This is a genomic window from Winogradskyella algicola, from assembly GCF_005869935.1.
GTDB classification, from domain to species: Bacteria; Bacteroidota; Bacteroidia; order Flavobacteriales; family Flavobacteriaceae; genus Winogradskyella; species Winogradskyella algicola.
The window spans coordinates 980,416-1,025,697 of sequence record NZ_SZQF01000001.1; the positions used below are offsets into that span (position 1 = coordinate 980,416).

General features: G+C 33.9%; 38 protein-coding genes (1 of these 38 only partly in view). 18 read left to right on the forward strand and 20 right to left on the reverse strand.

What is annotated here, in order from left to right:
- The 5 genes from FC091_RS04265 to FC091_RS04285 all read right to left on the reverse strand — a co-directional run.
- Window positions 1–676 carry the 5' end (the start) of a SulP family inorganic anion transporter gene (locus FC091_RS04265; protein WP_138433025.1) on the reverse strand. It extends 1,001 nt beyond the left edge of the window, so the window shows 676 of its 1,677 coding nt (coding positions 1–676); the start codon lies at window positions 674–676; the stop codon falls past the left edge of the window.
- A 118-nt stretch (window positions 677–794) separates the two neighbouring features.
- Window positions 795–1,361: a DUF4136 domain-containing protein gene (locus FC091_RS04270; protein ID WP_138433026.1), complete on the reverse strand. Its 567-nt coding sequence runs from the start codon at window positions 1,359–1,361 to the stop codon at window positions 795–797.
- Window positions 1,362–1,372: 11 nt separating this feature from the next.
- Window positions 1,373–3,367: a urocanate hydratase gene (locus FC091_RS04275; RefSeq protein WP_138433080.1), complete on the reverse strand. Its 1,995-nt coding sequence runs from the start codon at window positions 3,365–3,367 to the stop codon at window positions 1,373–1,375.
- A gap of 14 nt (window positions 3,368–3,381) precedes the next feature.
- Complete coding sequence (locus FC091_RS15180; RefSeq protein ID WP_171032453.1) at window positions 3,382–3,543, reverse strand: DUF5522 domain-containing protein; 162 nt, start codon at window positions 3,541–3,543, stop codon at window positions 3,382–3,384.
- Window positions 3,544–3,911: 368 nt separating this feature from the next.
- Entirely contained in the window at window positions 3,912–7,499 is a 3,588-nt protein-coding gene (locus tag FC091_RS04285) for a T9SS sorting signal type C domain-containing protein (RefSeq protein ID WP_138433028.1), read from the reverse strand.
- A 254-nt stretch (window positions 7,500–7,753) separates the two neighbouring features.
- On the opposite strand from FC091_RS04285, the gene FC091_RS04290 reads away from it, so the two are divergent.
- From FC091_RS04290 to hemL, 3 genes are read left to right on the forward strand one after another with little or no spacing between them, the layout of a single operon-like run.
- Window positions 7,754–8,641: a 1-aminocyclopropane-1-carboxylate deaminase/D-cysteine desulfhydrase gene (locus FC091_RS04290; RefSeq protein ID WP_246035792.1), complete on the forward strand. Its 888-nt coding sequence runs from the start codon at window positions 7,754–7,756 to the stop codon at window positions 8,639–8,641.
- Window positions 8,623–9,453 (forward strand): glucosaminidase domain-containing protein, encoded by an 831-nt coding sequence (locus tag FC091_RS04295; RefSeq protein WP_138433030.1) that lies wholly within the window; start codon window positions 8,623–8,625, stop codon window positions 9,451–9,453. The genes FC091_RS04290 and FC091_RS04295 overlap by 19 nt, the downstream gene beginning before the upstream one ends.
- Window positions 9,454–9,455: 2 nt before the next feature.
- Window positions 9,456–10,742, forward strand: coding sequence for a glutamate-1-semialdehyde 2,1-aminomutase (gene hemL, locus FC091_RS04300; protein WP_138433031.1), 1,287 nt, complete (start codon window positions 9,456–9,458; stop codon window positions 10,740–10,742).
- A gap of 54 nt (window positions 10,743–10,796) precedes the next feature.
- Here hemL and FC091_RS04305 read toward each other — a convergent pair whose 3' ends face one another.
- The 3 genes from FC091_RS04305 to FC091_RS04315 all read right to left on the reverse strand — a co-directional run bounded on the left by FC091_RS04305 (window position 10,797) and on the right by FC091_RS04315 (window position 13,235).
- The gene (locus tag FC091_RS04305) at window positions 10,797–11,141 is read right to left on the reverse strand and encodes a hypothetical protein (protein ID WP_138433032.1); all 345 of its coding nucleotides are present in this window, start codon (window positions 11,139–11,141) and stop codon (window positions 10,797–10,799) included.
- A gap of 80 nt (window positions 11,142–11,221) precedes the next feature.
- Window positions 11,222–11,674 (reverse strand): hypothetical protein, encoded by a 453-nt coding sequence (locus FC091_RS04310; protein WP_138433033.1) that lies wholly within the window; start codon window positions 11,672–11,674, stop codon window positions 11,222–11,224.
- 64 nt (window positions 11,675–11,738) lie between these two features.
- Window positions 11,739–13,235 carry a hypothetical protein gene (locus FC091_RS04315; protein WP_138433034.1) on the reverse strand — a complete coding sequence of 499 codons (1,497 nt, stop codon included), beginning with the start codon at window positions 13,233–13,235 and terminating at the stop codon, window positions 11,739–11,741.
- 152 nt (window positions 13,236–13,387) lie between these two features.
- Here FC091_RS04315 and FC091_RS04320 point away from each other — a divergent pair, with 152 nt between their 5' ends.
- From FC091_RS04320 to FC091_RS04345, 6 genes are all read left to right on the forward strand, one after another.
- Window positions 13,388–13,570 (forward strand): hypothetical protein, encoded by a 183-nt coding sequence (locus FC091_RS04320; RefSeq protein ID WP_076620167.1) that lies wholly within the window; start codon window positions 13,388–13,390, stop codon window positions 13,568–13,570.
- 22 nt (window positions 13,571–13,592) lie between these two features.
- Window positions 13,593–14,039 carry a hypothetical protein gene (locus FC091_RS04325; protein WP_138433035.1) on the forward strand — a complete coding sequence of 149 codons (447 nt, stop codon included), beginning with the start codon at window positions 13,593–13,595 and terminating at the stop codon, window positions 14,037–14,039.
- Between the two features lie 32 nt (window positions 14,040–14,071).
- Window positions 14,072–14,551 carry a hypothetical protein gene (locus FC091_RS04330; protein ID WP_138433036.1) on the forward strand — a complete coding sequence of 160 codons (480 nt, stop codon included), beginning with the start codon at window positions 14,072–14,074 and terminating at the stop codon, window positions 14,549–14,551.
- Window positions 14,552–14,622: 71 nt separating this feature from the next.
- The gene (locus FC091_RS04335; protein WP_076620173.1) at window positions 14,623–14,892 is read left to right on the forward strand and encodes a hypothetical protein; all 270 of its coding nucleotides are present in this window, start codon (window positions 14,623–14,625) and stop codon (window positions 14,890–14,892) included.
- Between the two features lie 11 nt (window positions 14,893–14,903).
- Entirely contained in the window at window positions 14,904–16,190 is a 1,287-nt protein-coding gene (locus FC091_RS04340) for a DUF2157 domain-containing protein (protein ID WP_138433037.1), read from the forward strand.
- An 18-nt stretch (window positions 16,191–16,208) separates the two neighbouring features.
- Entirely contained in the window at window positions 16,209–16,781 is a 573-nt protein-coding gene (locus tag FC091_RS04345) for a GDYXXLXY domain-containing protein (RefSeq protein ID WP_138433038.1), read from the forward strand.
- Window positions 16,782–16,875: 94 nt separating this feature from the next.
- Here FC091_RS04345 and FC091_RS04350 read toward each other — a convergent pair whose 3' ends face one another.
- The 6 genes from FC091_RS04350 to FC091_RS04375 form a co-directional block, all read right to left on the reverse strand.
- On the reverse strand, window positions 16,876–19,362 hold the full coding sequence (locus tag FC091_RS04350) for a zinc-dependent metalloprotease (protein ID WP_246035793.1): 2,487 nt from the start codon (window positions 19,360–19,362) through the stop codon (window positions 16,876–16,878).
- 94 nt (window positions 19,363–19,456) lie between these two features.
- Window positions 19,457–20,437 (reverse strand): hypothetical protein, encoded by a 981-nt coding sequence (locus FC091_RS04355; protein WP_246035794.1) that lies wholly within the window; start codon window positions 20,435–20,437, stop codon window positions 19,457–19,459.
- A gap of 153 nt (window positions 20,438–20,590) precedes the next feature.
- Window positions 20,591–22,279 carry a lysine--tRNA ligase gene (gene lysS / locus FC091_RS04360; protein WP_138433039.1) on the reverse strand — a complete coding sequence of 563 codons (1,689 nt, stop codon included), beginning with the start codon at window positions 22,277–22,279 and terminating at the stop codon, window positions 20,591–20,593.
- Between the two features lie 116 nt (window positions 22,280–22,395).
- Window positions 22,396–23,286, reverse strand: coding sequence for a thioredoxin family protein (locus FC091_RS04365; RefSeq protein ID WP_138433040.1), 891 nt, complete (start codon window positions 23,284–23,286; stop codon window positions 22,396–22,398).
- A 212-nt stretch (window positions 23,287–23,498) separates the two neighbouring features.
- Window positions 23,499–23,906 (reverse strand): DUF1573 domain-containing protein, encoded by a 408-nt coding sequence (locus FC091_RS04370; RefSeq protein ID WP_138433041.1) that lies wholly within the window; start codon window positions 23,904–23,906, stop codon window positions 23,499–23,501.
- A gap of 109 nt (window positions 23,907–24,015) precedes the next feature.
- The gene (locus tag FC091_RS04375; protein ID WP_138433042.1) at window positions 24,016–25,071 is read right to left on the reverse strand and encodes a response regulator transcription factor; all 1,056 of its coding nucleotides are present in this window, start codon (window positions 25,069–25,071) and stop codon (window positions 24,016–24,018) included.
- Between the two features lie 109 nt (window positions 25,072–25,180).
- On the opposite strand from FC091_RS04375, the gene FC091_RS04380 reads away from it, so the two are divergent.
- The 4 genes from FC091_RS04380 to lipB all read left to right on the forward strand — a co-directional run bounded on the left by FC091_RS04380 (window position 25,181) and on the right by lipB (window position 27,613).
- Complete coding sequence (locus FC091_RS04380) at window positions 25,181–25,339, forward strand: YqaE/Pmp3 family membrane protein (RefSeq protein ID WP_138433043.1); 159 nt, start codon at window positions 25,181–25,183, stop codon at window positions 25,337–25,339.
- A 75-nt stretch (window positions 25,340–25,414) separates the two neighbouring features.
- Window positions 25,415–25,777 carry a nuclear transport factor 2 family protein gene (locus tag FC091_RS04385; protein ID WP_138433044.1) on the forward strand — a complete coding sequence of 121 codons (363 nt, stop codon included), beginning with the start codon at window positions 25,415–25,417 and terminating at the stop codon, window positions 25,775–25,777.
- A gap of 341 nt (window positions 25,778–26,118) precedes the next feature.
- Window positions 26,119–26,922, forward strand: a complete 804-nt coding sequence (locus tag FC091_RS04390) for a hypothetical protein (RefSeq protein ID WP_138433045.1) — start codon at window positions 26,119–26,121, stop codon at window positions 26,920–26,922.
- On the forward strand, window positions 26,915–27,613 hold the full coding sequence (gene lipB / locus FC091_RS04395) for a lipoyl(octanoyl) transferase LipB (RefSeq protein ID WP_138433046.1): 699 nt from the start codon (window positions 26,915–26,917) through the stop codon (window positions 27,611–27,613). Before FC091_RS04390 ends, lipB begins: the two co-directional genes overlap by 8 nt.
- A gap of 182 nt (window positions 27,614–27,795) precedes the next feature.
- Here lipB and FC091_RS04400 read toward each other — a convergent pair whose 3' ends face one another.
- The 5 genes from FC091_RS04400 to FC091_RS04420 form a co-directional block, all read right to left on the reverse strand.
- On the reverse strand, window positions 27,796–28,245 hold the full coding sequence (locus FC091_RS04400; protein ID WP_138433047.1) for a hypothetical protein: 450 nt from the start codon (window positions 28,243–28,245) through the stop codon (window positions 27,796–27,798).
- Window positions 28,246–28,373: 128 nt separating this feature from the next.
- Window positions 28,374–29,423 carry a nucleoid-associated protein gene (locus tag FC091_RS04405; protein WP_076620185.1) on the reverse strand — a complete coding sequence of 350 codons (1,050 nt, stop codon included), beginning with the start codon at window positions 29,421–29,423 and terminating at the stop codon, window positions 28,374–28,376.
- 120 nt (window positions 29,424–29,543) lie between these two features.
- A complete protein-coding gene (locus FC091_RS04410) occupies window positions 29,544–31,082 on the reverse strand; it encodes an OmpA family protein (RefSeq protein ID WP_138433048.1) in 1,539 nt (512 codons plus the stop codon).
- A gap of 81 nt (window positions 31,083–31,163) precedes the next feature.
- Window positions 31,164–33,527 carry a ribonuclease HII gene (locus tag FC091_RS04415; RefSeq protein WP_138433049.1) on the reverse strand — a complete coding sequence of 788 codons (2,364 nt, stop codon included), beginning with the start codon at window positions 33,525–33,527 and terminating at the stop codon, window positions 31,164–31,166.
- A 30-nt stretch (window positions 33,528–33,557) separates the two neighbouring features.
- The gene (locus tag FC091_RS04420; protein WP_138433050.1) at window positions 33,558–34,160 is read right to left on the reverse strand and encodes a ribonuclease HII; all 603 of its coding nucleotides are present in this window, start codon (window positions 34,158–34,160) and stop codon (window positions 33,558–33,560) included.
- Between the two features lie 215 nt (window positions 34,161–34,375).
- On the opposite strand from FC091_RS04420, the gene FC091_RS04425 reads away from it, so the two are divergent.
- From FC091_RS04425 to FC091_RS04440, 4 genes are all read left to right on the forward strand, one after another.
- Window positions 34,376–37,654 (forward strand): SusC/RagA family TonB-linked outer membrane protein, encoded by a 3,279-nt coding sequence (locus FC091_RS04425; RefSeq protein ID WP_138433051.1) that lies wholly within the window; start codon window positions 34,376–34,378, stop codon window positions 37,652–37,654.
- An 11-nt stretch (window positions 37,655–37,665) separates the two neighbouring features.
- Complete coding sequence (locus FC091_RS04430) at window positions 37,666–39,162, forward strand: RagB/SusD family nutrient uptake outer membrane protein (RefSeq protein WP_138433052.1); 1,497 nt, start codon at window positions 37,666–37,668, stop codon at window positions 39,160–39,162.
- Window positions 39,163–39,180: 18 nt separating this feature from the next.
- Complete coding sequence (locus tag FC091_RS04435; protein WP_212745826.1) at window positions 39,181–39,924, forward strand: hypothetical protein; 744 nt, start codon at window positions 39,181–39,183, stop codon at window positions 39,922–39,924.
- 116 nt (window positions 39,925–40,040) lie between these two features.
- Window positions 40,041–42,011 (forward strand): S8 family serine peptidase, encoded by a 1,971-nt coding sequence (locus FC091_RS04440; RefSeq protein WP_171032454.1) that lies wholly within the window; start codon window positions 40,041–40,043, stop codon window positions 42,009–42,011.
- A 126-nt stretch (window positions 42,012–42,137) separates the two neighbouring features.
- Here the strand turns inward: FC091_RS04440 and FC091_RS04445 are convergent, their stop codons facing one another.
- A complete protein-coding gene (locus tag FC091_RS04445) occupies window positions 42,138–42,845 on the reverse strand; it encodes a DUF4369 domain-containing protein (RefSeq protein ID WP_138433054.1) in 708 nt (235 codons plus the stop codon).
- A gap of 266 nt (window positions 42,846–43,111) precedes the next feature.
- Here FC091_RS04445 and FC091_RS04450 point away from each other — a divergent pair, with 266 nt between their 5' ends.
- Entirely contained in the window at window positions 43,112–45,097 is a 1,986-nt protein-coding gene (locus tag FC091_RS04450; protein WP_138433055.1) for a putative porin, read from the forward strand.
- The last annotated feature ends 185 nt before the right edge of the window (window positions 45,098–45,282 follow it).

Genomic DNA, 45,282 nt, shown 5'->3' on the forward strand with positions numbered 1-45,282 from the left:
CAATTCCACCAAAAATTGTAATACAAGCTACAACGACTATAGCTACTAAAGCAGCAGGAATTTTTTTGGTAAGTTTAGGTAGTCCATACATAATTCCCATAGTCAAACCAATGAAGCCCATCATTTTCCAAAAAGCTGCATTTGAAAATAATGCTGAGAACCATTCAGAAGTATTACCAAAAAATGAAATATCCTGTGGAACAGCATTAGGAAATAATTTTAATTGTGATAAGAAGATAACGATGGCTAAACCGTTTACAAAGCCCATCATTACAGGATGAGGAATAAGTCTTACAAATTTTCCAAGCTTAAAAATACCTGCTAAAATTTGAATACCACCAACAAATAATAAGGTAATAAATAGCCATTGAAGCCCAAGATTTTCAATTGGTGTATCTAAATTAATACCAACTTCATTTCCTTTTTGAATAAGATGCACCATAACCACTGCCATTGCACCTGTAGCACCAGAAATCATTCCTGGTCGTCCACCAAATAAAGCAGTAACGATACCCATCATAAAAGCACCATATAATCCAACTAATGGATCTACACCAGCAACAAAAGCAAATGCTACAGCTTCAGGGACTAATGCCAATGCAACTGTAAGACCAGATAAAATATCGTCTTTAGGGTTTTGTGTAAAATTCTTTCTTGTCGTTTGACCTAAAATCATAACAATTTCATTTTGAAGTCGGCAAAGATAGAATATTTAAAATAATAGCTACTTCTAAAATATTTAAACAAAAAAGCACTGCGTAATCAGTGCTTTAATTTTTTTATGTTTTAAGATCCTATTTTGATGGAGGAAATTGCTCTAAAGTTTTGGCTACAAACTCTCTGATACGTGCTTCTTTCTTCTCCACGTTTCTTGTTACTAGGTATCCAGTTCCGGAGCCTTGCCAGAATAATTCTTTTTTGTCAGTATCTATAAAGTCAATAAAGAGCATGCCTTCAGTCTGTGTTGAGACACTACTTCCGCCCCAGCCAGGTCCCCAACCAAATCCAGGTCCCCAGCCCCAGCCACCGAAGCCTCCCCAGCCCCAGCCACCAAAGCCCCAGGCATTATTGTAGACGTCTACGCGTTGGGTAGATTTTGTGAAAATACTAACAAGCATATCAGGGTTTTCAGACTTTGTCATTCCTTTTGCTAAAAGTTCAGCTTCAATAGCTCTAAGGATTCTTCTTTTATCGATATCACTTATTTCTGCTTTGTCAATTCCAGGCTTGAAAAACGCAAAGGTTTTGTATTGGTCAAAATTGGCTTCTCTGTCGTAATCTGCAGCTACTCTCACAGAGCTACATGACGATAGAAGAATAACCATAACTAAAACTGGTGTAAATTTGAGTAGTCTCTTCATATCACTTTTTTTTAAATATTTTTTAAAAGATCATCATCAACAGTGTTTGGCAATGTAACTTTTAAATTTGGTTCGGTTTCCATAGCGCGTTTTATAGCGAAAATGGCCCCCTCGTTTCTTGCCCAACTTCTTCTGGAAATACCATTATTTACATCCCAAAATAGCATTTGTTTGAGACGCGTTGATGCTTCTTTAGTACCATCAAGAACCATGCCGAATCCACCATTAATTACTTCGCCCCAGCCAACACCACCACCATTGTGGATGCTTACCCAAGTGGCTCCTCTAAAACTATCTCCTATAACATTGTGAATGGCCATATCTGAAGTGAAACGAGAACCATCATAAATATTACTGGTTTCTCGATAAGGTGAATCTGTCCCAGAGACATCATGGTGATCTCGACCTAAAATAACGTAGCCTATTTCGCCTTTATCGATAGCATCGTTGAAGGCTTGGGCAATTTTCATTCGACCTTCGGCATCTGCATAGAGGATTCTGGCTTGTGACCCTACGACTAATTTGTTTTCTTGAGCACCTTTAATCCACTGAATGTTATCAGCCATTTGTTGTTGGATTTCTTCAGGTGAATTTTTCATGATTTCCTCTAAAACTTCGCAAGCAATAGCATCGGTTTTTGCAAGGTCTTCTGGTTTACCCGAAGCACAAACCCAACGGAATGGACCGAATCCATAATCAAAACACATTGGTCCCATGATGTCCTGCACGTAACTAGGGTACTTAAATTCACGACCAATAGTAGTGTTTTCAGACATAACATCAGCACCAGCACGTGAGGCTTCTAGCAAGAAAGCATTTCCGTAATCAAAGAAATATGTGCCTTTTTCTGTATGTTTATTAATAGCAGTTGCATGACGACGTAAACTTTCCTGAACTTTAGTCTTGAATAAATCTGGATTATTTGCCATCATGTCGTTAGCATCTTCAAAAGATAATCCAACAGGATAATAACCACCAGCCCATGGGTTGTGAAGAGAGGTTTGGTCGCTTCCTAAATCAATATGAATATTTGATTCGTCAAACTTTTCCCATACTTCAACAATATTTCCTAAGTATGCTATTGATATTGTTTCTTTATTAGCCTGTGCTTTTTGTACTCGTGCTACTAATTCATCTAAATCGGTGATTTTTTCATCAATCCAACCTTGGTCTAATCGTATTTGAGTGATTTTGGGGTTTACTTCTGCACAAACCGTAATACAACCAGCAATATTACCTGCTTTTGGTTGTGCACCAGACATGCCGCCTAAACCAGAGGTAACGAAGATATGCCCTTTTGGTGATTTATTTATTTTTCTAAATCCGTTTAAAACGGTAATTGTAGTGCCATGAACAATGCCTTGTGGGCCAATGTACATGTAACTTCCTGCTGTCATTTGCCCATATTGTGTAACTCCTAATGCATTGAATTTTTCCCAGTCATCTGGTTTAGAATAGTTAGGAATCATCATACCGTTAGTGACAACAACTCTTGGCGCTTCTTTATGTGAGGGAAATAAACCCATAGGATGACCAGAATACATCACAAGTGTTTGCTCGTCATTCATTTCAGCCAAATATTTCATTGTAAGCCTGTACTGTGCCCAATTAGAAAACACAGCTCCATTGCCACCATAAGTAATTAATTCGTGTGGATGTTGTGCTACAGCATAATCCAAGTTATTCTGAATCATTAACATAATCGCGGCAGCTTGCTTTGATTTTGCAGGATACTCGTCAATTGGCCTTGCATACATTTTATAATCAGGACGCAGACGGTACATGTAGATACGACCGTATTTGTCTAATTCTTCCTTGAATTCAGGTAGTAAAGTGCTGTGGTGTTTCTTGTCGAAATAACGTAGTGCATTTTTTAGAGCTAATTTTTCTTCCTCAGGCGACAAAATTGCTTTTCTTTTGGGAGCATGATTTATTTTTGGGTCATACGTTTTTGGTTGTGGTAAGATATGTGGTATGCCTTCTAAAATCTGATCTTTAAATGATATTTCTGTTACTTGCATTATTTCTTTTTTAATTTCTCTTTGTTAAAACCATAAGGGCAATGTCTGCAGCCACTTTCGCAACAATAGCCTCGTTTTAGATGGTATTGCTCTGTAAAACAGCGATAGCCTTCTGGTGTTAGGTAGTAATCTCCTTCTTCTATTGGGACATATTTTTTCATGTCTTACAAAGATAATGTAATTTGGATTGATTTTTGAATAGACACTGTTGTGATATTGATTTCAAAATACTTGATACCTAGAGGTTATATTGGTATGACTGTTTTTCCTTTCATGTTTTTAAAAAGTAAAGCATTGAAAGGAAATGATATGTTGATTAATCATGAAAAAATTCACTTAAAGCAACAGTTAGAATTGTTGATTATTCTTTTTTTTGTACTCTACACTCTAGAGTTTTTATTTCGATTATTACAATATAAGAACTGGCATTTGGCATACCGAAATATTTCTTTTGAACGTGAGGCTTATTTAAATGAAAAAGACCTCAGTTACCTAAAAAAGAGGTCTTTTTGGAGTTTTGTAAAGTACTTTAAAAAATAATCTTAGCTACTTTTTGTTTGCCATCTGTTAGTTTAATTTTCAGCAATAGAGTGGCATTTTTAGGCAAAATAGGTTCAATAGAGAACCTGTTAACATTAACCGTTTTATTAGAGTATAATGTTCTTCCGAGCACATCATATACATCTATTGATGCAATGGTTCCGTAATCTGATTTCACGGTTATTTTTTCATTGTCTTCAAAAACTATTACACCACTCAAGGTGTCAAAGTCTTCTAGCCCAAGCGTTGAATTGGTAAACCTTAAAACAAATCGATCATTTATAATTCCTATTTCGCTTGTGAACGAATAAGGGGATTCCTTAATGTTGTGAATTGTATCATTTAGTAAATCTTCAATAAAAATATCCTGATTGCTATCATTAAATAATCCCTGTAATGTGTTAATTGCTATCGTGTGAATGCCAGATTCTGCGATGTTAAGGCCAAGAGGTACTTGGTCATTAGCATCAAAAGGTAATTGACGTCCTTGTATAAGAAATTCTTTTTCATCTATCAAAGAATAAAGATCTAGCCCATTTCCTGTAGTTGTATGGGCATCATACATTCGGTCTTCATCATTTGTAGCTCCGTCTACATAAGCTACCAAAGTTGTACTAGTTTGACCAGAAGGATTCACATAATCTAACCATATTCTATTGGCGGCCGAGCTATCCATGTTAGATGGATTACTCGTTCTATAAAACTGATTATTTGCATAAGCACTACTTCTCATAGTATTATCGAAGGTCACTGTTTCATTCGTAGTAGCAGTATCAGTCATTAATACGAAGAATCCTTGTCCAGCACCAATGTTGCCGTTAAACCCTAGTGGTGTAGATGCTCCACTTGAATTGTAGGCAACATAATCGGCTACGTTGTAGTTATAGACGTAATCATCATAAAATGGGTCTGTGTTTCCTGCTCCAATATCTGTTCCGTGTGTCCATAAATAAACACTTCCTGAGATATTACCATTATTGGTGTGAGTTAAAAAGTCTATAGCATTAATAGCCGAAGGATATGGATTACCAACAAGATTCCAATTATCATCGTCACTAGTTACTAACAGGAGATCATTTCCATAAGGGTTGTAAAAGTAATTTATACCTGTGTAAGTACCTCTCTCTATAGGCTGTACTATTGTACCATTGTTAGGTGTCCCAGAGAAGGTGGCTGTATAGTTTGAAGGAGTTGCTGTGTGTCCTGTAGGACCCTTTACGATGTAACCCTTACCAATATCCATTACGCCAGTATTATATCCTTGCCATTCGCCAAAAACCATATTGCCAGGTGGTCCAATACCTTGAAATAAAGTAGGAATCCATTCGTATTTGTATCCATTCGGCGTTCCAGGAGATATATTTTCAATATTGAAACTAATAACTGGGGAAGACCAATATACATAGTCATTAACTCTAATGTTGGTGTTTCTGTTCATAGTAAAAGTACCATCGACAGTGTTAGCTACATCATCAACTTGAACGAGACTAGAACTATCATCCATATTGTATGTACCGCCAGTTTCAACATCTATAAAATTTACAATAGTTAATGTAGAGTTTGGCTGTTGTGTTAAGGTAGCGCCATTTTCAATAGTTAGATTGAGTCCGTCTCCATCGCTTCCAGTATAAATTACGGGATCATTTCCTGTGTTTGGAATAATAACACAGTCTGCAGGTGTTGGTATTGCATCATCTGACCAGTTAAGAGGATCCATCCAATTATCGTTTGGTTGTGATCCGTCCCAAATTTTTGCACTGCCAGTGGAGACAATAACATCGTCTGTAATAACTAATGTACTAGCATTACATAGATTGTAAGTTACTTGTGCAGTATATGTAGTAGTAGATGTAGGGTTAACGCTTATAGTTGTTTGTCCATTGTATGTTGAGTCTAAGGTTCCGTCTACCAACCATTGTAAAGTAGCGATAGAGCTACCGCCAGATGGTGTAAAGCGCCATACTTCATTGGTCGTTGCCCAATTAGTGTCTAAGCCATTTCTGCAAGGAGCTACAACTGCAGCTGTTGCTCCCGGATTTTGTATACCAACGATAGCATTACCGCCATTCCATGGTCCATCGTCAATTACTTTCTCTTCAATATGAACTTCAACAATATTTGTATTTTCATATAATACCATCATTGCTGTATGACGCTTGGTATTTGAGCCAAAATTACCATTATCCCACATTGGAATATCGTCCCAAAGAATAACTAAAGCATTGCAGCCATTTGCATTAGTGGTACCAAAACTTATTGTACCACCAACACTCGGATCGATATCATGATAAACTCCATAAATAGTGTTTTCAAATAATGCGCCAGTAGTACTGGGTAGATTATCACTAAATGAAAATCCAGAACCTGTATTAGCTAGACTAGAATCAAAAGATATGGCGCCATTAGCACCAACAACAAACTGGGAAACAGAATTACCATAAAAACAAAAGTCAAAAGGTATATTGTAAGCGAGGTTAGACCATCTGTCATCAGATGAAAGTGCAACATTGTTTGTGGCTGCTGCGGCAAAAGTGTCGAATACGGTTTGGTCCCATGTAATTAAATCAACATCATAATCAGAGGTGTCTCCAAGATCTGTATATGCTGCGGTTAAGTCGACAGGACCCGAGCCAGAACCACATGAACCAACAGTAGCAGAATCTGGTGTAACATCAACAGCTGGGCAAGCTGCTGCAGTTATAGGTGCTGGTAGTACACAAGGCGAATCAGTTCCCACACAAACATCAAAATTAGCAGCATCAGAAGAGTCGCTAAACCAACCATAAACCCTAACGTAATAAAGATTTCCTATGGTTAATCCTGTTAAATTTAGAGTATTAGGGTCGCTATCATCCACAAAAGTCAGTGCACTACAGCCCAAAGTCCCATCATAAACACCAATGCCCATATCTGTACTGCCATTAACCAAAACAACATTGAGTAATGAAACTACATGGGCTGTGTCAGTTGCAATAAAACTGTACCAAACATCATTGTTAGGTGTTCCAGTAACATCATCAGCTTGAGGTGATGCTGTTGCACCTAAAGTAGTTCCTGCCGTAGTTACACCACAATTTAAGTCAGCATTAACAGTTAGAGCTGTTGCACCAGAGCATTCATCGTTAGTTACTGGAGGTGGTGGATCTGCAATTAGCGTTACAGTAATATCGCCGTTATCAAGGAAGCCACTAGTTTGACAATTATATCTGTTTAGTTGGATGCGATAATCACCAGTAGCAGGTGGGATAAAGTCAATTGAAGCTGCAGTTCCTGTACAAGCAGGTCCACCATCATCATTATAATCCATAAAAGCACCAGCTGCAGTTCTTATAGTCATTTGTGTATCAACACCAGATCCACAATTTGACACTCTATACGTGGCATTGGCAATCATGTTTGTTACCCTAAAATTTCGTCTACCACCATCATTTAGGGCTGGTGTGCAAATAATAGAATTTCCTACTACGTTTGGTGCAGCAGTTGTACATTGATCAGTTCCAAAGGAAGGACACTGCGCAATGACGCTGGTTGTGAAGCATAAAAATATAAAAATCGGAGCGAGTAAAAATTTCTTCATCAGCAATAACGTTAATATTAGAATTACTAGTTTTATGGCTTTCTAGTAAATACATATTCCATTAGTAGTTGTCTCATTAGCAACCACATAAATTTGGCTGGTTAACATGAAGAAAGGTTAACACATAATTATCCTATATAAAGCGGATAATATATTATAAATAGCAGATTATGTAGGGATTATGGGTAAATGTAAAAAAAATAAAATTAATTTAACATTTTAATAATGAAAATGTTAGAAAAATAGGTGTTCGGTTGATAAAATTAGAATTCAGTAATATTAGTATTGATAATCAGTTGTTTGTAAAGCCTGAGTATCTTATTCACCCTTTTATATCTGGAAATAAGTATAGAAAACTCAAATACAATCTTCAAAAAGCTAAAGCACTACATAAAGATTTGCTCTTAACTTTTGGAGGAGCTTATTCTAACCATATTGCTGCAACTGCTTACGCAGGTAAATTATATGGATTCAAAACTATTGGTGTTATAAGAGGCGAGGAGTTGGTGAATAAAGTAGATTCTAATCCTACTTTAAGGTTTGCTGAAGATTGTGGAATGCAATTTAAATTCATTGATAGAGAAACATACAGGAACAAGTCAGATAAAGACTTTGTTGAAAATCTTAAAACAGAGTTTGGTGATTTTTACTTAATTCCTGAAGGCGGTACTAATCAACTAGCAGTAAAAGGTTGTGAAGAAATTTTGAATGAAGATGATAGTGATTTTGATTTTATTTGTTGTTGTGTCGGCACAGGTGGCACGATTTCTGGATTAATAAATTCTGCAAAGCCACATCAGAAAATATTAGGTTTTCCGGCATTGAAAGGTGATTTTATCCGAGAGGATATTCGTAAATTTGCAAAAAAGGATAATTGGGATTTAATAACGGATTACCATTTTGGTGGTTATGGAAAAATAAAGCCTGAATTAATCACGTTTATTAATGACTTTAAAAAGAAATATCAGATCCCTCTAGATCCTATTTATACAGGTAAAATGATGTTTGGTGTTTTTGATTTGATGGAAAAACAGTTTTTCCCAGAAGACGCAAAAATACTAGCGATACACACAGGTGGTTTGCAAGGAATAGAAGGGATGAATATAAAATTGAAACAAAAAGGATGGCCTCAAATAAAATAAAAACTAATCTAAAATATGTAATCTTAGTTTTTGCTATAGTTGCGTTTTCATGTGGACCAAAAAAAGGTATTGTGACTAAGAAAAAACAACAGAAAGAAAAGACAGAAACAGTAGAGGTGACAAAAAATGAAAAAACTGATGAAGTTAAAACCCCAGAGATAGAGGCAGAGGTTAAGCCTCCAACATCTACGGCTGTGTATATAGCAACTTATGCTGATATTGCTAAAGAGGAAATGCGAAAATATAAGATTCCTGCAAGTATTACATTAGCACAAGGAATTCTTGAGTCTGCATCTGGTAAGGGTAGACTTGCGGTAAAGGCGAATAATCATTTTGGTATAAAATGTCATGGTTGGACAGGTGCAAAAATCTATCACGATGATGACCGTTCTCAAGAATGTTTTAGAAAATATAGAGAGGCAAAATCTTCTTATGAAGACCATTCAAAATTTTTGACTGGAAGAGGTCGCTATTCTGATCTTTTCAAATTAGAACAAGATGATTATAAAGGTTGGGCAAGAGGCTTAAAAAAAGCGGGTTATGCCACTGATAGAAAATATCCTGATAAACTTATTAGCTTAATTGAGCGTTACAAACTTTATAAATACGATCAGGAAGTTCTGGGTTCAAAAGAAGACAGTATTAAAATTGTAAGAGTCAATAGCGGAACAACCATACATATTGTCGCCAAAGGTGATACGTTATACTCCTTGTCAAAACGCTATAATACCACTGTAGATGCTATAAAAAGTATGAATAGATTAAGTTCTAATACCTTGGCTATCGGTCAAGAATTAAAGATTCCAAATTAAATATGTTATATCAAAGAAGTAGTGCTTTGTTTAAAGAGGCACAGAACGTTATACCAGGTGGAGTAAACTCGCCAGTACGAGCATTTAAAGCTGTAGGAGGTACGCCAATTTTTGCAAAATCAGCAAAAGGCGCTTACGTCTATGACGAAGATAGAAATCGTTTTATAGATTATATTAATTCTTGGGGGCCAATGTTATTAGGTCATGCTTTCCCTCCGGTTGTAGAAGCTGTAATTGAAAAAACAAAAGAAGGAACCTCTTATGGAATGCCAACCGCTTTAGAAACAGAAATTGCTGAATTAGCAGTCTCTATGGTGCCTAATATTGATAAAATTCGTTTTGTGAATTCTGGGACAGAAGCCTGTATGAGCGCTATTCGTTTAGCACGAGGTTTTACTAAAAAAGATAAAATTATAAAATTTGCTGGCTGCTATCATGGTCATAGCGATTCGTTCTTAATTGCAGCAGGTAGTGGTGCAGTTACTTTTGGTACACCAAATAGTCCTGGAGTAACTCAAGGTACTGCTAAGGATACTCTTTTGGCAAGGTATAATGATATTGAAAATGTAAAATCATTAGTTGAAGCAAATAAAGATGAAATTGCTGCTATCATTGTAGAACCGGTGGCTGGTAATATGGGGTGTATTCCTCCAGTTGAAGGCTTTTTAGAAGGCTTAAAAGCAGTTTGTGATGCTAATAATATGCTGTTGATTTTTGATGAAGTGATGACAGGTTTTAGACTTGCTAAAGGAGGGGTTCAGGAGTTAAAAGGGGTAGATGCAGATATCGTGTGTTTTGGTAAAGTAGTAGGTGGTGGTTTGCCTGTTGGAGCCTTTGCTGCAAGAAACGAGATAATGAATCATTTGGCGCCTTTAGGGCCTGTATATCAGGCTGGGACTTTAAGTGGTAATCCTTTGGCGATGGCAGCAGGATTGGCGATGCTTAAGGCAATTAATGCAGACAAAGGTCTAATGAATAGGCTAGAGGAGAAAACAAAATACCTTCATAATGGTATTACTGAGGCTTTAAATAAAAATAATGTAACACATAGTATCAATAGAATAGGCTCAATGATTTCTGTTCATTTTTCTGATGAGCCAGTTGTGGATTTTGAAAGTGCTGCCAAGGGGAATAATAATACTTTTAAGAAATTCTTTCATGGCATGTTAAACAAGGGGATTTATATTGCTCCGAGTGCTTTTGAAAGCTGGTTTATCACAGATGCCTTAACCTATCAAGATTTAAATGAAACCATTGCAGCTGTTGAGGAAGTTGCAAAAGAGTTATAATAAAAAAGCTTCGCATTGCGAAGCTTTTTTTTGTTTTCATATCTAATAGAAAAGCTATAGGGTTTTTAAATTTTCTTCATAGAAAGCTTCGTAGCGTTCGTATTGTGTTTCATTTAAAATGTCTTGCATTTTAGTGTCTAGAAGTGTCTTTATTTTTTCAACAGCACCTTCCTTTACAACTGAAGCATTTTTTAGATCTAGTGTAGCTTGAGTAAACTCTTGTAAGGCTAAATAAACTTGATCTTTTTGATTGTTATCACATTTAATGACTTTTGCAAGTGCTTCAGTTTGTTCAGATGCTTTTTTGTTTACTTCAATTTTGTTGGATTGTGCCATTAAAGACCCAGTTCCTAAAAACATTGCAAAAACAAATAAGCCTAAAGTAAATATCTTTTTCATTATGGATTGTTTAGTTAAATCAGGTTACTAAAATAATAATTTTATTTAAACCTTTGGTATTTATTCTTGTGTAGAACAAATTAATTCTTTGTTCTTAACTTTTTCTGTTTGGTTTTATGCTTAACCTTAGTGTTTTCTTGATAACTCTTAAATTGCTCTTGAGTTAGAACATCTTTGAGTTTAGAGTCTAAGGTCTCTCTGTTGTTGCTTTTGTGTTTGGCAATTTTTTGTTTGATTTCCTCTTTATTTTCCTCGTTTTTTGAATCAATCAATTTTTTAATTTTCTGCTTGCTTTCAAGTTCTTCTTGGAAATGATCTAGATAAATATCATAAACTCTTCCTTGTTGCTCAGACGAAAGATTAAGTTGTTTGGATAACCTATAAGTTTCAGTTTTAGCCAATACTTTTGGGTTGTCATTTTGGGTCAACTTTTGTTGGTCTTTCTCAGTTGTCTCTCTTTTAATTTCAATTTTTTCTTGGGCACCAAGATTAAATGCTACAAACGATAGAAGGATTAAAATTAATTTTTTCATCTTTAATTGATATAAGATTTAGAACTTTAAAAATAGTGATTTTTAAGATGCTGTCCGCACAGTACTAAGAATTTATAAGATTTAATGTTGTGTTGTAGAGTGAATTATCTTCTGTTTTATTCTTTAGCCAAGCATAAAAACTTATGACGAAAATGTCTTCTTTGTGTATCGTGTTCGATTCAAAAGTCGATTTTAATTTTAACGAAAAATCAGTATTTATCATAATTTCGGGTTTTTGATACAAACGTTCGGCATAGTTAACAAAGCTTAATATTCTGGTTTGATTAATTTGCTTTAGGTAAGATGTGTATTTGCGTTTAAAACTTTTTAATCTAGAATAGAATAGGTCGTCTTCATTCAATTCTATGTAAAGTAAAATTTCAGCAAGATTTTTTTTAATTACCCAATCTATACCAGCTTTTTCAATATAATATTGGTCTGTGTGATAAAATTTTGCAAGTACAGATTTTGCTTTTGAAAAATCTTCTTTCTGAAAGTGAAACATTAAAAGAGAAAGATGTAAATCTAAAAGCGCCTCTATGTCGCTATGTTTTTTCTTAATGACCTGTTCAGCAATGTCTATGGCTTTATTCTGATTATTTAGGTAATTGTAGTTTAGGGCTTCTACTAAGGTTTTCTTAAGTATAAACTCTTTTTGGTAGGTTCCTTTTTTTAGCTTCATCAGTTCTTCCATTTCTTTAATATAGCTTAATGAAGCTTCAAATTTTTTATTTCTAAAGAGCGTATTTGCAATAATATAAACGATTTGTATTTGGTAAAACAACTGCTTCTCTGTATCCTTTTTGTCTTTTAGGATGTTATAGCTTTTTAAAACAAAATTTTCAATTTCATAATATCGATTTGTAGCCAATGCAGAGATATTAGCAATCGCCAAAATTTGATATAAGGATTTAAAGGAAAGTGATTCACTCAATTCAATGTCGTAATCTTGAAGAATAGATTCTAGTTCTGCTTCAAAATTAATGGCTTTTCCTTGGTAGCTCATAGAATTTAATACAGACTTTAGTTGAGCGTAAACAATATTCAACTGATCCTCCAGAATATGCTTTTTTCTATTCTCTTTTTGCTTAAGGATGAGGTTGTCTAGGTTTATTTTTTGATAATTTGGTGCGTACTGAATCTTGGTATGGTAGATTTCATTAAGAATTGGAAAGAGTAAATGTTCGTCTGCCAAACGTTCTGCCTTATCCAGAATTTTGTAGGCAATCTCATAGTTTTTTTGAAGCAGATAAGTGCGAGATGCAAGTATGTATTTAATAATCTGCATATCTATTGAATTCTCGTCTTCCAGATTTTTATTGGCAGTGAAATCGATTAAAGATTGAAAAAGACGTTTCCTTAAAGCGTGATATGCATTGCAATTATCAACTTTATATAGCTGATAACAAATGGATTTAGAATCTGATTCAGGTTTTGTCATTAACCTAAACAATTCAATATTCTTTGTGTCCTTACGCTTGTTTTTTTGTTGAAGGTAAGCGGTGAATTTTAGTTGATCTTCTACGCTAAAGGCATCTATGATTGATTTTAATGCTATCATTTAATCGTCATTAAAAAATATAATATTATCAATAAATATAGTATAAAAATGAAATAAATATAAAATTATATCGTCATAAATTGTGTGATATTAGTTTTTATGTGCGTTAGATTTATTCAAAATTTGTCTCGTAATCATTAAAACAAAGTATTATGAAATCTAAATCTAATTTTACTAAAGCAGAGCGTATTTGGGCAGGTCTTTTTTTTAGCGTTCTAGGTTTAATAGCTGTGTATTCGCAGACCATATCTGGTTATTTAATTGATGCCTATAATCAGAATGTAGAATTTTTAGCTAACAACACTGTAAACAGTTCAAATATTTTGAGATACTAAAATGAGGGAAAAGAGCTTAAATATGGCTTTCTTCATTACTGTAGGAATATCAGTAGTAGTTTTTATTTATCTGGTCTTTTTGGGATATGATGAAATAAAAACCTTTAAAGATGTCGTAAAGATTATAGGATCTATTTTGTTTCCAATACCAATACTGTTCTTTACAAGATTTATTGTTATTGAACATTTTATGCCTGTAAACTCTGATGAGTACAAAGCGAAAAACCAAAAACCAGCAACTATTTTATTAGCAGTTTCTGTTGTAGTTGTGCTATTGCTAATGCAAGCTTTAGAATTTCTAACCCATAAGAAACTCGAAGATGCATTGATTCTTGCTCATCTTATAAACTCTACATCAATAAGTTCTTACGTATTTAATTTTTTATTGTATAACAATTTAAAAGCCAATGGCATATTAAGCGGAGTGCTTATGGCTTTAGCAATTCATATGTTCTTTTTATCTGCTTAAAACTAAATGTACAATCATCAAATTTTAATATTATGAATATCATTAAAACACCAAAAAAACAGACTAATGTAAGTAAGAGAGAGTTGCTTTTTACATTTCAGACTATTATTGTCACCGGATTACTTGCTTTTACAGCTATAGCATTTTTCTTCTATAATAACTTAAGCGTTGTAAAAGGCATTAAAGTCATCTTTGCGCCTTTTTTATCAGTTGTTCCTTTACTGTTTGTGCTTTCCGTCTTAAGGGATTTAAGAAAAGGTTTTATAGAGGGTAATTACACTAAAAAAGAGATTATCAAGTTCGGGTTAATAACCTTAGGGATAACAGCATCCTTTACAGGAATAACCTTGTTGTTATCTAGGATTGATGCTTTAGAAATTCTGTTGGCAGGTATAATTGCGATACTGAGTACTGTATTTTTTCTTCGAAGCAAAATAAAGGACATTTTAGGCATGTCTATCGTTACAGGTATTGCTGAAGGTATCATCGTATATATGATTTTTTTGTTTTGATGATTGGTTAGTTAGTAACCCAAAACCTCGCAGATTGGTTTAGAGCTGCGAGGTTTTAAATTAAAAAAGAAATGAAATCAGATTATATAAAAAGTATAATACTAATCCTATTAGGATTTTTAACTATTCCACTTTTAGAAATTCTTCCAGTTCAAGGTGGTGGAGCTTCTTTAATAATAGTAATTACAATTCCCTTTCTTGTTTTAGTTAGTGTGATAATGACAATAGTTTATTCATTATATTACAAAAAGAAGAAAAGTGAAAACATGAAAAAGAAAGCTTTTATAATTATGGCTTTAATACTAATTGCTCTAAATCTGCTAATATTTCCTCATGGATAAATTTAAATATCATGAAATCAAAACTATTAAACGATATATCAGAACTTTTAGAGAACAATATAATTTCTCAAGAAGTTGCGTCAAATATCTCAGCGTATTACAAATCGAAGGAAGATAACCAGCCCAATAGACTATTTACAGTATTTGGCGTTTTGGGTGCTACATTGGTAGGTTTGGGAATTATCTTAATACTGGCACACAATTGGGATAATTTTTCAAGAAGCATAAAAACATGTTTTGCATTTTTACCACTGGTTATTGGTCAAATTATTTCAGGATTTACAATTCTTAAAAAGAAAAGTCAGGCGTGGAAAGAATCTTCAGGAACGTTTCTCTTTTTTGCTATTGGAGCTTCCATCGCACTAGTAAGTCAGATTTATAATATACCAGGTGATTTAGGTAGTTTTTTATTTACATGGATAGTGCTGGCATTACCCTTAATTTACCTGCTCAAATCTAAGGCAGTATCAATTTTAGTTATTGTATTTGCAAGTTATTACGCGTGCGAACTAGGATACGATTTTGGTTATAAGGACAGCACTCCTTGGATGTATTTGGTTTTTATTTTGGCAACACTACCATTTTATTTAAAGCTGTTAAAAACATCGCCTCTAGCAAATTCAACATCCATTTTCAATTGGCTTTATGTTTTAAGTTTAACTATTGTATTAGGTACTTTTATTAACAGCAATTGGCCAGTAGGCTTTTTAATGTATGCCATGCTGTTCGGTGTTTTTTATAATATTGGAAAAACACCGATTTACAAAGATCAACAATTAAGAAGAAATAGTTTTACCGTCATAGGCTCCTTGGGCTCTGTGGTTTTGTTGACGATTCTATCTTTCAATATTATTTGGGAAGACCTTGTAAAAAGAGCTTCAATAGCAATAAATACTCAAGAAATGCTAATTGCGACTGTTTTACTGATAGTGGCATTTGTGGTGTTACTCTATTCTAAAAAGAATGAAAAAAATGAAAGTTTCAACCTGTTTCAGTATGTTTTTTTAATAGTTGCAATAATCTTCTTTATAGGTGTAGCAAATGCCATTGCAGCTACTGTTTTAACCAATATTTTACTTTTGGTTATGGGACTTTCAGCAATAAAAATAGGTGCAGATACATTTCGTTTTAGTGTGCTTAATTATGGACTGTTGATTGTAACCGCAGTTATAGTCTGTCGTTTTTTTGATATAGATATACGTTTTGAGGTTAAAGGGCTTCTTTTCGTTGCTGTCGGATTTGGATTCTTCTTAACCAACTATATAATGCTTAAAAAGAAGAAAGAATTAAATCGTTAAACCTTAAATTTAAAACACATGAAAACGATACACATTTTTATACTATTCGTAGTGGTTGCGGTTTTACAATTATTTGTGCCAGCAAAAATGATTTTAGATAGGGAAGATGTTTTAAAAACAGGAATAACCTACAAGTTTAAAACACGACCTGTTGACCCTAATGATCCATTTAGAGGAAAATACATCACTTTAAACTATGAAATGAATTCTGCCAAAACCAACGATTCAATTTGGAAACGTGGAGAAACGATTTTTGTTTATCTAGAAAATGATAGTCTTGGTTATGCTAAGGTTCATAGTGTAAGTAAAGAAAAGAAAGATATAGATAGAGATTATGTTGAGACTAAAGTCCGTTGGAATTATGGTAATTCAAATACTGTTAATTTTGAGTTACCTTTCGATAGGTTTTATATGGAAGAAACTAAAGCAAAACCTGCAGAAGATATTTACAGAAAATATAACAGACGTCGAGATACTCTAAATCAAACATACGCTTTGGTTGCTATTAAAAACGGGAAGGCTGTTTTAAAAGATGTCTACATAAACGATAAGCCAATTGCTTATTACTTAGAAATAGAGGATGAAAACTGATAGAAGAAAATTTTAGAAATTTGTTTTATACAATAATGAACAAAAAAGGCTTCAAATTCAATTGAAGCCTTTTTTAATTATAAGAATGTTTAGATTATTTAGGGTCTAAAATATCATTGATACGTTCTATCGCGTCAGCAATATGAATTCTACTCATTGCATCTCCACCACGAGCATTTCTCAATTGCGAACGTAAAGTCTTTAATTCTGCTCTTACAACAGCTCTAATATCTGACTGGCTAGTGTTTACAGCTGTTATTTTTAAGTAAGGACTTGGTGATCTTCCACTTTGGTTTTCAGCAGTCATTAAATACGCTAAACGATCGATGTGTGCACGTTGTAAGTTACGACGATAAGTGTCTATTTTTTTACCTGTACGTAATTCGCTCCACACACCTTTGCGTAAATCTTTCATCATATCTGTTAAAGCATAAGCATTACTGTCATAGGTATGTGCTTCAGTTAAACGTTGCATTTTACCTAGGCTTAAAATATTATTTAATGTTCTGGCTTGCATAGCACGAACACGTTCTACAGAACCAGAATACTCTATGCGGTCAAAGATGTTTTTATCAATTAACCACTCTGGTGTAGTAAATAAATTTTCTTGAATAAATTGCATTGCTTCTTTTTGGTGAGCTTTAGGTACAGGTGTGTAAACTACACCATCTTGGTCTGCTGTTTTGTAGTGTTCATAAACACCACCAATGTTATTTGAAACGTGCCCCATGTATCTATTAAATTGCGATACCACATGACCATACATTTCCTGTAAATCATCATAATCTTCACCAGCTTCAGTAGTCCATTCTATTAAATTAGGTACAATACGCTTAAGGTTTTTAATACCATATGCACTAGCAAGCATTGCGTTATCACCTAAATCTTCAGTTTGCGAACTTGGATCGTGAACATCACCAACTTGTTGATGACCAAAACGATACATTGGGTCTCCTTCATGCTCAGTAATCCATTGGTTAAGGATTTCTTTTTCTTCTTCAGGTGATTTGTCTAAAATAGGTCTGTAACCCCATTCTATTGCGTATTTGTCATAAACACCAATATCGGGCATAAGTGCAACACCTTCATCGCCAGGTTGAGCCACATAGTTGAAACGTGCATAATCCATTATAGATGGTGCAGTTCCATATTTTTGAGTGAACTCAGCATCTCTAAGTTTTTCAACAGGATAAGCAACACTACTTCCCATGTTATGTGGAAGACCAAGTGTGTGTCCTACTTCGTGAGCAGATACAAAACGAATTAATCGTCCCATAACTTCATCTTTAAATTCAGGACTTTGAGCTTCAGGGTTTATGGCAGCAGTTTGTACAAAGAACCAACCACGAAGAAGCGACATTACATTATGATACCAGTTAATATCACTTTCTAAAATCTCACCTGTTCTAGGATCACTTACGTGAGGTCCGTTTGCATTTGGAATAGGTGAAGCTAAATATCTAACTACAGAATAGCGAACATCTTCTGGTGTCCATTCTGGGTCTTCTTCTACTGAAGGTGGATCTTTTGCAATGATAGCCTCCTTAAAGCCCGCAGCTTCAAAAGCTACTTGCCAGTCTTCAATACCTTGTTTAATGTATTTTCTCCATTTTTCAGGTGTAGCTCTGTCTATGTAGTAAACAATTTGTTTTTTAGGAACTACAAGCTCACCACGTTTAAATTTCTCAATATCTTCATCTCTAACTTCTAATCTCCAACGATCTAAATAAGTTAAAGATTTACTTCTTTGATCTTCTAATCCATAATCTGTAGTACTGCTTGTAAACCACCCAACACGCTCATCGAAATAACGACGTTTCATAGGGTTTTCTGGTAATAGAATCATGGAGTTGTTGATCTCTATTGAAATACTACCTGTGCTAGAGTTAGAAGGTGGAGAACCAGCGGCATACGTTTTTACGTGACGTGCTTCGATGTTTCTAGGGTAACTTTTTATAGTCTCAATAAATGATTTATCGCTTTCCAATCTGGTAACCTTATATGGTCGTCTTCTAAACGTCGGAAGCCCGAGCGATTTTACATCTTTTTCAAATAAAGGTGATGCATCAATAACTGTACTGGTAGAATCTTTACCGTAAGCTTTTATGGGAAATGTGAAGAGTACAGGTTCAAAATTAGAGTTTTTAACAGCTTCGTTTACCGGTAGTGAATCGGCAGCAGTAACATTGTAAGATACTACACGTAAAACTACTTTTTTGCCTTTCTTTTCCCAGCGTAAAACTTGTTCGTTTTGCTTTCCTCCACCAAAACCTAGGCCACTAGCAGTTTTAGCAATACGTGTTACCATTAGCATCTCTCTATCAAAAAGTGAATCTGGTATTTCGTAGTAGAACTTATCGTCTAAAGTGTGAACGGTAAATAAACCTTCATCACTTATAGCATCTTTTGTGATGACTTTGTCATAAGGTTTTGGGTCATTTTTACCTGGTTTCTTTCCTGCAGGTTTTGCCATTGCTGTGGCATCAGTTTTCTTAGATTTGCTGGCCTTTTTTGCAGTAGAGCACGAGAATGCCAAAAAAGCAGAAGCCACAAAAAGTAGCTTAATGGATAGTTGTTTCACTTTGTGTCGGTTTTAAAAAATTTGCATGAAAATAAGGATTCTATTAAGAATCTTTCAGTTTTAAAACCTACTTTATAATTTTTTTAACGCAAGGTTACAGCGTGTCTAGGTATGCTTGTAAAAGTTCTACACCTTCCGTATGTACTGTGGTTGTGCCGATAAACGGCATGCTAAACCCTTCGTTATACTCCGAAATTCTTAACGAAATACTGAATTTTCTCTGAGCTATTTTAGAGTCTTCTAGTGATGTGTCAAAAGCCAATCTTAATGTTGATTCCTCTTCACAATCACCACCTTCGATATGACAGTGTGCACAATTAATGTCAAAGTACGATCTAGCTCTATCCTCAAGAGATTCAGATGTGTTTTTCCAATTAACTACTGATGACACTTCAGAACTGCTGGAAACACCAGTTAAGTGACCACTATTTACAAATTCATCTAATTGATTAAATCCATTAACTTCAAAATTCATATTTCTAAGTTTTGGTCCAATTGGTGTTGCATTATCATAAGTGTGATGACAGGTAAAGCAATCTGTGTTAGATGGTATTTCGTAATTTACTGAGTTGCTTTCGCCATCAGCATCAATCCAAGTTACAGGCACTGTGCTTCCGTTAAGATCTAATACAGCTTCTGTTTGATCTTCGTTCCATTTATAATCACCTGTTTCCCATTCACCATTAATTTTTATAAGCACGCGTGTTTCAATAATGGTCTTTCCTAAGGTTAAATCGCGTTCGTCATTATTGTAATAAAATGTTTTGGCAATTACAGTGTTATCGGGAAAAATTGGTAAACCGTCACCATCATACTGCATTGAAGTATTTTCTGGTAACGCAATTAATCGCTGTTTGTGCGCGTAATCTGTAAAAAGCTGTGAATTAAGTTCGTACTTAAAGGCGCGAGAAGAACTATTTAAATCTCCAAGATTTCCAGTAAATAGGTTTAATTCTGAAAGATTAGGCCTAAACTCTGCAATCACTAAAGGATCTTGTACAGGTGTTATATCATCATCGTTTTCACATGAAAACACAGCAAGTAAGATTGCGAAAAGAAGCGTGAGTTTTTTCATTTTTTGATAAGTGGCTGATTCATAGCGAATGTGAAAATAATAAAAAAGCTTTAATCCGCAAGTTGTAACATAAAATGTGTATTGATTTTAAATAAAAAAAGGATTCATCTTTCGATAAATCCTTTCTTAAAGTTATATGTTGTTAGTTGGTGTTTATGCCATTTCAACAAATAAGCCTTCATCAGTTTTTTCAACTTTAGTTAAGCCGTGTTTTCCTAAGCCTTTTATACCTTTATCCCAACCTTTATTACTTAAGCCAGATTGCGCTTTAAGTTCATTTAAGTCCATTCGTTGTTCTTTTTTAAGAATTTCAAAAATGGCTTTTTCGTTATCGCTTAAATCCACTTTTTTCTTCTCTGGTCGCATTTGCGGGAAGAACAATACCTCTTGTATACTTTGGTTATTGGTTAAGAACATAATCAATCGGTCCATACCAATTCCCATACCAGAAGTTGGTGGCATACCATATTCTAAAGCACGTAAGAAGTCAAAATCAATAAATTCCGTTGCTTCATCATCACCTTTTTGAGCTAGTTTTAACTGATGCTCAAAACGCTCGCGTTGGTCTATAGGGTCATTAAGCTCAGAATACGCATTGGCGATTTCCTTACCGCAAACCATAAGCTCAAAACGCTCTGTTAATTCAGGGTTTTCTCTGTGTTCTTTACACAATGGACTCATCTCTTTTGGATAGTCTGTAATGAATGTTGGTTGTATATAGTTGCCTTCACATTTTTCACCAAAAATCTCATCGATCAACTTGCCTTTACCCATGGTGTCGTCTACTTCAATACCCATTTCCTTGGCTGCAGTTCTAATTTCAGCTTCGGTTTTATCGTAGATATCAAAACCTGTAAATTCTAAAATAGAATCGCGCATGGTAATACGTTTGTAAGGTGCTTTGAAGTTGATTTTATGCTCGCCAAACGTAGCTTCTGTAGTGCCATTAACCGCAACAGCACAATGTTCTAATAACTTTTCGCAGAAGTCCATCATCCAGTTGTAATCCTTGTAAGCAACGTAGATTTCCATTGCTGTAAACTCAGGATTATGCGTACGGTCCATACCTTCGTTACGGAAGTTTTTAGAAAACTCATACACACCTTCAAAACCACCAACAATTAAACGCTTTAGGTAAAGCTCATTGGCAATTCTCATATACAACGGAATGTCCAAAGTGTTGTGATGTGTTACAAATGGTCTTGCCGCAGCACCACCAGGAATTGGTTGTAAAATTGGTGTTTCAACTTCAAAATAACCAGCGTCATTAAAAAATTGACGCATAGCGTTGAATAATTTTGTACGCTTTACAAACACATCTTTTACGTGCGGATTTACAGCCAAATCTGCATAACGTTGTCTGTAACGTTGCTCTGGATCTGTAAATGCATCGTAGGTTTTTCCGTCTTTTTGCTTTGGAATTGGTAATGGTTTTAAAGCTTTACTTAACAGTTTAAACTGCTTTACCATGACTGTTTTTTCACCAACTTTGGTGGTGAACAATTCGCCTTCTATACCAATAAAATCGCCTAAATCGATTAATTTTTTAAAGACATTGTTGTACAATGATTTGTCTTCGCTTGGGCAAATTTCGTCTCTGTTAAAATATACTTGAATACGCCCTTCGCTATCTTGTAACTGCGCAAAAGAAGCTTTTCCTTGAACATTAATTGCCATTAGACGACCAGCTATAACTACCTGTTTACCTTCATCATAGTCAGATTTTATCTGTTTGGAAGTATGCGTAACTGGGTATAAATCGGCTGGATAAGGATTAATCCCTAAAGCACGAAGTTTTTCTAACTTTTGGCGTCTTACTAATTCTTGTTCTGAAAGTTGCATTCTTGCTTATTTTAAAAATGCAAAATTACATTATTTCAAAGAATTATTGAATGGCTTTTGATAGAACTTCTCGATACAATTTTTCATGCTTCAAAATCACTCGAAGTGACATTAATTTAATTAGATTTTATAACCTCTAAATTTTGTTTTAGGTTGTTATTATCCGGAAATAATTCAACAGCATTTTCAAGGACTTCTATGGCCTTTTCTTTTTGGCCTGAAAAGCCTAAGGTGTTGGCTAAACTCATATACGTTCTTGGTTCATCAGGAAAAAGTTTTGTATTAAGTTCAAACACGGCAATAACCTCTTCTATGCGATTGGTGTTGAATAGTATTTTGCCATAGGTGTTAAGCTCAAACATACTGCTTACTTTACCTTTGTATTTTTTCAAAAGATTTTTTTGTTTCCTTTTTAAGCCTTTTGTTCCTTTTTTACTTAAAATATCGTCTACGATAGCTACGATTTGGTAATTGGATTTGTAATCATTAACTGTGATGATATTCTGAATATCTTCTTCAAACGTTTTTACAGGATGTTCTACAATTCGGTTAATTTCCTTACCATCCTTGTAAAAAATAACGGTTGGTACGCGATGAATATTTAAACCTTCTTCCTCATGCTGTGGGCTTTGTTTATACATGCCTGCTTCTCTACTTACGGCAACTACTGTTAGTTGATCCATAGGATAATTGCATGCTTCTAAAACTTTATATAATCTTGGAACTTCCTTTTTGCTATCACCACACCATGTACCCATAAACAAAGTGATGCTGTAGTTTTTTAACTCTGACGCTATGGCTTCGATAATAGTTGAATTTGGCTCGTAATCATTATAATTTTTGGTAAACCAAGATTTGTAATTATCGCTTTCTAAACCGCTTTTGTCTATTTTACCTAGAAGATAAGGTGTATCGGTATTTTCTGTGATTTCTGTGTTGAGGTTTTGGGCGTTTATTTGAATTGAGATAAAGGATATGATGAGTAGTGAAAATATGTTCGTTTTCATGATTGATTTTTTAGAAAGATTAGTTTGCTGTTTTGGTATAACGAAGGATGAGCAAAACTTTAAAGTTCAGCTTAACCAATTCTCAAATTATTGAGATTAAAAGATGAATTTGTCAAACTGAATTTATTTCAGTTTTTAGATCTTGTTTGATTGAAATCAATAATAGATTCTGAAACAAGTTCAGAATGACAAAACTGAAAGGAAATAAATATTTATTTAGCTGCAACAATGTTCCCTTTAATTTTAAGGATTTTGTTTCCTTCTTCAGCATTAGAAGTGACTCTTATAGTTTTTGTAAAAGCACCAAGTCTTTTAGTATCGTACTTAATTTTTAATTCGCCAGTTTTACCAGGTAAAATAGGTGCTTTTGAGTAGCTTGGTACAGTACAGCCACAACTGGTTTTTACGCCTGTAATTAGTAATGGAGCGTCACCTTCATTGGTAAAAGCAAATAATCGTGTACCATCAGAATGCTGTTCTATGGTTCCGTAATCAATGACTTCAGTTTCAAATGAAATAATAGCTACTTTACCTGTTTTATTTTCAACTTTGTTTGAAGTTGCATTGAATAATCCTACTGAAAGAATTAAAATTAGAATAGTGTTTACTGTTCGTTTCATAGTTATAGAATTTTTGATTAATACTTGAAACAAACTTCAAACTTAGAAGCTAAAATTTTTAAAAAAGAGGGTTTGAAATTGGTACTAGAACCAAGGTTGATTTTTTTAACTATTTGATAAATAAAGACTTAACATCGTTTCTGGATTGTACTTCCAACTTCTTGTAGATATTGTTGGTGTGCGTTTTTATAGTGCTAACACTCAAAAATAAGGCCTCTGCAATGTCCTTGTTGGTCTTATCTTGTAGTAAATGTTCTAAAACAACTTGCTCTTGTTTGGATAATTTAGACTTTAAATCTTCAGATTTAGATTGTTTGTTTTTCCACATTCTGTAGAGTAGAAACAAATTCAAGATAAAAGAAAGGGCAAGCAGAGTGTAAAGGTAAATATCAAATGAAGCGCTTTTGATGTCTTCTGTTGATGCTAGCATGAATCGGTCAGCCGCTAATTCATTTCTATATTGGGCAGTGTATGGCGCATTAGGGTATGCAGTTTCTAAGCGTTCCTTAAGATCGTCGTAATAAGAATTGTTCTGTAGATCTTCAACATAATAGCTGTGTAAATCGCTGCTTCTATCTGATAAATAAGCGTAAATGGCAAGTTCTGCTACAGGCTCGTTTAAGGCAGTTCCGTAGTCTTGTAATGTTGTAAACCACTTTTTATTGTTTAGTTTTCGGTTGGCTTCACTTCGTACTTCACCATAAGCAAAACGCATATCGTTTTTAAGGGAATCTATTTTTAAAAATGCATTAGCTCTTGGGTTGTTGGATTCTACTTTACAAAACACCTGATTACCAAAAGAAAAAGGCAATTTTAAGGTGTCTGTGTTTTTTGCAATAAATAGTAATTCTTCACTATTACTGCAGTGACCGTTAAAGTGGTTGATGTCTTGTTGTGTTTCGCTGCACTTGTCTACATGGATGCGATAGATTCGATTTTCTGTGCTTAGCATATCTCCTTTAAACTCAAAAAAACCTGTTTCGTCTGCTAAGGTTTTGGCAATGATTTGTTCGGAATATACACCAGACATTTTACGGTAATCCTCTACTATAGAAAGGTAAACCGTGTTTTGCCATTCCTCTGGATTTATATAACCAGAAAAAGAATATTGCGCCTCACAAAAAAGCGATATCAATAAAAAGCAAATCAATAATTTAAATCGCATAAAACGAAACTAAACAATTTTAAGTAACAATAAAATAGTGCCGAGGTAAAAGTGTAACAACTTTAACAAACTAGCGTCATACAGCTACATCAAATCATCAAACGAAATTATGAGTATCTGGCGCGTTATTTTAGCTATTATTTTTCCACCCTTGGCTGTTGTAGATAAAGGCTGTGGATCTTTTCTAATTACATTTATATTGTTTTTTTGCGGCTGGGCTCCGGGAGTTATTGCCGCTTTGGTAATTCTCAATAATCCAGAACGTTAGTTAATTGTTTTAGAAAATATGAGTTTTTAAAAGTAGAATTATATAACTTTAAATTCACCAAAAAACTAAATCAAAATGACAACAAAAGACATTGCAGAGAAATTAGTATCCTATTGCAGAAACAATGAAGAGGATAAGGCCTATGAAGAACTATATAGTCCTGAAATTACCAGTATTGAAATGGCAGAGCCAATGAAAGAAGTTCATGGTTTTGAAGGTATACAAAAAAAGGGACAATGGTGGCAAGAAAATTTTGAGGTACATGCCACTGAAGTTTCTGATCCTTTGGTTGCTGACAATCACTTTACTGTTAAATTTTGGATGGATACAACACACAAACCTAGTGGACATCGTTCTCAAATGAATGAGATTGCTGTTTATGAGGTAAAGGATGGTAAAATATGGCGGGAACAATTTTTCTATAATTCTGAAAGCTAAAAAAGTTGAAATTTTTAAGATAAAGCTCAGCATGATATGATGTTGAGCTTTTTTTATTGAATCTAATGAATATTTGTAAACGTTTAAGTGGAAAACACATTTATAACCACAAGTAGAATTAATCGTATCTTTGTGTTTTACTAAATCAATCTATTTTGCTTTTGAGTAAAAATGTTTTAGTCGTCAGTTTGAGTGATTTTGAAGTACGAAAAATTATATCGAGAACTTTTGTTAGTGAATTCCTACTTCTCGATACAAATTTTTCTCATTTTTAATCGAAAAATCCACTCGAAGTGACGAAATATAACAAGTGCATAAAAGATTAAATCAATTTAAAACACATGAAAAACGTATTTCTTCTTATCGTCTTTGCTTGTTTTATAGCAAGTTGTAATGTTACCGAATCTATTGTTTTTAATCAGGATGGTTCTGGTGATTTTTTAGTTACTTATGAAATGGGTGAAGCTATGAAAGCTTTTGAAAAATCTATGGGTGGAGGCGATAATAAAGAAAAGAAAGAAGGTGGCGAGGTTATGGATACCACTATGGTGATTGCAGATATTATGGAAACTTATAAAGATAGTGTTGCTGCACTACCAGAAAAAAAGCGTTTAGCTATGGAGGCAGTAAAAGATATGTACATGAGAATGCAGGTGAATGAGGATGAGGGTGTTATGAATTTTGGTATGGGAATGCAGTTTGAATCCATTGAAGATTTAAGAGATCTCAGTGAAAAATTTAAAAAATTACAAAGCTTAAACGCACAAGGAGACCAAGTAGATGCTATGAAAGAAAACTCACCACTTGGTAACTTTATGGGTAATGAAAATAGTGATGTAGCTTACATGTATACTAATGGTGGTTTTTCTAGAATGACGAGTATTAAACTGCCAGACGAAACAACAGAAGATGCTGTAGACGAGCTTTTTGATGAAACCGATGAGAACAACCAGCAGTTTATAGCTTATTTTCAAGATTCTTTTTATAATGTGAAGTTAACCTTCCCAAAAGCTGTAAAATCTATAGATATTGAAGGTGCTGAATTCTCTGATGATAGAAAAACAGTGACTTACAAAACCAATTGGGTAGAGTATCTTAAAAACCCAAAGTTACTAGATGCGAACGTGAAATTTGTTGATGAATAAAACTGTAAAACTTCAAGATTTAGGCTTAAAAGATTTTAAAGACACCTGGGATTATCAGGAAACGCTTTTTAAAGCCATTTTAGATACTAAAATTAAGAATAGGAGAGAAGATGCAGGCTTAGCAACCGATAACCATTTTCTGTTTGTAGAGCATCCACATGTGTACACTTTGGGTAAAAGTGGAGACTTGTCTAATTTGTTGCTCTCAGAAGAGCAATTAGCAGAGAAAGGTGCAACCTTCTACAAAATTAATAGAGGTGGAGATATTACGTATCATGGTCCTGGACAAATTGTAGGCTATCCTATTTTAGATTTGGATAATTTCTTTACAGACATCCACAAATACCTGCGATTTTTAGAGGAAATCATTATTCTTACATTGGCTGAGTATGGTTTAAAAACCGAACGTAGTCCTGGTGAAACAGGTGTTTGGCTAGATGTTGGCACTCCATTTGCACGAAAAATTTGTGCTATGGGAGTACGTGCCAGCCGTTGGGTTACTATGCATGGTTTTGCGCTAAACGTAAATGCCGATTTAGGCTATTTTGATAATATTATTCCTTGTGGAATTAGAGGGAAAGCTGTCACATCTTTAAATAATGAACTCGGTATAGAAACTGTTGATGAAAAAGCAGTAAAAGAAAAGATTTTAAAGCATTTTAAGGTGCTTTTTGAGGTTGAGTTTGTTTAGTTTAATATCATGATAAAATAATTAGGACTTTTCACTTTCTTCTGAGATATAACGTCGCGTTTTTTGGGCTAACCTCCGAAATTTTATTTGATAGAATTAATTATAATTTATAGATAAATATCATATTTAGCAAATATGTTAAATGAACCATTCCCAAAACTTTGACCAGTTTTTATTCTAATTTATATTTTTTTCCATAATACATCACCACCTGTTAATTCATCTTCTTTTGTGTAACCGTACCATCGCCCTTTACATTCTGTTCCCAATGGATTTATTTTAAGTATTATCACACCTGATAGCGAGATGTAGTTTTTGCTTGATTCATAAATAAAATTAAGAATTAAGTTTTTAGAAAATTTTCCAGATATTGGATAATTCCCGTTAACATGGTTAATTCCTTCGCCATAAATGTTAATTCCTTTAATTTTATTTATCACAACAGTATCCTCAAGATAAACCTCTTTAATGTTGTCTATAAACCAAGAAGCCTTCCAATGCCCTTTAATATCAGGATATCCCAATTGTTTAATTTTGCGATGAGAGTTGATTTCTTTTCCGAATGTGGTTATTATTCCGGCGAATAAAGTTGCTCCTGCACCAATTATTGCAGATACTAAGTTTGAGTCCATATCATAAAATTAAGTAATTACATTGAATGTGATTAGTTATATACGTTAAAAACGACTATTTGTAGCCAATTATAACTAGGTGTCTAAATTGTAGATGAAGTCAGCTCAGAATTCCTAAAAAAACTAATCTAAGCCTCCTCATTAAAAAACACTTTATAGTAGTGCATTTTCTTCTCCTCGTCATAACCACGTTCTAAATATTCAGCAGAAGCATCTGGTGCATCAACATCGAGCTTTATTTGTATGTTGGTGTCTAGTTTTATTTCGGGTTTTATCTTTTGCTTTTGCTTTTTTAAGACACGTTCAGAGACATCAAATTGGTTTCTAATCAGTACGTTGTTTTCGGCTTCGTAGGTTTTTTTATAGTCTTCAAAAAGTTGTATTTGGTCTTCTTCTTCAAACACTTCTTCTTTAAAGTTTTCAATATTTACAATTTCATTTTCTTTAAAAAAATCTACTGTCTTTGCTAAGAAATTACTTTGCTCTTGTCCACCAAAATTGGGTTGTAAAACCTCTTTAGAAAACTCTCTGCAAAGCTCTATGCAATTCTTGGTGTGTTGATTGCTATCGTCAGGATACTTAATGTTTAGGAAGCTTTTAATCCAGTATTGCGTATCGTAGGTGTTGTTATCTACACTAAATACTATTTTACCTTCCATGTCCGAAGTATTCAGAATCAGACATCCTTTATCTACTTTCTTAGCTTGTATGCCCTTTTGTACCAAAATGTCATAGTTGCCAGACTCTAAATACGTCTGAAAAAACTCGGTTTTGTTTTCAATTTTATAAATACCAATAGCATCTACAAAGAAGTCTTCGTACTGTATATTTTCAAAATGACAAACCAATACATCTCCTGTTTTTATTTGAGCTGAATTACTTTGTTCATAAAGATGTGTGACGATGTGTTTAGACGTTTCTACAAAATCAGCTTCTTCTTTAAAAAGTTGATCAGAATAGGTGTTGATTTCATTGAGCCCAACATTGCTATGGTGATGAAAACGATAACTTTCTGCAACACTTACAAAGGGTTTTAGTAAGTAAGGCAGCATAAGATTGTAAGTAGCTTCGTCAAAATGCACAGCAGCATCTGAAAACGCGTTTTTTGTATCATTAAACTTGTTGCCAACTTTGTGAATAATGCAATGTTTTATTGCCGCTTTTTGTCGTTTTATCATCGGTAAATTAATAAGAAAATAAGTGTATGCAATACTACAAAAGGTAGGGCTTAAAACTAAAGAAAACGCCAAAATAAATTTGGCGTTTTCAGACTCAGGGACTTTGAGATTTGGTTACCGTTATATTTTTACAAACTCTACACGTCTGTTTTGTGCTTTTCCATCTGCAGTACCGTTATCTGCAACAGGTTCTGTTTCTCCTTTGCCGTCGGTAGTAAGGCGATCTGCCGAAATGTTGTAGATATTAACCAGAGCGTTTTTTACGGCTTCGGCTCTGTCTTTAGAAAGCTTAAGATTTGAGTCGTCGGAGCCATCAGAGTCTGTATGCCCAACAATGTTGAGTTTAATACTGTCATCTTGCATTAACACTTGCGATATTTGGCGTACAATACCTAGTGACTGCGGTTGTATGTTGGCAGAACCCGAATCGAATAAGATACCATTGGTAGAAATCTTGCCTTCAGACATTAGTTTGCGTCTTAAGTCAACACCGCCTTCGGTAACTTTAATATTTTTTATAAAAACGCGTTCTTCACCATCCTTTAGTCCATACACATGAAATTTTAAATAATTAAGCACGTTAAGCTCTTCAATAAATCTTGGAATATCTACATATTTAACTTCGTTAACCCAGAGTCTGTAACGTTTTTTTGTCACAGAAATAGCAATATGTGGTTGGTTTTTTACTTCGTCTCTTATATCAGCAGTTAGACCAGAGTTAATCATGCCAGCTTTGCCATTGAAATAATTATAAGTATCTATGTTGAAAGGTGCATACTGACCCAACGGAAGTGAAACAGATGCATAGTGGGTTTCTCCGTTTGAAAATGTGTTAGCATCACTTAATATAACGTGAAGTCTTGCGCCAGAGGACGTTTTATTGCTAACGCCAGATGTGAGTAAATCGAATTCTATAGTATAGTCTTCTGGTAGTTGACTAAGATCTGGTATGGCGTATAGTCTGTAACCTGCTTTTAACTCAAACCAATTACCTTCTACCTTATTGAATTTTACGATATTACCAGAGCCATTCGTATTCCACTTACTTGGTAAATCTCCAATAAAATCATTTGAAAAATCATCAAAAAACAGAAGTTTGTCACCAGGAACAAAATCGTATTTACTATACACTTCTAAACCATCAGAAACATTTGATGGTGTTTCTTCAATAGCATCATTTGTGTTACCAGAATCACTATTGGTTTTATCTTCTGGTTTGTCATTAGATTCTTTGGTATCCTCTTCATGCTCAGTTTCACGCTCACGCTGTCCCAGAAGAAGTTCTTTAGCTGTTTTTATGCTGTATTTTAAGGCTTTCTTTGCCTTGTTCATTTGCAAGGTGGCTTTTCCTTGCTTTAAAACACCAACACCGTCTAAGTCGTTTATAATGTCTGGCGCACTTTCGCTCAGTGAAGACATCTCTCCCAGAGCTTCTTCTAGCACATCAATATCATCATCATCTAAAGATTTACCTGAGGCTGCGTAACCATCATACTTATAAACTTTATCATACAAGTCGAACGACTCTTGAACAAAACTATCTACACTAGCAACACCAACTCTATTTTTAGGGCGTTTAATTTTTTTTGTTTGTGCATCTAGAGTTGGAGTAATTATAAGAAAGATGCAAAAAGCGAAGGAAATTTTAAAAAAATTCATTTTAAGTAATTGATTAATAGCTCTCTAAAAATATGAATAACTATTGATACTTAAAAATGAAAAAGAGAAATGGTTAATAAGTTAGTGTAGTTTGTAAACAACTATTGTTTTATCATCTGCCTGAGTTATTAGTTCTAAGCCTTTGTTTTTGTCTAGTTTTTGTAATTCTGCAGCAGAAGTTCCAAAAACAGGGAAATTAGGAATTGATTCTGCTTGGCTATCAAATAAATAAACCTTTTTAGACTGTAAGTCTGTAGTTGTAATATAAATTTTATCGTTTAAGTAAAAAATTCTAGGAGCTGTGTATACACCATAGTCTAAATCTATGCGTCGTGATTTTATAAAAAGTTTATTCTCATACATTGAGACCAACGTTTTACTTGTAGTAGCCATATTGTGCTTGTCTGTTAAGTTAAGATCTTTTCGGCTTATTTTTCCTCGAGTATCAACTTGTACAAGTTGACCTAAAGTGTTAGAAGCAGTAAACTTATTTTGATACAAGTAAATTTCATTATCTGAGAACCTAATTTTGTTATCAACGCGTATTCTTATATCTCCTTGTCGATTCAGTATTTTTAAATTGTCTTCTGTAGAGAATACAATGTAATCCTTACTTCCAATTCTAAAATGTTTAGGTTGAGAGGTTATGTTTTTAGTGTTGTTTTTGTAAGCAAAGCCACTGACGGTTTTGCCTTTAGCGTCGTACATAAGAAGGTTTTTTCCTTGGGTAACTAGGAGTCTGTAGTTTTTTCTTTTGTCGTAGTCAAAAACCGATAAGGGTTGTGTAATTTCGTCATTAAATTTTCTCGGAAAAGGAGACACATCATTACCGTTTCTGTCTAAAACATATAGACGGTTTGGTGTTGCAAAAGCTAATTGTAGTCTTCCGTTTTTATAGGTGTCTATTTGCTCTATTTTTCCAAGTATTTTTCCTTGAAGTTGTTTTTTCCAAAGTACATTACCAGAATTTGAAATTAAATACAATACATTGTTGGTGTCTTGTACCGCAATATCATGTGTGTTGTTGGTATAATTTTCTACAGTTTGAGGCGGTGATACAATTTGAGCATCAAGAGCTATTGTAAATGTTTCTGTTACTGAATTTGAAGCTGCTTTCTTTTTGAATTCTTCTATTACACCATTCACATGCGCATAATTGTTTTCATAAACATACTGTACCGCGTTGGCATGATAGTTTTTTGTGTCGATGCCTAAATGTCCAGAAAGTGCTTCGTTGTTTTTATAAATGAAGATTGAGGCATCATCACTTAAATTAGAACTGATGTTTTTATAGGCGTTAGAATTAGCAATAGTATTATTGTTTAATGCATCAGAAAGTAATGATTTTAATGTTTCGATGGAATCTGAGAAAACAATATAATCCTCGTATTTAAAAAAGAAGTTAGCAGCTTCATAACTAATAATTGGTTCTAATCTATATTTGAAAAACTCAGTATTCTCAAATTTATAAATATCAATATCTCTGAAAGTTTCGGTAATTGATTTATCTTCAATGGATTCAATAACAAGTTCTGCATTTAAGGAATGAAGGATGAGCGAGTTGTCTGCTAAAGCAATTTCGTTTGTAAAGTTTAAAAATGATTTAGTGCTGTTTGGCACTACATTTTTTAACTTATTCAAGTTGTTAATAAAATTTAAATAGTCATCAAAAGTGATACTGAACAGTGATTTAGTATTTGCTGATGCTATGTTCAAGCTGTTTATATTTTGAGGTATAGTATTTTTAAAGCAGTCTAGCAATTGTGATATAGAATCCGAAGAGGTCATAATACCGTTGTAGTTTATGTTGTCGTCAGAAAAATTCAAGTCAAGTAATGTATAGCTGCTACTTGAATTTTTAATCGTTTCTGAAAATTGTAGTTTAGATAGATTTGCTGTATTTGTTTTATATAACACTGAAGCAATAGTGCGATTGTCAGTAGTTTCAATTAAATCGACTAGCTTTTGATTGCCTTCGCTTGGTTTTAAATTTTTCAAAACTTCTAAACTATTAGAAGCAGCAAAAACATTGTTTAGGCTTTTGTGATAAAATATAGTAGAGTCGATTTGGGTTTTTGCAATATTGAATTCTTTAAGGTTTTCTGAAATATGATTTGGTAAGGAATCAATCATAAATACGGTGGAGTCGTTCTTAGTTAAAACGAGGTACTCTGTGTTGGTTTCGTTTAAGAATGCAACGTATACTTTATCTGTTGGATTCATATTTTTGAGTACAGTAGAAGTCTCAGTTAACTCTCCATTGTATGTTTTGGATAAAATTTTATGTTTTTTAATGCTATTTGTAAAATCACGTAGCTCATTAATGGAAAAAACAACTTCGGTTTCTGAAGGTAGAAATATACATGGAGATTTTGAAGAATTATAGTCTTTTTGGCAAGACATTAAAACAGAAAGTAAAATCAATAGAAATCCAAAGTGCTTCATAAGTAAAGAGATATGTACAAATATAAAAAGTTATAAATCTAAAAGATATTGCTCTGGCAATAATCTAAACGATTTTCTATGATATTTTGTTATACCATATTTTTCTATTGCAGCTCTATGCTCTATGGTAGGATAGCCTTTATTTTTTTTCCAATTATACATTGGAAATTCTTCATGGATTTTCTCCATATAAAGATCTCTATATGTTTTTGCTAAAATTGATGCAGCAGCAATATTCAGATATTTACTATCTCCCTTTATAATAGTTTGATGTGGTATAGTATTATAGGATTTAAATTTGTTTCCATCCACAATGATATAATCTGGTTTCGTGTTAAGTTGTGATATAGATCCATGCATAGCTTTTATAGAGGCGTTTAATATATTTATTGTGTCTATTTCGTCTTCAAAAATGTGTTGTACACCATAAGACAAAGACTCTCTTTCTATTATAGGTTTTAACATCATTCTTTTTTTTTCCGAAAGTTGTTTAGAGTCGTTTAGTATACTATTATTGAAGTTTGAAGGCAATATGACAGCTGCAGCAGTAACAGGACCAGCTAAACACCCTCTGCCTGCCTCGTCTGTGCCACATTCCAAATCAAAATTAGAGAATTGAGTTTTTAAGACCAAAATGTTAAAATTTGAACAAAGTTAAAATTTTAACGCAACCCTTTTACAGTTTTGGTATCTACGTAATGAGTTAAGCGTCAAAAAACACTAATTAAGTATTAATTAAGTTTTGTTGATGAAATCGCAAAACCATTAACATTTTTTTGGCAAAAACGCTTGTTTATTTAATATTTAATTAAGATGTTTGCAACTAGACTAACTCAAATAATTGTTTTATGAAATTAAAGTTAACATGGTTATTAACGCTTTTTATGGCGTTCGTGATGCAATTTTCTTTTGCACAAGAAAAAATGGTCACAGGTACAGTTACTACAGAATCGGATGGTTTACCCCTTCCGGGAGCTAGTGTAATTGTAAAGGGTACAACAAAAGGTGCTCAAACGGATTTTGATGGTAAATATACTATTGGAGTCAACTCAGGAGATGTTTTAGTTATATCTTACGTTGGTATGGAGCCTGTTGAGGTAACGATAGGCGCATCTAATGTGTATGATGTTGTTCTGAAAGAAGGTAACACTCTTGATGAAGTTGTAGTTATTGGTTACGGTACAACAACAAAACAATCATTTGCTGGTACCGCTAGTGTGGTGAAAACAGAAAATATTGAAACCAAAAATTATTCTAATGTAACGCAGTCATTAGCGGGTGAGGCAGCAGGTGTAACAGTTATTAATACATCGGGTCAGCCAGGTACAACTTCAACTGTACGTATTAGAGGTTTTGCTTCGGTTAATGGAAACAGATCTCCACTCTATGTAATAGATGGTGTGCCTATTTTTAGCGCAACAAGTTTAAATGCCATAAACCCAAGTGATATTAAAAGTACTACAATATTAAAGGATGCAACTGCAACAGCCATTTATGGGTCAAGAGGTGCTAATGGAGTAGTATTAATTACTACTAAATCTGGTAGTGCTAATGAGTCTTACATAGAGGTAGATGTTAGAACAGGTATAAATACACAGGCTATTCCTAGATACGATGTGGTTAGATCTCCTGAAGAAGCTATAGGTTATGTGTGGGAAGGTTTGTACGGTAGAGCAATTGCTGACGGTGTTGCAGATCCTGTTGGTGTCGCAAACGCAAATTTATTCTCACCTAATGTTGTGGATCCTGGCTATAACATGTGGAATGTAAACAATGTTGGGGAACTTATTGATCCTGCTACAAGAACTGTGAGAAATGGTGTAACAAGACGTTATACGCCACAACGTTACGAAGACGCTGCTATCAGTGATTCTTACAGAACTCAAGTTGATTTTAGAATGGGTGGTGGTAACGAAGACACAAGATATTTCATCTCTGGTGGTTATTTAGATCAAGACGGTGTAGCTATTAATACAAATTATACAAGATATACAAGTAGATTAAACGTTACGTCTAAAGTTAAGGAGTGGCTATCTGTTACTTCCAATTTAGGTTATGCTTATTCGAAAAGTTTAAACAATGGTCAAACAGATGGTGCTGAAAATCTTTTTGAGTTTGCAGATAAGATGCAACCGTTCTTCCCTGTCTTTCTAAGAGATAATAATTATCAGTTAGTGCCAGATCCAATTTTTGGTGGAAATCAATACGATTATGGTACGCCATCAGGATTTAGATCAAGACCTAATGCGGATTTATTAAACCCTATTGGTTCAGCTCTTTTTGATTTCAATGGTTCTGAAAGACATGAATTCAACGGTAGTTTTAAAGCAGACTTTAAAATTACTGATAACTTGAAGTTTGAAACATCATTTGGTGCTCAGTATTTCAACGATGTATTCAAATCTGCTGGTAACCAATTTTATGGTGTAGCCGTAGGTAATGGTGGTGATCTATTTATAAGAGATACTGAAAGATTCAACTATAACTTCTTGCAACTTTTACGATATAACAACCAATTTGGTGATCATAATGTAGAAGTATTAGCCGCGCATGAAACTAACGATTACCGTCAATCTCAAGAAACTGTTTTCAAAGGGGGTTCTGTTATACCAGGTATTTATGAGCTAGATAATTATGTAAATAATCTTTCATTACCAACAGGTTTTGCTAGAGAGCGTACATTAGAGTCGTATTTCGGACAAGCTAATTACAACTTTAGAAATACATATTTCTTTACGGCTTCGTTTAGACGTGATGGTTCCTCAAGATTTGCTGATCCAGCAAATAGATGGGATAATTTTGGTTCTGTTGGTGTGGCTTGGGTTTTATCTAATGAAGGTTTTCTTTCAGATAGTAATTTAATTTCATTCTTAAAGCTTAAAGCATCTTACGGTATTGCTGGTGATGAAGCAGGTGTTTCTTTTTACACTGGTGAAAACACTTTTGAAGCGCAAAACTTAAATGGTAGTATATCTATAGCACCAGATGATTTAAGAGAGCCTGTTACTTGGGAGATTTCAAAAACATGGCAAGTAGGTTTAGAAGCTACATTAGGTAATTTCTTAGATGTTAATATAGACTACTTTGTTAAGGATACAGATAACCTATTCTTTGATCAGGCAGTGTCGTTATCAGCTGCTCCAATTGGTGGTGGTACTATTCTAGTTAACGACGGTGTTTTAAGAAACTATGGTTTAGAATTTGATTTTACAGGTCATATTGTAAAAACCGAAGATTTTAAATTAGATCTTAATGTAAATGGTGCGATGTATGATAATGAAATGAGAGAGATGCCAATAGATGTGCAGACCGGAGAACCAGCTGTTTGGCAGCAAGAATTTGCTAGATATGGTTTAGCGGAAGGTCGCTCAATTTTTGACTTCTTTATGAGAGAATGGGCTGGTGTAGATCCTTCCGATGGTGCACCAATGTGGTATGTCTATTATGATGATGTAAATGGTAATGGTGTACTAGACTTAGGCGAAGGTGTTGGTCAAAATGCTACTACAGGAGCATTTGATGGTAATACAAACCTTGCAATATACAGAGACGCCAACCCTGATGCTAACTTAAGAAGAACAACCACTAAGCAATATGCAGAAGCTACAAGTAAGTTTGTTGATAAATCAAGTATACCAGATGTTTCAGGTGCATTCAGATTAAGCGCTAATTATAAGAATTGGAATTTATCTACTCAATTTACTTATTCATTAGGTGGATGGGCTTATGATGCACAATATGCAGAATTAATGCAAGATAGATTTGGTGCTGCAGGTAATAACTATCATACTGATATCAGAAATCGTTGGCAACAACCTGGTGACATCACCAATGTGCCAAGACTTGCAGATGGTTTAGATCAGCAGAGTATTTCTACATCTACAAGATTTTTAACAAGATCTGATTTCTTAGCATTAAATAATGTAGTTCTTGGGTATACTTTTCCTAAGAGTAGTTTAGATAATATGGGTATAGACTTAGTTAATCTTTTTGTATCTGGGGATAATTTATTTATCTTTAGTAAAAGAGATGGTTTTAACCCAACAACGAGTGAAACAGGTAATACAGGTAGAGGTCTTTATGCACCTTTAACAACTATTACTTTTGGCGTTAAAGTTAAATTTTAAAAAAAAGCGATATGAAAAAAAATGTAATTTATTTATTATGTCTTACGACACTCTTTTTTATGGGGTGTGAAGAAGAATTTTTGGACAAAGATCCACAGGGTGATTTCATAACTCAAAGTCAGTTATCAGATGCGGCAGCTCTTAATCCTGGCCTTATTGACGGTACCTTACAAGGTGTTTACTCAACAATGATTTCTACTCAAACAGGAGGTACTACAGGACATGATGACTTTGGTCACAAAGCCTATGATTTGTTTTCTGACTTTTTGTCGTCAGATATGGCGTTATCAGTTAGTACTTATGGATGGTACCGTGCAAGTATAACAGAAATGCAGTGTACAGAAGATTTTACCTTTGCTGACAACAGACAAGTGTGGCAGCATTATTATACAATCATTAGGGCTGCTAATACAGTAATTGCAACTCTAGGTGGCAATGATGCTGAACCAGAATTAGATGCTAACAAACACATACTTGGACAAGCATTCGCTCTAAGAGCTCACTCTTACTTCTATCTGACTCAGTATTTCTCTAATGATTACGACCCAAGTGCAGAAATATTACCTTTGTACTTAGAAGCTACAAATATTGGTCAAGCTAAGGAAGCTACCTCAGTGATTTATGCTCAGATGGAATTAGATTTAAACAGAGCCATCGATTTACTTTCTACGTTTAATCGTCCCTCTAAGTCTGCTGTAAATGCACCTGTTGCTAAAGCTATTTTAGCATATGTTATTGCTTCTACTAGAGATACATCTAGATTACCAGAAGTTGTTTCTTTATGTAACGATGTTATAGCGGAAAGTGGTGCTTCAGTAATGAGTTCTTCTGAAGTCTTAGGTGGTTTTAATAATGTCTCTACTCCAGGATGGATCTGGGGATTTGATTTAACTAATGAAATAGGTTTAAATCTTGTCTCTTGGTGGGGTCAAGTTGACGCATTTTCATATAGCTACGCTTGGGCTGGAGATTATAAAGTTATTGATCAGTCTTTATTTGATGCTATACCAGCTAATGATGTAAGAAAAGCTCAATTTTTCGATAGTCCAGCTAATCCTAGACATTTACAGCCGTTTTTCAAATTTTATTCAGATCAAAGTAACGGAAATTATGGGGGAGCACCTCAGGTAACAACTTCTGATTATGTTTTCATGAGAATCGCTGAAATGCACTTACTAAAAGCAGAGTCTTTAGCAAAAATGGGACAAGACGGGCCAGCTAGAACTGCTTTAAGTGATTTGTTGACTCAGCGTTTACCAGACGTAACTTATTTAAATTCACTATCTGGTGAAGATTTATTAGACGAAATTCATTTACAAACTCGTATAGAGTTATGGGGTGAGGGTAAAGCTTATTTGGCTATGAAGAGAAATCAAAGATGTGTTACACGTGGTAGCAATCATTTATCTTTTGTTGGAGAAACAATCTGCCCAGATGAAGAGCGTTTTACTTTTGAAATTCCTGAACGTGAAATACAGTTTAATGTTTTAATTAACGAGCAGAACTAACTTTTTAATCCAATTTTTATGAAAAAACTTTCAATTTATACTTTACTCACTCTATTCATCGCTACTTTCTATAATTGCGAAGAACAAGAGTTAGCATCAGAATTCAACTATGTGACTTTTGAAAGCGGTCCTACAAAGTTTGATGTTGTAAAAGACGCTACTTCAGATAGAGACATTAGTGTATATTCAGCAAATAAAACTGGTTCTGATCGTACATTTATGATCCAGGTAGACCAAAGTTCTACATTATTAGCTAATTATACTGTGCCTAGTTCTGTTACGATTCCAGCAAATTCTAACGAAGGGACATTTTCCATATCAGTTACTGATGATGATAATCTAGGTTTTGTGACTCAGGAACTAATTCTAGATTTTGTCGATGAATCTGGAGTTAATTTGAGCGATCCACTTATTATAGAAGTAACAGAAGAGTGCTTGGATACAATAGTATCGTTAAGCCTAACATTTGATGACTGGGCTGAAGAGTGTACTTGGGAAATTTATGATTTAGCAGATACTTCTAGTCCAATTTTCTCAGGCGGAAACGGCGGTGAATATGATGCTCTAGATAATACCACATTTGGTTTGGATTTCTGTCTAGCATCTGGAAGTTATGGAATCGTAGTATATGATTCTTATGGTGATGGTGGAACTACTTTTGAAGTTACATCTTTGGGATCTACTTTGGCGTCGGGAGCTGTTCCTGGTGGCAATCCTGCTAATGTTCCTACTCAAACTTCATCAACATTCACAATTAACTAAAATTTTAATTAAAAATTAATGTAAAGCTACCTAATATATATTAGGTAGCTTTTTTTATCTATGATTTCATTCAAAATATCTTTATATTGCATAAAAAATTAAAAAAAATGATGAAAATGAGAAATTTTTTACTTTGCATAACTCTGTTATATGCATTTTGTACTTATGCGCAAACTGTAAATGGCAATATGTCAGAAGGAAATAGAGAGTTACTAGAACAGCTGAACGAACAGGAAAATTTAAGGATACAAAGAGTAAATTACTTTTTAGCAAATAACCCTAATGTAAAGGCCACGCCAATAAATGATGGGATAACGCTCATGCATATTCATGATGTTGTTAATGGCAAACCAATCTATAGATCTACTGATAATTTGGCAGCCGCAAGAGCAACAAAAACTGTTGAATTATGGACTGGAGGTAGCTTGGGTCTTGACTTAGATGGATCAGGAATGACTATAGGTGTTTGGGATGGTGGTCCTGCCCAAGATACACACCCTGAATTTGATAACTCCTCAGGAACAGAATCTAGAGTGGCTATAATTGATAATGACATCGTTGATGGCGATACAGGTTTTAGTTCTCATGGAACTCATGTTACTGGTACCATTTCTGCTAATGGAACCAACGTAATTGCAAAAGGAATGGCCTCAGGTGTTAATGTAAAGTCATATAATTGGACAAGTGATGAATCAGAAATGGTTGCAGCCGTAAATGACCTCACTAATCCTATTATTATTTCTAATCACTCTTATGGCGTTCCTATTGATCAGGGAGGTGGGAACCAATTAGATGCTTCATTTATTGGAGCTTATACACAAAGCGCAAGAAACATTGATCTTATTGTAAGAAACAACCCTCAATATTTACCTGTTTTTTCAGCAGGTAACTCGGGTCAAGTAAGTTATCCTGGAGGAATGTTGTCTGGTTATGACAAATTAACTACTGATAAAAATGCTAAAAACAGTCTTGTAGTCGCTAATGCTAACCCTTCTGCTACTGAGCAGCCTCTCTTTAGTGGTAGCTATGAATTAACCAGTCTGTTCATCAATTCAAGTAGTAGTCAAGGTCCAACAGACGATTTAAGAATTAAGCCGGATATAGCTGCTGATGGCACAAATTTATTGTCTACTACACCAAATAATACTTATTCCACTTTTTCAGGAACTTCAATGGCATCACCCAATACTGCTGGCACCCTTGTGTTATTGCAGCAATATTATAACCAATTAAACAGTAGTTTTATGAATGCATCTACATTAAAAGGTTTAGTTTGTCATACTTCTATCGATGACAATTTAACTGTAGGGCCTGATCCGATTTTTGGATGGGGATTTTTAAATGCCAGAGATGCTGTTCAGACCATAGAAGATGCGCATAACTCACAATCAGTACTAGATGAGTTGAGTTTAAATCAGGGTGATACTTATACTTTCACATTTTCAGCAGAAGCTGGTGAAAAACTATCAGCAACTATATGTTGGACAGATATGCCAGGTGTAGTTTCTAACGGAACTGTTAATGATCCTACCCCAAGACTTGTCAATGACCTAGACTTAAGAGTTTCAGATGGAACTACTACATATTTCCCATGGAAACTCGATTTTTCCGGAAGTGCATTTTCTAATTCTAAGGCTGATAATACTGTTGATAATATTGAAAGAGTTGACATAGATGCACCAGTTAGTGGAATGTATACATTAACAGTGACTCATAAAGGAACATTACAAGGTAGTACTGGTGGCCCTTTCGATCCACAGTCCCAAGACTTCTCTTTGATAATAACTGGAAATAATCTTACCTTAAGTTTAAATGAGAATGATTTGAATAGAAAGCTAACATTATTTCCTAATCCTTCTAACGGTGAGTTTACAGTAAGTTTTGAGTCAAATAGTAATAACTCAAACAACGATGTTAAGATTGAGGTTTATGATTTACAAGGTAGATTAGTACATGATCAGATATTTAGAAACGAATCATTATTGTTTAATGAAACGATTACTTTAGATGATGCTAAGTCGGGTGTTTACATGGTTAATATTTTCGAAGGTGGTAGAACCAGTTCACATAAGTTAATAATAAATTAAAACTTGCCTTTTACCTCAGAAGAAATTAGTAATAAAAAACGTCCTTTCTAAATTTAGAAAGGACGTTTTTTATTTAACAGAACCCAAATCTATAAGAAACTTAAGTTTACGCTCAAAGAAGGTTAATTATAGTTTTGAACCTTCACGAACTGAAATTAAAGAATCTAATTTTTTCTTAACAATGATTCCTTTTGGCGTGTTTTTTAAGTCATCCGATAAATTCTCAAACGCTTTATAATAGCCGTTTAGATCAACCTTTAGTTTATTAGTTTCTAGATTAATTAGATTAAGGCTAAAATAACTAGTTGGATTTCTTTTAATAAATATAAGTGGGTAATCTTGCATTGCTAAACTCGACTTTTCAAGTAATTTGTGAAGCGAATCTTTTTTTTGCTCATTCGAAAGTCCATACTTCCTGTAAGCCAAAACAATATTGTTACTCTCTTGTCTTATAGAGTCCATACCGGCTTGAAAGCGTAAAAAATCTTCGTTAGATTTAGATCCCGAAACCTGAGATAAATAAATATTGTTAATATTAAGATCAATTTTTATATCACTATCTTCAAGCATGAAGATTAATTGCCCTCGAGAATTAGAAGTAGATAGAAAATGAATTGTAGGTTCACTTATATTGCCTGTAATATTAAATTTCCCCTTCGTTACAATAGCCGTGTCAATTATTAGTTCTCTTCCGTCTTTATTTAAAGTTTTTAAATAAATAGTAGAACCATCTACTAATCCTGTTGCAGAACCTTTAATCTTGTAACCATCTTTGTCATTAGTACAAGAATATAATGCTAGAATAAAGAAAATGAAAATTAATAGTTGTCTCATAATTATTTTAATTAGTTAGAATTGAATATTATTTGGATAACATAATTTACTTTGTACAAAAATATCATTGTTTAACTTATTTACCATCTTAACAAAGTATATTATGACAAATAAGCTTAGATAACTTATTAGATAGTTTTTCTTCAATATTACTTCAGAGTAATAACTAATAAGAAAACGAAATTGTATTTTAGCCAAAAATTACAAGAAACAATCCTTGTTCTGCAATTAAGACAATAAATAAAATTATACCTTGTTATTAGTATATGCTCAAGCCATTGCACAAAAATATCTTAATACTTCTTTTATTTGGTTTTATAACTCAATGTCTTTCAGCTCAAAGAAAGTTAAATAGAGCTACTGCAACAGTAAATAATGGTTTTTTTAATAATAATGATTCAAGTGCAGTTAAAAGGTCACGAGGATTCAAAAATATTGCTTCTATTGACATGTATTTGCAGTACAACACCGAAGTAGATACCTCTATAGTTGACACCACTTTGACCATAAAAAAGGATTATAAATTTAATTATTTACAGAGAGACAACTTTGGGTTAATGCCTTTTGCCAATATAGGTCAGACTTACAATTCTTTAAGTATTAATTATATAAGTGATGAAACCAAGCCCTTATTTGGTGCCAGAGCAAGACATTTTAATTATTTAGAAAATGACGACACTAAGTATTATGAAGTGCCAACACCGTGGACAAGACTGACATATAAGACAGCTTTTGAACAAGGGCAGATGTTAGATGCTTTTTTCGCTGTAAACCTTTCGAGACAGTTTAACTTTTCAATAGCATATAAAGGTTTGAGGTCATTGGGTAATTACCAAAATGCATTAACCAGTACAGGTAATTTTAGGGTAACCTCAAATTACAATACAAAAAATAATCGGTACAAAGCTAAGGGACATATTGTAATGCAAGATTTTCTTAATCAAGAGAATGGAGGAATTAAGGATGAAGATTTAGAAAATTTCACATCTGGTGATGAAGAGTTTTTAGATAGGTCAGTTTTTGATATGAATTTCGAAGATGCAGAAAGTATTTTAAAAGGAAAAAGATTTTTCTTAAGTCACTCTTACGACATTGTAAATAAAAAAGACTCAATTAATAACAATAGACTAACGATCGTAAACGAGGTTTTCTTTGAAGACAAATATTTTCAATACTATCAAGATTCACCTTCAAGTGATTATTTTGGTGACTCTTTTACAAGTAGAATTAATGATAAAGTTAAACTCGAAGACTTTAGAACAAAAGTTTATGCTGAATTCATAAATAATATTTTAGGGGAAATTACATTTGGAATAAATTATACCAATATCAACTATGGATATAATAGCGTAGTTTTATTCCCTGAGGAATTAATACCAAATAGAATAAAGGCTGATTATTTAGGATTAGATGCATCATATAAAAAGACCATCAAGTCAATTCATTTACAGGGTAAAGCAAGTTTAAATCTGTCTGATGAGTTTGCAGGTAGTTATATTGATGCAGAACTTGGACTAAAACTTAATGATGACATTAATATTTCTGGTGGGATTAATATTAGTTCTAAATTACCAAACTATAACTATTTATTATATCAAAGTGATTATACTAACTATAATTGGTATAATTTCAATCAATTTAATAACATCAATACTCAACAGTTAAGGTTTAATATTAAGTCCCAAAAGTTTTTTAATGCATCTTTAGATATTTCAAACATTGAAAATTATACATATTTCAATTTAGATGAAATCAATGAAGATGGCGTAAGGCTTATCAGTCCGCAACAGTTAAATAGTTCATTACAATATTTAAGGTTAAAGGTTCAGAGAGAATTTAGAGTTGGTAACTTTGCTTTAGACAACACAATTATGTATCAGAATGTTTTAAGTGATGCAGAAGTATTAAACGTACCTACACTAATTTCTAGAAATACGCTTTACTATTCAAACCATATTTTTAAGAAAGCCATGCAACTCCAAACAGGGGTAACATTCAATTATTTTACAGAATACAACATGAATGGGTATGATCCTGTCTTAGCAGAATTCTATACTCAGAATTCAACTAAGATTGGTGGTTTTCCAAGATTAGACTTTTTTATTAATGCAAAAGTGAGGCAAACTCGTATTTTCTTTAAAGCAGAACATTTCAATTCCTCATTTACAGGTTATGATTATTTCTCAGCTCCTAATCACCCTTATAGGGACTTTACCATTCGTTTTGGTTTGGTATGGGACTTTTTCTTATAAAGTTTTAGATTTATTTTTAGATTACATATTTGTATTTCAGTCTATTGACTTGCCTTGTTAAAAATTTCTTCAATAAAAGTTTAAAAAGAATTTGGTGGTAATGAAAAGGGTTTTATATTTGCAGCCCCTAAACGGACACAATGTGGCAGGTTTGGGTAAGTTCATTCACACAAAGCGGCATTAAA

Excerpts from the sequence above, each read along its gene's own strand:
- FC091_RS04325 (WP_138433035.1), top strand. The coding sequence starts at position 13,593 with ATGGCTTTCTTCATTACTGTAGGAATATCAGTAGTAGTTTTTATTTAT.
- FC091_RS04450 (WP_138433055.1), top strand. The coding sequence starts at position 43,112 with ATGCTCAAGCCATTGCACAAAAATATCTTAATACTTCTTTTATTTGGT.
- FC091_RS04345 (WP_138433038.1), top strand. The coding sequence starts at position 16,209 with ATGAAAACGATACACATTTTTATACTATTCGTAGTGGTTGCGGTTTTA.
- FC091_RS04310 (WP_138433033.1), bottom strand. The coding sequence starts at position 11,674 with ATGAAAAAATTAATTTTAATCCTTCTATCGTTTGTAGCATTTAATCTT.
- FC091_RS04425 (WP_138433051.1), top strand. The coding sequence starts at position 34,376 with ATGAAATTAAAGTTAACATGGTTATTAACGCTTTTTATGGCGTTCGTG.
- FC091_RS04385 (WP_138433044.1), top strand. The coding sequence starts at position 25,415 with ATGACAACAAAAGACATTGCAGAGAAATTAGTATCCTATTGCAGAAAC.
- FC091_RS04335 (WP_076620173.1), top strand. The coding sequence starts at position 14,623 with ATGAAATCAGATTATATAAAAAGTATAATACTAATCCTATTAGGATTT.
- hemL (WP_138433031.1), top strand. The coding sequence starts at position 9,456 with ATGTTATATCAAAGAAGTAGTGCTTTGTTTAAAGAGGCACAGAACGTT.
- FC091_RS04430 (WP_138433052.1), top strand. The coding sequence starts at position 37,666 with ATGAAAAAAAATGTAATTTATTTATTATGTCTTACGACACTCTTTTTT.
- FC091_RS04295 (WP_138433030.1), top strand. The coding sequence starts at position 8,623 with ATGGCCTCAAATAAAATAAAAACTAATCTAAAATATGTAATCTTAGTT.
- FC091_RS04285 (WP_138433028.1), bottom strand. The coding sequence starts at position 7,499 with ATGAAGAAATTTTTACTCGCTCCGATTTTTATATTTTTATGCTTCACA.
- FC091_RS04410 (WP_138433048.1), bottom strand. The coding sequence starts at position 31,082 with ATGAATTTTTTTAAAATTTCCTTCGCTTTTTGCATCTTTCTTATAATT.
- FC091_RS04415 (WP_138433049.1), bottom strand. The coding sequence starts at position 33,527 with ATGAAGCACTTTGGATTTCTATTGATTTTACTTTCTGTTTTAATGTCT.
- FC091_RS04440 (WP_171032454.1), top strand. The coding sequence starts at position 40,041 with ATGAGAAATTTTTTACTTTGCATAACTCTGTTATATGCATTTTGTACT.
- FC091_RS04370 (WP_138433041.1), bottom strand. The coding sequence starts at position 23,906 with ATGAAACGAACAGTAAACACTATTCTAATTTTAATTCTTTCAGTAGGA.
- FC091_RS04380 (WP_138433043.1), top strand. The coding sequence starts at position 25,181 with ATGAGTATCTGGCGCGTTATTTTAGCTATTATTTTTCCACCCTTGGCT.
- FC091_RS04400 (WP_138433047.1), bottom strand. The coding sequence starts at position 28,245 with ATGGACTCAAACTTAGTATCTGCAATAATTGGTGCAGGAGCAACTTTA.
- lipB (WP_138433046.1), top strand. The coding sequence starts at position 26,915 with ATGAATAAAACTGTAAAACTTCAAGATTTAGGCTTAAAAGATTTTAAA.
- FC091_RS04390 (WP_138433045.1), top strand. The coding sequence starts at position 26,119 with ATGAAAAACGTATTTCTTCTTATCGTCTTTGCTTGTTTTATAGCAAGT.
- FC091_RS04315 (WP_138433034.1), bottom strand. The coding sequence starts at position 13,235 with ATGATAGCATTAAAATCAATCATAGATGCCTTTAGCGTAGAAGATCAA.
- FC091_RS04340 (WP_138433037.1), top strand. The coding sequence starts at position 14,904 with ATGAAATCAAAACTATTAAACGATATATCAGAACTTTTAGAGAACAAT.
- FC091_RS04405 (WP_076620185.1), bottom strand. The coding sequence starts at position 29,423 with ATGATAAAACGACAAAAAGCGGCAATAAAACATTGCATTATTCACAAA.
- FC091_RS04320 (WP_076620167.1), top strand. The coding sequence starts at position 13,388 with ATGAAATCTAAATCTAATTTTACTAAAGCAGAGCGTATTTGGGCAGGT.
- FC091_RS04305 (WP_138433032.1), bottom strand. The coding sequence starts at position 11,141 with ATGAAAAAGATATTTACTTTAGGCTTATTTGTTTTTGCAATGTTTTTA.
- FC091_RS04365 (WP_138433040.1), bottom strand. The coding sequence starts at position 23,286 with ATGAAAACGAACATATTTTCACTACTCATCATATCCTTTATCTCAATT.
- FC091_RS04330 (WP_138433036.1), top strand. The coding sequence starts at position 14,072 with ATGAATATCATTAAAACACCAAAAAAACAGACTAATGTAAGTAAGAGA.
- FC091_RS04375 (WP_138433042.1), bottom strand. The coding sequence starts at position 25,071 with ATGCGATTTAAATTATTGATTTGCTTTTTATTGATATCGCTTTTTTGT.
- FC091_RS04270 (WP_138433026.1), bottom strand. The coding sequence starts at position 1,361 with ATGAAGAGACTACTCAAATTTACACCAGTTTTAGTTATGGTTATTCTT.
- FC091_RS15180 (WP_171032453.1), bottom strand. The coding sequence starts at position 3,543 with ATGAAAAAATATGTCCCAATAGAAGAAGGAGATTACTACCTAACACCA.
- FC091_RS04435 (WP_212745826.1), top strand. The coding sequence starts at position 39,181 with ATGAAAAAACTTTCAATTTATACTTTACTCACTCTATTCATCGCTACT.
- lysS (WP_138433039.1), bottom strand. The coding sequence starts at position 22,279 with ATGCAACTTTCAGAACAAGAATTAGTAAGACGCCAAAAGTTAGAAAAA.
- FC091_RS04445 (WP_138433054.1), bottom strand. The coding sequence starts at position 42,845 with ATGAGACAACTATTAATTTTCATTTTCTTTATTCTAGCATTATATTCT.
- FC091_RS04355 (WP_246035794.1), bottom strand. The coding sequence starts at position 20,437 with ATGAAAAAACTCACGCTTCTTTTCGCAATCTTACTTGCTGTGTTTTCA.